This window comes from Leptospira paudalimensis (assembly GCF_026151345.1).
GTDB lineage: Bacteria > Spirochaetota > Leptospiria > Leptospirales > Leptospiraceae > Leptospira_A > Leptospira_A paudalimensis.
This window is the reverse complement of record NZ_JAMQPR010000001.1, coordinates 1,368,461-1,426,131: the sequence shown is the minus strand read 5'-3', so window position 1 is coordinate 1,426,131 and position 57,671 is coordinate 1,368,461. Positions and strand designations below refer to the sequence as shown.

53 protein-coding genes (1 of these 53 cut by a window edge) are annotated in these 57,671 nt (G+C 33.1%); 5 read left to right on the top strand and 48 right to left on the bottom strand.

Going from position 1 to position 57,671, the window contains the following annotated elements; genetic code table 11:
• Positions 1-91: 91 nt before the first annotated feature.
• Complete coding sequence (locus tag ND855_RS06565) at positions 92-1,864, bottom strand: UbiD family decarboxylase (protein ID WP_265357706.1); 1,773 nt, start codon at positions 1,862-1,864, stop codon at positions 92-94.
• A 53-nt stretch (positions 1,865-1,917) separates the two neighbouring features.
• Here ND855_RS06565 and ND855_RS06560 point away from each other — a divergent pair, with 53 nt between their 5' ends.
• A complete protein-coding gene (locus ND855_RS06560; protein WP_265357705.1) occupies positions 1,918-3,459 on the top strand; it encodes a phosphatase domain-containing protein in 1,542 nt (513 codons plus the stop codon).
• A gap of 29 nt (positions 3,460-3,488) precedes the next feature.
• Here the strand turns inward: ND855_RS06560 and ND855_RS06555 are convergent, their stop codons facing one another.
• Positions 3,489-4,961 (bottom strand): acyltransferase family protein, encoded by a 1,473-nt coding sequence (locus tag ND855_RS06555; RefSeq protein WP_265357704.1) that lies wholly within the window; start codon positions 4,959-4,961, stop codon positions 3,489-3,491.
• Between the two features lie 104 nt (positions 4,962-5,065).
• Between ND855_RS06555 and ND855_RS06550 the strand changes: the two genes are divergently transcribed.
• Positions 5,066-6,652: an LA_3751/LA_3752 family putative glycosyltransferase gene (locus ND855_RS06550; protein ID WP_135663119.1), complete on the top strand. Its 1,587-nt coding sequence runs from the start codon at positions 5,066-5,068 to the stop codon at positions 6,650-6,652.
• Positions 6,653-8,173, top strand: a complete 1,521-nt coding sequence (locus ND855_RS06545; RefSeq protein ID WP_135663121.1) for an LA_3751/LA_3752 family putative glycosyltransferase — start codon at positions 6,653-6,655, stop codon at positions 8,171-8,173.
• 6 nt (positions 8,174-8,179) lie between these two features.
• On the opposite strand, the gene ND855_RS06540 is transcribed toward ND855_RS06545, so the two are convergent.
• The 13 genes from ND855_RS06540 to rfbC all read right to left on the bottom strand — a co-directional run bounded on the left by ND855_RS06540 (position 8,180) and on the right by rfbC (position 23,060).
• Positions 8,180-9,178, bottom strand: a complete 999-nt coding sequence (locus ND855_RS06540; RefSeq protein ID WP_265357703.1) for a glycosyltransferase family 2 protein — start codon at positions 9,176-9,178, stop codon at positions 8,180-8,182.
• Positions 9,179-9,202: 24 nt separating this feature from the next.
• Entirely contained in the window at positions 9,203-10,402 is a 1,200-nt protein-coding gene (locus ND855_RS06535) for an acyltransferase family protein (RefSeq protein WP_265357702.1), read from the bottom strand.
• Complete coding sequence (locus ND855_RS06530; protein WP_265357701.1) at positions 10,395-11,801, bottom strand: dolichyl-phosphate-mannose--protein mannosyltransferase; 1,407 nt, start codon at positions 11,799-11,801, stop codon at positions 10,395-10,397. Before ND855_RS06530 ends, ND855_RS06535 begins: the two co-directional genes overlap by 8 nt.
• Positions 11,798-13,366 carry an LA_3751/LA_3752 family putative glycosyltransferase gene (locus ND855_RS18830; protein WP_407658739.1) on the bottom strand — a complete coding sequence of 523 codons (1,569 nt, stop codon included), beginning with the start codon at positions 13,364-13,366 and terminating at the stop codon, positions 11,798-11,800. The genes ND855_RS06530 and ND855_RS18830 overlap by 4 nt, the downstream gene beginning before the upstream one ends.
• A gap of 41 nt (positions 13,367-13,407) precedes the next feature.
• The gene (locus tag ND855_RS06520) at positions 13,408-14,940 is read right to left on the bottom strand and encodes an LA_3751/LA_3752 family putative glycosyltransferase (RefSeq protein ID WP_265357699.1); all 1,533 of its coding nucleotides are present in this window, start codon (positions 14,938-14,940) and stop codon (positions 13,408-13,410) included.
• A 2-nt stretch (positions 14,941-14,942) separates the two neighbouring features.
• Positions 14,943-16,082, bottom strand: coding sequence for a glycosyltransferase family 2 protein (locus ND855_RS06515; RefSeq protein ID WP_265357698.1), 1,140 nt, complete (start codon positions 16,080-16,082; stop codon positions 14,943-14,945).
• The gene (locus ND855_RS06510) at positions 16,079-18,022 is read right to left on the bottom strand and encodes an O-antigen ligase family protein (RefSeq protein ID WP_265357697.1); all 1,944 of its coding nucleotides are present in this window, start codon (positions 18,020-18,022) and stop codon (positions 16,079-16,081) included. The genes ND855_RS06515 and ND855_RS06510 overlap by 4 nt, the downstream gene beginning before the upstream one ends.
• A 4-nt stretch (positions 18,023-18,026) precedes the next feature.
• Entirely contained in the window at positions 18,027-18,821 is a 795-nt protein-coding gene (locus ND855_RS06505) for a glycosyltransferase family 2 protein (protein WP_265357696.1), read from the bottom strand.
• A gap of 70 nt (positions 18,822-18,891) precedes the next feature.
• Complete coding sequence (locus tag ND855_RS06500; protein ID WP_265357695.1) at positions 18,892-19,656, bottom strand: glycosyltransferase family 2 protein; 765 nt, start codon at positions 19,654-19,656, stop codon at positions 18,892-18,894.
• Positions 19,657-19,669: 13 nt separating this feature from the next.
• Positions 19,670-20,527 (bottom strand): dTDP-4-dehydrorhamnose reductase, encoded by an 858-nt coding sequence (rfbD, locus tag ND855_RS06495; RefSeq protein ID WP_265357694.1) that lies wholly within the window; start codon positions 20,525-20,527, stop codon positions 19,670-19,672.
• Positions 20,528-20,534: 7 nt separating this feature from the next.
• Positions 20,535-21,413, bottom strand: coding sequence for a glucose-1-phosphate thymidylyltransferase RfbA (gene rfbA, locus ND855_RS06490; RefSeq protein WP_265357693.1), 879 nt, complete (start codon positions 21,411-21,413; stop codon positions 20,535-20,537).
• Positions 21,414-21,415: 2 nt separating this feature from the next.
• Entirely contained in the window at positions 21,416-22,474 is a 1,059-nt protein-coding gene (gene rfbB, locus ND855_RS06485; protein WP_265357692.1) for a dTDP-glucose 4,6-dehydratase, read from the bottom strand.
• Positions 22,475-22,511: 37 nt separating this feature from the next.
• Complete coding sequence (rfbC, locus tag ND855_RS06480; RefSeq protein WP_265357691.1) at positions 22,512-23,060, bottom strand: dTDP-4-dehydrorhamnose 3,5-epimerase; 549 nt, start codon at positions 23,058-23,060, stop codon at positions 22,512-22,514.
• Between the two features lie 176 nt (positions 23,061-23,236).
• On the opposite strand from rfbC, the gene ND855_RS06475 reads away from it, so the two are divergent.
• A complete protein-coding gene (locus ND855_RS06475; RefSeq protein ID WP_265357690.1) occupies positions 23,237-23,992 on the top strand; it encodes a glycosyltransferase family 2 protein in 756 nt (251 codons plus the stop codon).
• A gap of 12 nt (positions 23,993-24,004) precedes the next feature.
• Here the strand turns inward: ND855_RS06475 and glf are convergent, their stop codons facing one another.
• On the bottom strand, positions 24,005-25,150 hold the full coding sequence (glf, locus tag ND855_RS06470) for a UDP-galactopyranose mutase (protein ID WP_265357689.1): 1,146 nt from the start codon (positions 25,148-25,150) through the stop codon (positions 24,005-24,007).
• A 332-nt stretch (positions 25,151-25,482) separates the two neighbouring features.
• On the opposite strand from glf, the gene ND855_RS06465 reads away from it, so the two are divergent.
• Entirely contained in the window at positions 25,483-26,217 is a 735-nt protein-coding gene (locus ND855_RS06465) for a rhamnan synthesis F family protein (protein WP_265357688.1), read from the top strand.
• Here ND855_RS06465 and ND855_RS06460 read toward each other — a convergent pair.
• From ND855_RS06460 to ND855_RS06305, 32 genes are all read right to left on the bottom strand, one after another.
• Positions 26,210-26,965: a glycosyltransferase family 2 protein gene (locus ND855_RS06460; protein ID WP_265357687.1), complete on the bottom strand. Its 756-nt coding sequence runs from the start codon at positions 26,963-26,965 to the stop codon at positions 26,210-26,212. The two genes, ND855_RS06465 and ND855_RS06460, sit on opposite strands and share 8 nt — an antisense overlap.
• A gap of 63 nt (positions 26,966-27,028) precedes the next feature.
• Complete coding sequence (locus ND855_RS06455; protein ID WP_265357686.1) at positions 27,029-27,889, bottom strand: hypothetical protein; 861 nt, start codon at positions 27,887-27,889, stop codon at positions 27,029-27,031.
• Positions 27,890-28,019: 130 nt separating this feature from the next.
• Entirely contained in the window at positions 28,020-28,934 is a 915-nt protein-coding gene (locus ND855_RS06450) for a hypothetical protein (RefSeq protein WP_265357685.1), read from the bottom strand.
• Between the two features lie 32 nt (positions 28,935-28,966).
• Complete coding sequence (locus tag ND855_RS06445; protein WP_265357684.1) at positions 28,967-29,875, bottom strand: hypothetical protein; 909 nt, start codon at positions 29,873-29,875, stop codon at positions 28,967-28,969.
• Positions 29,872-30,981, bottom strand: coding sequence for a glycosyltransferase family 9 protein (locus ND855_RS06440; RefSeq protein WP_265357683.1), 1,110 nt, complete (start codon positions 30,979-30,981; stop codon positions 29,872-29,874). Before ND855_RS06440 ends, ND855_RS06445 begins: the two co-directional genes overlap by 4 nt.
• Positions 30,974-32,290 (bottom strand): flippase, encoded by a 1,317-nt coding sequence (locus ND855_RS06435; RefSeq protein ID WP_265357682.1) that lies wholly within the window; start codon positions 32,288-32,290, stop codon positions 30,974-30,976. Before ND855_RS06435 ends, ND855_RS06440 begins: the two co-directional genes overlap by 8 nt.
• Positions 32,287-33,576, bottom strand: a complete 1,290-nt coding sequence (locus tag ND855_RS06430; protein ID WP_265357681.1) for an O-antigen polymerase — start codon at positions 33,574-33,576, stop codon at positions 32,287-32,289. The genes ND855_RS06435 and ND855_RS06430 overlap by 4 nt, the downstream gene beginning before the upstream one ends.
• 13 nt (positions 33,577-33,589) lie before the next feature.
• Positions 33,590-34,930 carry a hypothetical protein gene (locus tag ND855_RS06425; protein ID WP_265357680.1) on the bottom strand — a complete coding sequence of 447 codons (1,341 nt, stop codon included), beginning with the start codon at positions 34,928-34,930 and terminating at the stop codon, positions 33,590-33,592.
• Positions 34,931-36,211, bottom strand: coding sequence for a sugar transferase (locus ND855_RS06420; protein ID WP_265357679.1), 1,281 nt, complete (start codon positions 36,209-36,211; stop codon positions 34,931-34,933).
• Between the two features lie 8 nt (positions 36,212-36,219).
• Positions 36,220-37,455: a glycosyltransferase family 4 protein gene (locus tag ND855_RS06415; RefSeq protein ID WP_265357678.1), complete on the bottom strand. Its 1,236-nt coding sequence runs from the start codon at positions 37,453-37,455 to the stop codon at positions 36,220-36,222.
• Complete coding sequence (gene wecB, locus ND855_RS06410) at positions 37,456-38,583, bottom strand: non-hydrolyzing UDP-N-acetylglucosamine 2-epimerase (RefSeq protein WP_265357677.1); 1,128 nt, start codon at positions 38,581-38,583, stop codon at positions 37,456-37,458. It lies immediately after the preceding gene.
• Positions 38,576-39,586 (bottom strand): polysaccharide biosynthesis protein, encoded by a 1,011-nt coding sequence (locus tag ND855_RS06405; RefSeq protein WP_265357676.1) that lies wholly within the window; start codon positions 39,584-39,586, stop codon positions 38,576-38,578. Before ND855_RS06405 ends, wecB begins: the two co-directional genes overlap by 8 nt.
• Positions 39,587-39,589: 3 nt before the next feature.
• Entirely contained in the window at positions 39,590-40,483 is an 894-nt protein-coding gene (locus ND855_RS06400; protein WP_265357675.1) for a dTDP-4-dehydrorhamnose reductase family protein, read from the bottom strand.
• Positions 40,484-40,489: 6 nt separating this feature from the next.
• Complete coding sequence (locus tag ND855_RS06395; protein ID WP_265357674.1) at positions 40,490-41,347, bottom strand: NAD-dependent epimerase/dehydratase family protein; 858 nt, start codon at positions 41,345-41,347, stop codon at positions 40,490-40,492.
• Positions 41,340-42,053 (bottom strand): sugar phosphate nucleotidyltransferase, encoded by a 714-nt coding sequence (locus ND855_RS06390; RefSeq protein WP_265357673.1) that lies wholly within the window; start codon positions 42,051-42,053, stop codon positions 41,340-41,342. Before ND855_RS06390 ends, ND855_RS06395 begins: the two co-directional genes overlap by 8 nt.
• Positions 42,046-43,044 (bottom strand): NAD-dependent 4,6-dehydratase LegB, encoded by a 999-nt coding sequence (locus ND855_RS06385; protein ID WP_265357672.1) that lies wholly within the window; start codon positions 43,042-43,044, stop codon positions 42,046-42,048. The genes ND855_RS06390 and ND855_RS06385 overlap by 8 nt, the downstream gene beginning before the upstream one ends.
• Before the next feature lie 21 nt (positions 43,045-43,065).
• Positions 43,066-44,160, bottom strand: a complete 1,095-nt coding sequence (locus tag ND855_RS06380; protein ID WP_265357671.1) for a glycosyltransferase family 4 protein — start codon at positions 44,158-44,160, stop codon at positions 43,066-43,068.
• A 7-nt stretch (positions 44,161-44,167) separates the two neighbouring features.
• On the bottom strand, positions 44,168-44,995 hold the full coding sequence (locus tag ND855_RS06375; RefSeq protein WP_265357670.1) for a 2OG-Fe(II) oxygenase: 828 nt from the start codon (positions 44,993-44,995) through the stop codon (positions 44,168-44,170).
• A 7-nt stretch (positions 44,996-45,002) separates the two neighbouring features.
• Positions 45,003-45,782: an AglZ/HisF2 family acetamidino modification protein gene (locus ND855_RS06370; protein ID WP_265357669.1), complete on the bottom strand. Its 780-nt coding sequence runs from the start codon at positions 45,780-45,782 to the stop codon at positions 45,003-45,005.
• Positions 45,783-45,785: 3 nt separating this feature from the next.
• Complete coding sequence (hisH, locus tag ND855_RS06365) at positions 45,786-46,403, bottom strand: imidazole glycerol phosphate synthase subunit HisH (protein ID WP_265357668.1); 618 nt, start codon at positions 46,401-46,403, stop codon at positions 45,786-45,788.
• Positions 46,404-47,504 (bottom strand): N-acetyl sugar amidotransferase, encoded by a 1,101-nt coding sequence (locus ND855_RS06360; RefSeq protein WP_265357667.1) that lies wholly within the window; start codon positions 47,502-47,504, stop codon positions 46,404-46,406.
• Positions 47,505-47,567: 63 nt separating this feature from the next.
• Complete coding sequence (locus ND855_RS06355) at positions 47,568-48,458, bottom strand: glycosyltransferase family 2 protein (protein WP_265357666.1); 891 nt, start codon at positions 48,456-48,458, stop codon at positions 47,568-47,570.
• The gene (locus ND855_RS06350; RefSeq protein WP_265357665.1) at positions 48,459-49,412 is read right to left on the bottom strand and encodes an SDR family oxidoreductase; all 954 of its coding nucleotides are present in this window, start codon (positions 49,410-49,412) and stop codon (positions 48,459-48,461) included.
• A gap of 1 nt (position 49,413) precedes the next feature.
• Positions 49,414-50,175 carry a glucose-1-phosphate cytidylyltransferase gene (gene rfbF, locus ND855_RS06345; protein ID WP_265357664.1) on the bottom strand — a complete coding sequence of 254 codons (762 nt, stop codon included), beginning with the start codon at positions 50,173-50,175 and terminating at the stop codon, positions 49,414-49,416.
• Positions 50,172-50,606, bottom strand: a complete 435-nt coding sequence (locus tag ND855_RS06340; RefSeq protein WP_265357663.1) for a dTDP-4-dehydrorhamnose 3,5-epimerase — start codon at positions 50,604-50,606, stop codon at positions 50,172-50,174. Before ND855_RS06340 ends, rfbF begins: the two co-directional genes overlap by 4 nt.
• Positions 50,594-51,691, bottom strand: a complete 1,098-nt coding sequence (gene rfbG, locus ND855_RS06335) for a CDP-glucose 4,6-dehydratase (RefSeq protein WP_265357662.1) — start codon at positions 51,689-51,691, stop codon at positions 50,594-50,596. Before rfbG ends, ND855_RS06340 begins: the two co-directional genes overlap by 13 nt.
• Positions 51,692-51,731: 40 nt before the next feature.
• On the bottom strand, positions 51,732-53,588 hold the full coding sequence (locus tag ND855_RS06330; RefSeq protein ID WP_265357661.1) for a TIGR04326 family surface carbohydrate biosynthesis protein: 1,857 nt from the start codon (positions 53,586-53,588) through the stop codon (positions 51,732-51,734).
• A complete protein-coding gene (locus tag ND855_RS06325; protein ID WP_265357660.1) occupies positions 53,566-54,561 on the bottom strand; it encodes a phosphoglycerate dehydrogenase in 996 nt (331 codons plus the stop codon). Before ND855_RS06325 ends, ND855_RS06330 begins: the two co-directional genes overlap by 23 nt.
• Positions 54,562-54,564: 3 nt before the next feature.
• The gene (locus ND855_RS06320; protein ID WP_265357659.1) at positions 54,565-55,527 is read right to left on the bottom strand and encodes a methyltransferase domain-containing protein; all 963 of its coding nucleotides are present in this window, start codon (positions 55,525-55,527) and stop codon (positions 54,565-54,567) included.
• Complete coding sequence (locus ND855_RS06315) at positions 55,524-56,207, bottom strand: acyltransferase (protein WP_265357658.1); 684 nt, start codon at positions 56,205-56,207, stop codon at positions 55,524-55,526. Before ND855_RS06315 ends, ND855_RS06320 begins: the two co-directional genes overlap by 4 nt.
• Position 56,208: 1 nt before the next feature.
• Complete coding sequence (locus ND855_RS06310; protein WP_265357657.1) at positions 56,209-57,288, bottom strand: putative sugar O-methyltransferase; 1,080 nt, start codon at positions 57,286-57,288, stop codon at positions 56,209-56,211.
• Between the two features lie 16 nt (positions 57,289-57,304).
• On the bottom strand, positions 57,305-57,671 hold the end of the coding sequence (locus ND855_RS06305) for an inositol monophosphatase family protein (protein WP_265357656.1). The gene runs 386 nt beyond the window's last position; the window shows 367 of its 753 coding nt (coding positions 387-753); the start codon falls outside the window, past its right edge; its stop codon occupies positions 57,305-57,307.

Here is a 57,671-nt window from a genome sequence, read left to right as displayed (position 1 = left end):
ATTCTTTTTTCCTAAGAGATTCCATCTATCAACTTTTCTCCCTGATTTAGGAAAAGAGTTTTTGAAAGTTTCCGAATTCGCCTTACCCCAATCACAAGGAATCGATCCATTTGCCAAATCGTTCTTCCACTTGTTTGACTGTTTCTGGTAAGGGAGTGAGAACTTCTGGGATCCAAGGTTTCATTCGGCAATCAAATACGATGGGAACTTGGTAGGATATATGGTTACGAATGGTTTCTGTCCTCGCATAGACATCTGAGGCAGGTTCCATCCTTGTAAACATAGTCCAAATAAAATCAGAATCTGATTTCACAGCATCTTCCGAGTCGTCCACAAGAAATACATACGAAAACTTTCCTAAATCTTCAGAGAGTAGTGTTTCCGCCAAACGATCATTTGGTTTAAATTCCGAACCTTTGACAACAAGAACACCTGGTAAAAACACTTTTGGATTTTGGAAACGTTTGTCTTTAAAATTTCCATTAAATTCTTTAGGAAGATTTGTATTGATGATGGGTTTGTTTGGATCGGTAATTCCCATCCAAAGAAGTTTACTCCCTTTGTTCACTGTTCCACTCGTATAATCCAGTGTGTCTTGGCTGATATTACTAAAGATAAAAAAATCGGTCCTTGGATCACTTCGTTCTGTGATGACTCGGAATGTTTCTGAAAAGTTTTTAAGATTCACCTTCTCGTTTGTTACAAGTAAACATTTTGTGAGTGACAATTGCCCTTCTCCCAAAATACGAAGAGCTCCCATAAAGGCTTCTCGGAAATAACGTTCTTTGACAATGGCCGCAGCAAGAGAATGAACACCTGATTCCTCATAGGCCCAAACACCGAGAACTTGGGGCATCACAAGGGGAAACATTGGTGATAATAGGTCTTGTAAGAATTCAGCAATGTAATGGTCTTCCTGCGGAGGTCTTCCAACAACCGTTGCTGCCCAAATGGCATCTTTTCTATGCAGGATATGAGAGAGGTCTAAGTAAGGATAATCGTGTAACAACGAGTAGTATCCATAATGGTCTCCAAACGGACCTTCGGGTCTTCGTAGTTTCGGTGGGATGGATCCAATCAGCGCAAAATCGGCATCTGCCACTATGGGATAAGGTGAAACGGATTTATCTTTTTTCATGCGGAGTTTTTCTCCCATGAGAAAGGAAGCAAATACAAGTTCTGGAATTTCTTCTGGTAGTGGTGCGACTGCAGCAATGGTGAGCGCAGGAGGCCCACCGATGTACACATGTGCAGGAAGGGATTTGTTTTCCTTCTCAGCCTCGTAATAATGAAACCCACCTCCTCTGTGGATTTGGATGTGCATCCCAACCGTCTTTTCACCAAACAGTTGCACACGATACATCCCCAAATTACCATTCCCAGAACTGGGATGTTGGGTATAAACGAGTGGTAAGGTGACAAAGGGACCACCATCTTTTGGCCATGACACAAGTCCTGGAAGATCTTCCACGCTTGTGACACTGCCATCAAAAATGGGTGCTCGCCTGACTTGTTTTAAGCCCACCTGAAACGGCAAAAGGCCGAGGGAACGTTCCTTCCAAAGTTTGGAAAACCGCGGTGGAAAAATTTCTTTCGCAAGTTTGGCAAGTCTTGCGATCGTTTGTACGGGTTTTTCACCAAAGGCCAAATGGATTCGTTTTTCAGAACCATACAGATTGGTAGCCACAGGAAACTTGGTTCCCTTTACATTCGTAAAGAGCAAAGCAGGTCCCTTTTTCGCGACCACTCGCCTTTGGATTTCAGCCAATTCTAAATTAGGGTCAACCAACTCGGAAATGACCCGGAGCTCTCCCTCTTTTTGTAAAAGTTTTACAAAATCATTCGTAGATCGTAGTGATGCCATAAAAAGGAATAGACGGCTCCTTGTTTTCTTAGACGCTTAAGGGCATAAATTCTATGTCCCAAGAACCAAATACTTCACAACCTATCATTACCGATATCAAAAGAATCGCAGTTTGCGGTGGATCGCTAGGAAGAGAACGACGCTCCTATGTGCGTGGTCAGGTAGTCGACGTAGGGATTACCGATTTAATGAAGGCAGATGGCCTTTGGGACCTTGTGACAGGGTTATTTAAGGGGGATGAAACGAAAATCACTCCCTTTCTCGATTTTTCCCTCGCCCCAGTTCGCAAACCAGTTTTAAAATTAGAAGTCCATGATGCGACAGGCAAACTCATTTACACTTCTGGTAAAATCAAAGCAGATGAAGATGGTTTTTTTTCCTGTGAGATCCGAGACAAACTGCCTGTAGGATTCCATGATTTCCAAGTGATTTTAGAAGGTTTGGATAGCTTTCGACAGTATTCCAAGGACCTTGCCCATTTAAATGCTACCGAAAATTCCATTTTGGGAAGAACAACTATCGTTGGAAAAGGGAAACTGCGAATCATCGCAGAAGATTACCAAGGCATTGTTGTCACATCAGACATTGACCAAACATATCTTGCGACGGACATTCACTCTGGAAAAGGAAAATTCTCGGCATTATTCGAGACACCTAACCAAAAACAGGCGCTTCCTGGAATGCCCGAATTGTACAGAGAACTTAGAATGAACTTAGAGAATGCTCCTCTTGCCTTTATTTCCGCAAGCCCCCATTTTTTTCGAAGGACCATGCTTGCCACAATTGCAAAAGACAACATTCACATTGAATCTTTGCATTTAAAATATCTGGAAGGAACAATCAAAGGTGTATTTGATAAAGTCATTGATACAATCTTCAATCCCCTTGAATTTTTCCAAAATGGATTCAAACCAGCTTGGTCACGAACGAAAAAATTCCTGGGTGCTTCTTACCAAAGCCTATTCGACCAAATGTCCTATAAACTATCCATTCTTCTGTATGATCGAATTTATTTACCTACAAATTCTAAGGAGATCCTTCTCGGAGATAATACAGAATCTGATTATATGATCTTCACACTCTACCAATTGATTTGTATGGGAAAATTAAGTGGAGACGAATTAGAAGAATATTTATACCAATTGAATTTTTTAGGAAGAGATGCCATCACGAGAGACGCATCAAAAAAAATCAGATTGTATGCAGAAGAAATCCTTCGTATCCACGGCCCAAAAAACCCAGTAACTCTTACTCTCATCAATCGCACAAGTCATGGTCCAAGTGAGTTGGATATGATCCAAAAAGTGAAAGATGCCCTACCAAAAGGTATTTTCGAAACAGAATTTTCGAAGAGACCTCCCTTTTACGGAACAGAAGGTGCAATGGGAATGGCCATCCTTTTAGAAAATCATGGTTATTTAGATCCCAACCAAATTTTAACCATCATCGCTGGAATGATTGGAAAAGTTTTGGAAGGAAAACTTGTAGATGAAACCTTTATTCTAAAACAACTCGATGAATTAACACTTCCCAAAGAAGCCGAAGGAACAAGAGCCAAAATCAAAGAGAATTTAAAATCTGCGTTTTTAAACTAGTTCAAAAACGCAAAAAAAAAAGAACAAACTCATTGGTTCTGAAACCGACTGATGTAGTGATAAAAGAAAATTTGTCTATACTTTAGAAGCGAGTATCCATTGAGTAAGATCGGAATGATGAGTAATACCCAAAGGCTAATCTCTGCATAATTTGTAAAGGGAATGAAAGAAACGACTATCATCTGCTTTACAATCAAATAAGGCAAAAACGATAAAATCGAAAGTAAAATAGAAACTAATCTTTTTTCTTTATCATTCCCTATAATGTAGTAAAAACTATTTTTAGAAATGTCAAATCTAGGTTGGGTCCACTCGCGTATTTTTAAAAACGGTTTTTCGATCAATAGATAACTGAGAAGTGCAATCACAGCTGAAAGAACCAAACTAATGAATGATGCTTTCAATAAATGGTTCAATCCATTATAATCCCTACCCTTAGGATTTAAGATGGCCAACATAACAGCAGTATTGACCAACATGTGAACTAAATAAATTCCATAACTTAACTTGCCAATAAATACTAAAATTGGATTTGCCAAAAACCAAGCGATACCTGAAAAAAATCCACCCACTGCTCCGTATACAATGACAAACGCAAAAAAAGAATAAAAACTTATCCGAAAGACCGTGAAATATAACTTTGCATCTTCATAATGTAGGGTACAAACATAGCAAAAGATAAAAAAGAGAATCGAAAATACCAAATAAAAACTCAATTTAGAATTTGGTAATTGTTTTGATATTTTACCAGACCTCCAAAGCTCCATTAGTAAAATTCCATATACGAATGGCTCAAAATGAGTATGAATCGGATGGAAAAGAGTTTTGACATATCCATCAAATTCTAACATGGGAACATTTAGGTGATAATAATAACGAATGAGAATGGGAACATTCAGTAATACGATTAAAAAGACGAGCTTTTGAACTGTGTTTGATAAGATTTTAGTATAGAACAAAAATACAAATGGCATAGCCAAATAGAATTGTTCCTCCATTGATAACGACCATCCATGAACCATGATCCGCTTTGGAAAATAATTGGAGATGTATGCAAAATCAGTCCACCAATACGAAAGTTTTAATTTTAAATCGATTAAACTGTCTGAGATTCCATCAGAACCTGGCATCATTTGGCTTTTTTTCAATACTCCAGCCATGATTAAAATGGTAATTGAAAGAATCACATAAAATGCGGGGAAGATACGAAGAGATCGTTTCAAAACAAAGTTCTTCCAACTAACCCCAAAACTAGATCTTTCCAATTCACGAGAAAAGGATGTGGAAACCAAAAAGGCACTGATCACAAAAAACAAACTCATTAAAAATTCAACATTTTGCGCATTTGGTAGATACTGAGCAAACTGTATTGGAAAAAAATCGATAGAAAAAGCAAAACAATGGAATAAGATAACTAAGTAACAACTTAACGCACGGATTCCGTACAGTTCGTTAATTTCCTTGTTATTTTTCCTAAAAATTTCAATAAAATATTCTTTCATATTGTTAGTATCTGGGGAAACTTTGCCTTGGATTCAATAGAAATCAATCGATAAATACAATATTGATTCAACTTATAAATCGTATAAAAAGGCAAATAACACAAATGGTGATTCTCCCAAAAGCGAAACAATTACAATTAGGATTAAAATGGTTTTTGCTTTTCATTGTAGTTGTTGTGTCCATACAGTACACTTCTCCCCAAAACTCTTACTTCCAAGATAGCCATGATAAATTGATCCAAACATATTCTTTATATTTCAATCACTTTCAATCGGACCAATTGTATTACCCAGGTTACGAGTTTGATCCTAACTTAAACTATTTTCATTTAGTAGATAACTTATATATCAAATGCAAAGATAGAATTGTCAGTGCATTTCCGATACAATTTGCAGCAATGATGGCGCCAGTTTTGTACATTCTACCCTTATCGTATCTTGTATATAGTTCTCTATTTTTTCTTTTTTTAGGTTTTTGGATTCTCAGACGGTATTATAAATTTTCATTTCCCTTACTTTGGGTTGGTTACTTTGGAACATATTTGTGGCCATTGAGTTGGGAATATTCAGAGATGCCGGCAGTTTTTGCCTTCTCTTTACTTGGTCTCTTACCAATTCTTCGTAATCAAAAATCGATTTTCATACAAACTGTTGCAGGTTTGTCGCTCTCTTGGGTGATTATGGTTCGCCTAGATACCCTTCCATTTTTTTCCCTTTTATTCTTCTTTACTTTCCTCTTTTTATGGAAAGATCATTCCTTCCTATCGATTCTTTCAAAAATTGTTTCGCTTAAGGTATATTTGCTTGTTTGTTTATTAGGAATCATCCTACAATTTATATTGAATGAAATTTTATACGATCACTTCTTTGGGACTCGATTTTTAGCAAATTTATCTGGATTCCAAGTAAGTTTTACACAAAGACTCGAATGGTTTCAAAGTTTGAATTTTTATGCAGATAAAAAAGTTGGTTTTTTTGCTTACCTTCCATTGACTTTTCCATTGATTGTTTATTACGGAAAACAATTTAAGACAGTATCAAATTTAAAAAAATCACTCTTACTCTCTCTAACATTTACATTACTTGTAATACCTTTTATAGCACCTAACGATGGATTCAATAATTGGGGACCGAGATTTTATACCGTTTTAATTTTACCTTATTTATTATTACTAAAACCAATCTATATTAAAATTTTAAAATCCAAAAATTGGATACTTCGAATCACTCTCCTTCTACTCATCACCTATTCTGTTTTCTTAGGAATTCTTGGTGCAAAAATTCAAAAATCAAAAACAAGTTTAGTTAAAAATTTCCGTGTTATCACCAAGGAATTAAACCCTGATATCATCGTGTTTACTGATTATCTAAATTTATATTCCATCGGAAGTGACTATACAAAACATATTAGCTTAGTGTCTTATTCTACTGAAAAAAATGAGCAGTTGATCAAAATTTTATCTGAGAAAATGAGGGGTAAAAAAATTATTTTTGTGGATTGGCACCCACTCATTCTAACACAAGAAACAAGAAATGTAATGAATGCTGAAAAAGCAAAAGGAGGATATCCAATTTCTCACTGGGATTTGAATCGACTAGAGTCGAGTTTGAAAAAAAATACTTCAAATTTTCAAATCATTGATAAACAAGTGTACCGAATTTGGTCAGGAACTATCAAAGGAGCAAATTAAATGAATTTTCATTTGTCAAAAAAAGATAAAATCATCTTAGCTATTTTTTTTGTTTTTTTCCTTGGATTACAATCTTACCTTTCTGCAACGAATAGTTTTATTTCGGATTCCTTAGCAAAAGCATTCCAAATCAATAGCATCCAAAATGGAAACGAATCCACTACATACCCCGCAAGCTCCCTAGACCCAGATCAAAAATTACATCCAGTTACTTTTATCATCCAAAACCAACATAATCTGAAGTCAGTCTTTTCAGCGTCATTTGCATTTTTATATGCAAAACTTTTCTTCTTTCTAACTGTCAAGCAGATGATTTATATGAATGTACTATTTCTCCTGTTAAGTGTTCTTTGCTTAAAAGGATTCGGGAAAGTTGATATCAATATTTCAATTTTGGTTATTACAACTTCAGTAGTACTCTGCCAAGTCATTGATTTATCGGAAGTTCCATTCACCCTTTTCCTTGTCTGTTTTGTATATTCACTCTGGACAATGGCAATCGAAAATCAAAACACAAATTTACTGATAGTAAGTGTATGTTTTTCTGTTTTATTCAGTTTATTCCGATTGGAACTCTTAATTTTTTCCGGATTACTCTTTGTACTTTCTTCACTTCGATTAATTACACTTAAAAAAAGAAAAGAAATTGTATTCTTAACAATCGCCTTTCTCATCCCAGTATCATTTTTTTTTCTATGGAATGATACTGAATACGGTCATCCATTGGGAATTCGATACCTATTCAATTATACAGAAGAACATTACTTTGCAAAAAACAATCGACTATTAAATTTACAGAAGATTTTACTAACTGGTTTTTCCGACCAAGGATTCAAATTCGGTTTTTTTCTCATTTCTCCTTATTTTCTTTATCCGTTCTATCGTTTCAGAGATTCTTTGTATTCCATTAGAAATCAAAATCCTATCCATTACCACTTAACTCTATTTATACTGTATCCGATTCTTGTAGGATTAAGCGCACCAAATGATGGTATCACGATTTCAGCTAGATATGTATTATTTGCAGTTGTTCCGATGATTTTTATCATCTCTCATTTTTGGACCGAACTACAAAACGATAAAGTATTTAAAATACTCATCATCATTTCCATTTTAGTCAATTTGATCATACTCCGAATTTTGAAAGAAAGTTTCAAAATGATCAAAAAAACAAATCAAATCTATGAAAGTTTGAATGCAGATTTATGGATTTTTTATGATACGAATATTTCAAGTACAGCAGGCATCCATCTATTAAAACAACCAGCAATTTCTTTCAGAAATTTTACGAACGAAACAAAATTTAATTCGTTAGTTAGTTTAATACAATCTCAAAAATTGAAAAAAATATATGTATTTGATTTTTCAAAAAATGTTCCCAATGCATATATGAATGTCAAAAGGAAAATGGAGCTGAGTAGTGATGAATTTCAAAAACTACTTCAAACCAAAAAATATTCCTGCAAACAATATGCAGAATTAAAATTCATTGGTTATCGAGAATGCAATTATTCTCCATAATTTTTTTTACTTTTGAAAACGTTTGGAGTCTGGTATACCTTTTACAAATTCGACAACATAAAGAGGTCTGTTTTTAGATTCCTCAAAAATTCTAGCAATGTATTCTCCAAGGATTCCTATGGAAATTAAAATTGAACCACCGATTAAACATATCAAAGTGACGATTGTAGCCCAACCTGGGTTGTATACAATCGGCATCTCCAAAATGAAATGTTGGAATGCGCGAAAAAGTGCATAAGCGCCTACAAAAAATCCCACAAATGCAACGATGATTCCTAAAGCCAAACTAAATCGTAAAGGTAGAGGTGAAAATGAAACTGCTGCATTCATTGCTAACTTTAACATTTTTTGCAAAGGGTATTTTGTTTCCCCTGCAACTCTTGCATCACGTTTATAAAATACCGGAATTTGCGGAAATCCTATCCATGCATTCATACCACGCAAAAAACGATGGTTTTCTCTTAGTCCATTTAAAGCATCCAAACATCGGCGTGAAATCAATCTAAAATCACCTGAATCCAATGGTAAATCCTTGTGAACTAAAACTTTCATTAAACGATAAAATGCCCATGCAGTTATCTTTTTAAACCATGACTCACCCGTACGGGCAATTCGTTGTCCATAAACAACATCATATCCTTCTCGATACCGCTCCAACATTTCAAAAATTACTTCAGGAGGATCTTGCAAATCAGCATCCATGATGACAACTGCTTCCCCACTCGCATAATCCATGCCCGCTGTAACAGCAATTTGATGACCAAAATTTCTAGATAAACTTATGATTTTAACTCGTTTGTCTTCTTTTGACCAATTTACTAATTCAAAAATAGTGTTATCGATGCTTCCATCATTCACAAGTATCAACTCGATTTTTGTCGGCAACTTCACTAAAAAATTAGTTAATCTTTCTTTTAAATGCGGAAGCACTGATTCCTCGTTATAACATGGAATCACAATGGACAAAACTTTTGGGTTACTTCGTTTTTCTAAAAAATATTTCATAATTAATTATAGAGACTCTTCTTCTTACTGAATTTTAATCGGATGCACTAATTTTTCTTTTAATCTTAAAAACGGTAACTCAATGATTAAGTAAACGATCCATGAAGTCAAAAATGTAAAAAATATTACATAAATAAAAGCATATACAGCAGATAACATATTTTGATTCTTCAATAAAATTGGAGTCACTTTTGTAGCAACAATTGGAATCACTATAATATGCCATAGGTACGCAGTGTAACCCAATCGAGCAAAAGGCCTAAAAAAACTCCAACTAAAGAAACTGGTAATTGGCTTGATAAAGAAAGAAAAATACATAAGAATCCCAAATCCTATAGAAACAAGTGTTGGACGAAACACAATGGCAAATGCACTCGATGAATCAACTTGATGCATCCAAATCATTAGAAAAAAACTGAATCCTAATAGTAAGCCAGACCAAAATTGTTTATAACTTACACGCAATGTATTCCAAGGGAATAAGTGGTACATCTCATATACTAACATTCCAAATAAAATGGAATCAAATCTACAATAGAGCTGATAAACAGCATCTAAATTGGCGATGGGATAGGAGATGGAATATCGATTGAACAAAGCAATGGAAAAACCTAGAATATAAATTGAAAGACGAGAAATCAAATTGATTCGAAAGAAGAATAATACACAGAAAAAGGGTAATACCAAATAAAAATGTTCTTCGATAGATAACGACCATCCACCATCATAAACTACAGGAACTCTCAATATGTCTGTTAAATACAATGCATCAACCCAAACATTGGACAAACCAACTCGGATACTCTCAAACATTGCGATTGCTGCTGGGTCCTTGATCGAGTGAATATCAAACTTTGATAACTGAAATCTCTTGAAGGAATATAATACAAATAAAGCAAAGTAATACGCAGGAAATATCCGCAAACTCCTTTTTACAAAAAAGTCTTTTATATTAATTTTGCCATTCTTATCAAATTCCCTTCGTAACCCCCCATAGATCAAAAAACCGCTTAACAGAAAAAAGAAATCAACTCCAGAAGAGAGAGCACCTAAAAATAAATTAACAAATTCATACTCACTGTGAACAATCTGCTTCACTGTAACCCAAACATGATAAATTACGACAGAAAGAATTGAAATAGCTCTGATTCCATTTAAATTTTCATGTTCAAAAGACTTTTTTTCGAATACTGAAGTAATGTATCGAAATTTCTGTTTATTCACTTCTCAGATACTCCTTAACTACCATTCCATAAAAAGTATTTTCTTTTACAAACTTCCAGCCATTCTCTTCTTGAAAACTTTTCCCATTTCCGTCTAAAAAACGATACACAACACAAAGTTTTTTTTGTTCTATCGTTGTCTCCTCTCCCAATAACTTAGGTTCAAATTTTTGGTCAGAATTCCAATTTAGATAGAGTTTGATGTATTCAGGCGTTGCGTTTGAAAATACATACTTACCCTCACATTGTCTTGAAATGAATTGAGTTGTTGAACGCCAATCTTCTTTAAACACAATATAAAAATTCTTCTTAAAATCAATAAAAGAGAAAATTGTTAATAGAATCAAAGAAACAATAAGAATATTACTTCTTTTATTTTCAGAAAGTTTTTCGGAAACAAACATATACACAAGCGGTAAAGTTACGATCCAATTTCGATTCGTGACTATCGGTTTATAAAATGAAAAGAAACTTGTAACAATAATTATGAAAAATGATACCAACAAGTATAACTCTGATAAACGAAGCGAGTAAAAGCCACCCTTCCCCAATATTTTTTTTGCCAATCGATATATGAGAATTAAAAATAGGAGAACAGGGACAATAACAGTTAAAAATAGAAACTTTTTCGAAGTATAAAAAAATAAAGAATAGTAACTCAAATATAAAACCAAATTAGGCGGGTCTATCCAACCTGCAGTTGCGATTTTATCCCCACTAAGTAATTGGAAAATAAACGGCAAATACGCTACAAAAGTCACAAGTCCTAATAAAAAAATCCAATAACTTCGATTATCTTTTAGAATATAAAAATAAATCCAAAATAGAAAGTAAAGTGAACCTACAAAAATAAATCCAAATAAATGAACATAGGAAATACAAATCGATAAAATTGCTAATAAAACATAGCGTTTCTTATTTTGAAGGTTAGATAAAAATGAATCAAAAAGAACAATAATGGAAGAAGATAAACACAAAAGGAGTGAATAAGATCGTACTTCCTGCGCATAGTATATGGCACCTGGAGAAAATGAGAATAAAAATAGAAAGAGAAATCTTCTTTTTTTCTCCCAACCCCTTGTTAAAAATAATAACAATAATAAGTTTAGTATAGAAATGATGACAGGGAAAAATTTGATATAAATCTCATTCCCAGTTGGATTGATGTGAATCCAAATGGATAATAAAATTTGAAACAATGGAGGATGAGGGTCACTAGCTAAGTAATCCCAGAATAGATGCCAATTTTCAAGAGAGGAAGCGTAGACAGAATAAAGTTCGTCAGTCCATAAACTCTGTCTATCCAACTTATAGAATCTAAAAAAAATTCCGATTGCCAGAGAAATAAAAATACCAATCTCAAATTTGAATTTTTTGATTCCTTCCCTATTGATCTTCATTTCATTTTCCATAACATCAATCTAAAACCCGCAATCTTTTCATCTCTTTGTTTTTCATAATACTTGGATTTGATTTCAAACTTAGTATTAATCCATTCTTTATAAAAATCCTCAGTTACATTATCATCTTTAGGAGGTACAAAATCATAAACAAAAACTTGGAATTGGGAAACTTTTTGTTCTTTCAGTTTCTCTTCCATCATCTCAAATTTCATTTGATGATTCACAATCCAATGCGGTTTTTTCAAAAAGGAATCAGAAATTAAAAGTAGATCAAATGTACTCAAATGTAAAACGGGTGCTTCTGGAAATTCTTCTAGTTTTGATTGGTAAATATCATGGTATTTTTTTATATAATCCAAATTCCTGATATTTTTCCTTACATGGTAAATACCTAGAAAAATCTGAAGTAATACTAAAAAAACTAAAATTCGTCTCTTTGATACTTCCTTTTCTGATTCGATCGTTATACAAACGAATATCGTGATTAAAAGATAGGTAAATTCAGTAAAACGCATTCCTGCATAAAGCCCTCCAGAAGAGTAAGGACTCAGTAATACTATACAAACGAAGGATAAAACAGTTATGGTATAAACTTTCTTTTGAATCATCGATAAATTTATTTTGAAAGCCGAATAGAGGAAAAAAAGAATACTAGGAAAACAATAAAATAGAAATCCAACCCGGTTTTCATTTCCTACAAAAAATTCTTTTACTAAATGGAATCGTTCCGTAAAATTTAGTCTTGTAAAATCAATTAAACTAACTTTACTTCTGACTCCAAATATCTCACCAAACTGTGTTTCATTATAATATGCAAGAAGGCAAATTGAAGAAAACAACCCGAGAAATAAAAAGAAATATTTCCTAACAAAAACTAAAAAATTAGTTCTATTAAAATAAAGAAAAACGAGTCCTGTTATCCCAATATAGATGATCGATTCCGACCTCAAAAATATTGAAATACCACCGATAAAACCGAATATAACCATTAGGTAATTCGGTAGGCTTTTATTGAAATCAATGGCAAGTATTGTAAAAAACCAAATACTTAAAAAAAGGTGAGCAGGAACACTTTCAGAAAATTCGAATGCACTTGTGATTCCATAACCTACTAGAAAAAAAACGCCACAGAATAGAGCGTATTCTAATGTTTTTAAATTAAGAATAAATCTTAATGAAAAAATTAAAATAAAACAAACTACCAAATACAATAAGAGTATTAGCAAATTGAAAAATTGATATTTGATAGGGAGAAGCGAAAAAAATTGAGAGAAAAAACTTGGATATTGAAATACACAAGTTCTATTCCCTGCTTCGTTTGTTGAATAAAATGCCCAAGGATACCTAAAAGGATAAAATTCAAATTGTGTATCAAAAGAATTATCCAATACAAAACAGGAGTGCGAATTTATACCATGATTTTTATATTCAATTGTTTGATAAAGTTTGATTTGAGAATCTGATTGAATGAGAGGACTTACACCCTTATCCCAACTAATTCTTTTATAAATCAATATTCCGGAAAAACAAATTAATAAGAATACAAGAACTTCCTTCCTCAAAAAGAAATTCTCAATTGTATCGATGAATGTGTAAAAAACTTTCAATGTTTTTTCTCCAATAGAAATCCTTGGAAATGGGCAATCTTGTATTCAGATTGAATCGAATATTCTTTTGGTTTTAATTGAAAGTTAATATCGAACTTTTCCTGCCATATATTCTTTGGAAATTCATCTTTCACCAATCGATTACCTTCCCACTGTAAATACAAAATCTTCAAAGGTCTATTTTTTAAAGTTTCTTCTACTCTCAACCAATCTTCATTTGAGAAAATGGCTATTTGAGGATATGTAACGTAACTTTCACCCATGAGATAAGATAATGATAATCCTCGATGTACAATCAAATCAGGATGTATATTTTGGATTTCGGACATTATTTCCTTGTATACTTTGGATGATGATGTCCATTGTTTGATCGCTCTCGTATCCGATTTATAGGAAAAATACAAACAAGGAAGAAGGATTAAAATTAGTAGAAATTTTGGTTTTAATTTCCAGATAAAAGGGAAAGTAGCAATAAGTAACAAATAGATTCCACTTTCATAATACCTCATTCCAAATATATCAACTCCTGCCCGATATGGCGAAAGAATTGGTAAAATCAAAATAAAAACTAAACCTGATATTAGAAAAGGACTCAGTTCGTTTCGTTTCCTTTGCCAAATGAGAATAGATGAAAGAAAAAGAATTGGATAACCTTTGAAAATTCCAATTTTAAAATCATTCCCCCAAAGATCTGCAATCCATTCACCTAAATAATTACGTTGTAATTCATTTGAACCCAAATCATTTACCGTGTTTAACCCTCTCATCCCAAGAATATGTCCATATACATGATTGTTATATGTAAAATAGAATGATTGAAGAAGAAATGCTAACAGGATGTAAGGAATTAATCGTTTTAATAATAGAATCTTTGATTCAGAAAGTAAAAATGCCGTAGCTAAAAATAAAACCAATGCTATGGAAGATTCAGGTCTTAATTGAAAATTTAATACAATGCTTAATGATAATAATAATCCCAAATAATACTTAGGTGTACGTGCAAAACTTACATATGAATAGATCGCTAATAATAAGAAAAAATTTGTTAGTGTTAATTCAGAATAGTCCAACGAAGATAAAAAAACAGGAGAAAAAACCTGAATGAATATTGTTGTGATTAAAATATAAGTTGGCCTATTTTCAAATAATTGTAATATTCTATCCAAGATTAAAAAATTTAACAAAAATATTAAAATCGGAAAATAAGTAATAAATTTTTGATCAAATACAATTAGGAAAATTTTTTGAACCCAAACAAATAAGGATGGATATTGGAAGACACAATCACCGTTTTTTAGGAAAAAAGCCCAAGGATACCCAATCGGTATCTGCTCTTTCTTAAAACCGATTTCGCTGGCTGGGAAAAAACATGCTTCTACAGAACCACCTTGAATGGCATGAACCACTTGGTAATATTTTATCTGTGGATCACTCGAAATAAAAATATGACCTTCATTCCACTTCCAACGATAAAAAATTGGAACTAGAAGAATGAGAAAGTATATGAATCCACGGTAATAAAAATTCACTGTTACTCTCTCTTTATGATATGAGCTGTGACAGCTTGTAATCCGAAAATTAAGAGTGTAAGACTTAAGTTTGTTGTAACGATAAATTCGCGTTCAAAATGGATAAATGCGTAATCAGATTTCTGCCATTGCAAAAAAAGCCAAACAAGTGTAATACTGATTACACCCAAACCTGAGATCAGAACAAAAAACAATCTATCTTCTTCTAAGTTTAAAATTAATTGGTATATCTTGCTGATTCTTGGTTGTTTCGTAGCAATGAGAAGACCTGTCCCCCATAAACTCAATCCTAAAATTGTTAAAAACGAAAAGAAAACCATTGAATGTATTCCGTACAAATTCATTCCAACAATTCTCACAACTTTCCCAACAAAAAAGCCAATCAGAAGTTGGATCCAAAAAAATAGGAAAAAGGTAAGACCTATTCTTTCAAATAGATGAGGCCCATAAAACAATATTCTAAGCAAATGACGCATTCCATCTCGCCAAGTTTTCAAATGAGGAATGCGACCTTCCTTATCGGGATAAAGAGAAACTGGAACATGTTCCATCTTTGCATCATGAATTAATGCTTTTATCAATAATTCGGAAGCAAATTCCATACCTTTACTTTTTATGTCCCAAGTTAAATATTTATCTTTTTTAAAACATCGAAATCCCGAATTACTATCTCGGATTTTATTCTTCTTAGCGTATAGAAGATTGATAATCCAATTAATGACAGGTGTACCTAAATAACGATGCAAAAATGGCATTGCTCCCTTATGGATGGTACCATCCAATCTAGAACCAATCACCATGTCAAAATCACCACTCACTAATTTCGATACGAGTTTCGGCGCTTCTAAAAAATCATATGTGTCATCTGCGTCTGCAAAAACAATAATGTCACCTTTTGCATTTCTAATGCCTGAATCCAAAGCAGATCCATAACCTCTGTCCTTTGCAGGTGCCACTCGAGCACCAAAATCTTTAGCAATTTTAATTGAACGATCAGTACTCCCATTATCAGAAACTAAAATTTCAATTTCATATAGTTTCGAATAATCTTTCTTAACTCTGATTAGTTTTTCTAATACATAAGGTAGAGTTTTTTCTTCATTTAGACATGGGATGACAAAACTTACTTTTGGCTTATTCATAATTGCTCTCGTTGGTAAATCCCAAAAGGATCATAAAGATTTAAAAAATACTGGAATAATGGATTGAGTTCCGGAAAATATTTTTGCCTAGACTGAAACTGAATTAACTTAGAGTAACAAATTGCAGGATAATTGTGTAACTCAAAACAGTAATTTAGGTGTTTTAAATTTGATTCTAAATCATCCTTGGCAGCCAAATTGTAAAAGAAGAATTTGTTACCCAAGAAAAAATAATCAGAAAGGGAAAATTCTGGCATAGACTGATTGAATTTTGAAACACTATCTTTTCTTGTTAAATAAAATTCAAAATTATGCGGAATCACTTTTCTTGCAAATTTTAAAGTAAAATGATCTACATATGAAAACCGGAAGGAAACAATCATCAAAAAAATCGCTATAATAATATATGAAAATTGTTTTGCTGATATATCACTCTGTTTTTCAATCAAACCTTCTTGATTTTTCAGAACTAATATTGCTGAAATTCCAACTAACACAAATAAATTGGAAATTTCCAAACTATTAAAATCATACAATTCGTGAAGCATCCAAACAAATAACACCAGTGAAACCAATTGATTTTTCTTAACTACACTGGCCAAATTGATTCGCTTTTGGTTTAAACAGTAAGACAAAATACTAAACAAAAAAACCAAACCTAGAATTCCGAAGGAACCAAAAAATTGAACATATAAATTGTGAGCAAGAGGGAAACTATCAAAATTAACAATATAATCTTTGATATAGTGTAATGACTCATTTTTTATATTAAAAGCAGAATCAAATGGAATTTTATTCTCTGGGTATAATCCAAATCCGAAAATCGGATTTTCTTGCAATGTATTAATGATGTAAAAACCCCAAATTGATAACCTAACTGCAGTTGATCCTAAATTAAAAATTGACTTTTCAGTAAAAAACAAAAAGGCAAAACCAACTGCTGCAATTAATGTAATAAATCCATAAAGAAGGTTTTTCTTCTTTGTTTGATCTTGTCGTATATATAAAACAAAAAACAAAAAAATCAAAAGTGAACCAATGGAATTCCTTGAAACAGTAATTCCAAACCAGATAACAGAAACCAAAAATGCTATGATCAGAAATATTTTCTCAAATTTATCTTTGGTTGGCTCAAACCAAAATAAAACTGACATCATAATCATCAGAAGTGAATTCGACGCAAGTAAGCTAACTGGAATTAAGTAAACATTCTCGCGATAGGAAGTAATCTGAAACTTTGGATCCAGATAAAGAGCAAAATAAATAAAGATAGAATTAATAATATAAAAGAAAATGCAAGATTTCAAAAATAAAATCAAATCATTCTTTTCCCAATTTTGGATGATCTGAAAGAACAAAAATGCTTCTAAAATTAACACTCCGCGTTGCAAAGCAAAATCATCCCACCAATCTCTACCAATGATAAGAAATAAAATGATTAACGATAATAAATAAAAGGGTTTAATTTTCTTTGCAGGTAAGTTAGAATTTCTTAAAGTTAAAATGAGAGCAATGGCAATCGGAACAGAAGGATATGCCATAAAATCAATGAAAGACAATACGGGAACCATTGCAAGGAATGGACCTAAATTTTGAAATTGTTTCACTGACAATTTGTGAAATGAGATCAGTATAAAAAGTAACCAAATTAAAGTTACTAATTTAATTCCTAGTTTTTGAGGGAAAATTTGAATTGGATCGTATTCTGCGATTTTCAGAAAAACAAAACAAGTAAGCAAAATCACATGAAGGAGATTCCAAAAATGTAACGGATCCTTAATGAAAACACGCCAACGGTAAATAGAATAAGCAAGAAAAGAAAAGATACCAAGTCCAATGATATCTAATTTAAAGTTCTTTTGATTTGTATATGTTTGAAATAAAAGCGAAATTCCAATCAATATTACAAAATCAATTACAAAAGGATAAAACCTTTTCATTGGTTTATAACCAGTTGGCTGTTTTCGGAATGTACTTTTCAGGGAGAGTTTTTTTGAAAAAATCTCTTTTGTTTTTAATCAGATTGAAATAAACAATGTGACGTATCGCAGCAATTCCATCCTTCCAAGTAATTTTTTTACCTTCTAAATAGTTTCTAGGATAGTAAGATATTGGGAATTCTTGCACTCGGATTTTTAATCTTGCTACTTTGGCAGTGACTTCTGGCTCAAATCCAAATCGTTGAGATTCAAGATAAATATTCTTGATGATATCCGAACGAAATACTTTATAACAAGTTTCCATATCGGTAAGATAGAGTCCACTCAGGAAATTTGAAAGGATCGTCAGGATTCGATTGATCAAATAATGGAAAGTTCGATGTACTTGCCTGCCATCTTTCTTAAAACGAGATCCAAAAACTACATCCGCTTTTCCATTGATGATTGGTTGGATTAACATTTGAATTTCATCCATGTCATATTCAAAGTCTGCATCCTGGATGATGATTATATTCCCAGTTGCTTCATCAATCCCTCTGTGAAGAGCAGCACCTTTCCCCTGGTTTTTTTCCTGGGCCAATATCTTATGCTCAGAACGAAATTTAAAGTTTTGTAAGATGGATAACGAATTGTCCCGAGATGCATCGTCTATGAAAACTAATTCTTTATTTGTGTTTAAAGGCAAAGCATCAATCTTCTGTAAGAACTCTTCCAAATGGGAAGATTCATTGTAAATTGGGATGATAAGTGATGTTTTGAACGTATTTTCAGAACGTCCGAGGTTACGTCTAGCGACCATAGTTTATATCTAAAAATACCAAGTATTTGAGAAAGTCAAGCGTCAAATCCCTCAATGAAAAGGTCCAAATCTAAGATTTGATTCTATATTTTCGAATTCCCATAAATCCATGTATTATGGTCAAAAGGAAAGCGAATAAAGGGTTAAGTTTTTCCCGATTTTTTAACATTCGGAAATGCGCTAACATCACTTTTTTCTTGTTAGATGTTGCAGCCCCCCTCCTGACTCGATACCGAGCCAATATCGCTGAATTTGCATAGGCAACATTACCGTCACGTAGAATATCCAACCAAAGAGCATAGTCATCCCGAAGGCTTTTTAAAGATGGGTCAAAGTATTTTTTTCCAACACTGGGAATATGGAAAATTGCAGTGAGTAATCCAACACGGTTATAAAATAATAAATTTTTGTAAGAATATGTTTTTGATTCTACAATAAACGGCTCACAAAATTCGAATCCATTTTCATCGATGATTCGATAAGAGGAAAACGAAAATGGTGAATTATTTTTTTCCATAAATGGAATCATTTTCTCTAGAAAATCAGACTCCCAAAGATCATCTGCATCCAAAAATGCAATGTATTCACCCTGTGCTAGTTTGATACCTTGGTTCCGAGTATCAGCAGAACCTGAGTTTTTTTCTTTTTGAATAAACTGGATTCGTTTATCTTTAGAAGATAATTCTTTTGCAATCGTTGCTGTTTCATCTTTCGAACAATCATCAACTAACAAGAGTTCCCAATCTTGGAATGATTGTTTAAGTAGTGTATTCACAGATTCTTCTAAATATAACGCAGCATTATAAGCTGGCATGATCACTGAAACTTTAGGCATATATCTTTTCCTATCAAATTAATTCACTTAGCACAAGTGGAATCCTATCTTTCCAATGGTAATTTTGGAATTGGAATGAATTTCGAATTTTGGTTTTGTTTAATACGCTAAAAGAAGGTCTCTTCGCAGGCGTTGGATAGGAGATGGAAGGAATTGGTTTTACTTTGCAATTTTTGTTTACTTGAGAGACAATTTCGAATGCAAAATCATACCAACTTGCAACACCTTCGTTTGAAAAATGAAATATCCCCGAATGGTTCGAAGTTATTGCTTCTAAACTAACCTGTGCTAAATCTCTTGCCCAAGTAGGTGTTCCAATCTGGTCTTCAACAACAGATATTTCGAGCTTTTCACTCGCAAGTCGAAGGATTGTTTTTAAAAAATTTTTCCCATATTTTGAGTAAACCCAGGATGTCCGAAGGATAATTGCACTTTTATCATTTTGCAAAATTAAATCTTCTCCATTCGACTTTGTTTTTCCATATACAGAGAGTGGGTTTTTGGAATCTGTTTCTAGATAGGATGTACATTTTTGTCCATCAAATACAAAATCTGTCGAGATGTGTACGAACTTAATTCCATGTTGATTGCATTTTTCAGAAATAATTCCAGGAGCAAATGTGTTAATGGACCTTGCTGTGGCTATTTCTGATTCCGCTAAATCAACTGCAGTATATGCTACTGCATTGATAATTCCAACAGTTTCTTTTGGTAATAAATTTTCGAAGTATTTTTTGATTTCAATTTCCGATTCAAAATTAACTTCATTTCTACTTATAAAATGAAATTGATATCCCTTTTCCAAATTAGAAATATCTCTCAATTCACTTGCTAACTGACCAGTGGATCCAAATACAACAATTGATTTCATTTAATATTTAATAGATCGTTTCGTTTAGAATTCGAAACAAGTATTGTCCATAACCATTCTTTTTTAAAGGAATTGCTAGTTCTTCCAATTCTTTCCTTGAAATATAGCCCTTTCTAAAAGCAATTTCTTCAGGACAAGCAATCTTTAGTCCCTGCCTACGTTCAACGGTTTCTACGAAAGTTGAGGCTTCCAACAAAGATTCATGAGTGCCTGTATCTAACCAAGCAAAACCTCTTCCCATGAGTTGTACGTCTAACTTCCCTTTTTCGAGGTAAATTTTATTCAAATCAGTGATTTCTAATTCACCACGATTGGATGGCTTAACTGACTTGGCATATTCCACTACATTTTCATCATAGAAATAAAGACCTGTGACGGCGTAATTACTTTTGGGAACTTTGGGTTTCTCTTCTATAGATACTGCTTTTCTATGTTCATCAAATTCCACTACTCCATACCTTTCTGGATCATTTACATGGTAAGCAAAAACAGTAGCACCGCTTCCCTTTTTGACAGCAGCAGACAAATTCTCTTCCATTCCATGCCCAAAAAAAATATTATCTCCCAATATCAATGAACATGCTTCTCCCCCATTTAAAAAACGTTCACCTATTAAAAATGCTTGTGCTAGTCCATCAGGCGATGGTTGCACTTCGTAATAAAGGTTAATTCCCCATTGTTTGCCATCACCTAACATTTCCTTAAATAGTGGAGTAGACTCAGGTGTCGAGATGATTAAAATATCACGAATTCCAGCTAGCAACAAAGTACTAAGTGGATAATAGATCATTGGCTTATCATAAATAGGGAGTAATTGTTTACAGACAACTTTTGTAACAGGATAAAGGCGTGTACCAGATCCGCCTGCTAAAATAATTCCTTTCATATTCAATTTGATTCCTTATACTGCAACTCATAATATTGATTATATTGACCTGAAATAATTTCTTCCCACCAAACTTTATTGTTTAGATACCAATCTATGGTTTCTTCGATTGCAACTTCGAATTTATAAATAGGTTTCCAACCTATTTCAGTCTCAATCTTTTTCGGATCAATCGCATAACGAAAGTCATGCCCAGGACGGTCCTTCACAAACTTGATCAAATTTCTATGGGGTTTACCTTCAGGATGTTTTTTATCCATTATTTCGCAAATAAAATTAACAATTTCTAAGTTTGTTTTTTCATTGCGTGTTCCTATATTATAAGTTTCTCCAAACTTACCTTTTTTCATCACCATATTAATAGCCAAACAATGGTCTTTGACATATAACCAATCGCGAATATTCTCACCAGTACCGTACACTGGCAGTGATTTTCCTCTTAGGCAATTCAGAATCATGAGTGGAATTAATTTTTCAGGAAAATGAAATGGTCCGTAATTATTGGAACAATTCGTTGTAATGACAGGCATATGGTAAGTATGGAAATAAGACCTTACCAAATGATCAGAACCTGCTTTTGATGCTGAATATGGCGAATTAGGAGCATATGGCGTTAATTCAGTAAATGCTCCATCTTTCCCTAATGTTCCAAATACTTCATCTGTTGAGACATGTAAAAAAACTTTTAATGAATTCTTTTCATAAAGTTTTTTTCCTAACTCCAACATATAAAATGTCCCAAGAACATTTGTTTTCACAAATTCTTCTGGTCCTAAGATGGACCTGTCAACATGTGACTCGGCAGCGAAGTGGGCAATTTCATTGATTTCGATTTGGTTTGCGAGATTTAAAACTTTTTCTTTATCAGTGATATCTAATTTAATGAATTGGAATCTAGTATCATTTAACCATCGTTCAAGATTTTTTAGATTACCGGCGTATGTAAGTTTGTCTACAACGGTAACTTTTACATCCTCACCTGATTCCAGTAAAGTATGAACAAAATTTGAACCTATAAATCCGGCTCCGCCAGTAACTAAAATGTTTCTTTGTTTTGACATATAAGTGAAAATTCTTCCTTATCTAAATCAATCTTGCTTAAAAAGGACTTTTGAAATCTTTAAAGAAAGGTAACACTTTATCTTTCTCAGATAAAATACATTCATGATACGGAATACCCCAATTTATGTTTAAAGTTGGGTCATTAAAAATGACTCCACCTTCACTTTCCTTCGAGTATTCATTTGTAACTTTGTATAAAAATTCGGTGTTGTCTTCTAGGGTAATAAATCCGTGTAAAAAACCAGAAGGAACCCAAAAAATTTCGTGGTTTTTCTCTGTTAGTTTTACCGAGACATGGTCACCATAAGTGGGTGAATCCTTTCTAATATCAACAATGACATCCAAAACTGAACCTCTAACTACTCTTACCAATTTACCTTGGTCGTGGGGAGGAGATTGGAAGTGTAAACCTCTCAAAACATTTTTACCTGACTTAGAATGGTTGTCTTGTGAAAAGATTTTAGGAATTCCCAATTTTTCATAGTCAGATGACTTAAAAGATTCGAAAAAAAATCCTCTATCATCACCATGTACCTTGGGAAATATTAAGACAGGTCCTTTGATCGGGAAAACTTCTGTTTGCATTCTTTAATTTGCCACCAACTTCTTGTAATCATTTTAAAAATGAGTCCTACGCATAGAAAAAATCGATCCAATGAAACGAATCACGAAAACGTTTTTATGAAAACCTGTTCTAGAATGTAATTGACGAAAGTTATATTTGCATTTTCCTTAAATTGACTAACAAAGTCACAATCAAAATGCCAAATAAACCGAAAGTCAGCGTTTGTATTGCAACCTATAACGGTGAAAAGTATATCTCCGAACAACTAAATTCAATTTTAAATCAACTCTCCGCAGAGGATGAAATCATTATTTCTGATGATTCCTCTACAGACGGTACATGTGAGATTCTAAAAAAATACGCAAGTAGCGACAAACGCATACAACTTTTTCTAAACCAGAAATTCAAAGATCCAATTCAAAATTTTCAAAATGCATTGTACAAAGTTTCAGGTGAATTCATTTTTTTATCTGACCAAGATGATGTTTGGATGGAAAACAAAGTCACTTCCGTCATGAAAAAACTAGAAAGTTTTGATTTGGTCATCCATGACTCAATTGTAACGGATGAAAAACTGATCCAAATGTATCCTTCTTTTTTTCAATACTTTGGATCCAAACAAGGAATATTCAAAAACGTTTTGAGAAGCTCTTATTATGGATCTTGTATGGCATTCCGAAAATCTTTATTGGACCAAGCTTTACCCTTTCCTAAAACAAAGGAAATTGGACATGACCTTTGGATTGGATTAGTGGCGGAGTTAACTGGTAAAGTTTTATTCCTAAAAGAACCTTACTTACTTTATAGAAGGCATGCAGAAACATTTACCATGCGCGGAATAGGTGGAAAAAAAAGACCAATTTATAAAATGGCTCTTGGACGTTTCATTATGTTCGTTGAAATATTAAAGTTTTTAGCTAAGTACAAATTTAATAGTTCAAAAAATAAATAAGAACTTTACTTTTTATTCACCAAGCGAAGGTTTAATTTTATCCTCAAATAACCCTAAGGCAGATGCAATCGTTTCATGCATGTCAAAGTATTTATAATCACCTAACCTACCACTAATGTAGACATTTTTCAAACTTTGTGCTTCTTCGCGGTATTTTTTTACTAAGTTTGAATTTTTTTCATCATTGATTGGATAATAAGGATTGGTTCCATCATCTAAAGATGAGAATTCCTTTATAGTCAAAGTTTTTTGTCCGTATGTCCTTTCTGGATGTAAGTGCCTAGGTTCATGAATCCTTGTGTACGGAACCGATTCTTCAGCAAAATTCATAACGGAAGTACCTAAATAATCTTCATATGGATGCACTTCCGATTCAAATCGAAGTGTTCTATATTCAAGTTTACCAAATTTATAATCAAAAAATTGATCCAATGGTCCGCTATAAACTAGGATGGCATCCTTTGAAATTTTGTCTTTGATATCAAAATAATTTGTATTCAATTGAGTCGTGATGAGTGGATTAGATAACATACGTTCAAATATCTTTCCATATCCATCCTTTGGGATTCCTTGCCAACGACTGTAATAATAACTTTCATTATAATTTTTTCGAATTGGTAGACGATTTAGTATAAATTCAGGTAAATCCTTTGGATCTTTATTCCATTGTTTCTTTGTATAACCACGAATAAAAGCTTCATATAGTGGTCTACCGATCAAAGAGATTGCCTTCTCTTCAAAATTCTTTGGAGGTGAATCTATTTTATCTTTTGCCTTTTCTTTTGCTAAAAAATCATCTACTTCAAATGGCTTTAAGTTTACATTATAAAACTGGTTAATTGTCTCCAAATTAATAGGCATTTGGTAAACTTTATTTTTATAAGTAGTTAAGACTTGGTGAAAGTAATTATTGAATTCTGTAAATTTATGAATGTAGCTCCATACTTTTTCATTTGAAGTATGGAATATATGAGTTCCATACGTATGAAATTCAATCCCTGTTACGGGATCAATCTCGGAAAAACAATTTCCACCGATATGGTTTCTCTTTTCAATGACTAGGACTTTCCTCTTTAGCTCAGAAGCTACTCGTTCTGCGATCACAGAACCAAAAAAACCTGAGCCAACTACAACTACCGAATACTGAGAATAATCCATAGAATTAATAAATTTAGCTTTAAGGATACATCAAGAGATTTTTATTCTGAAGAAGAGAAAAATGAACACTTCAAAAATTATATTGATCAAAAATGACTTTTCTTAAGACAATGAAAAGGTAAGTTATTTAACCAATGTTGAGTTATACTAAAAAAAGTAATTTGATCATTTGCAAAGAACATCTGTTAAAGTTATTATTTTTCTTTGTAAATACGAGAGTATTTAAAAAAATATTTTTAAACAAAATACCAAAGATTTATAATTCAATATCGTTCACAAACAAATCAACAAATCGCTTGGTTTTGTTTTCCACTTATAACACCGATGGGAAAATGAAAGAGAGCTTACTCTTTTATCTATCAAATTTAAAAGAGTTAAAAACAGATATCGTTCTTATTGACACATCTCCCTACAGCCTACCAGAGGAAATAGAAAAAATTAAACCTTTCTTGAGGAAATATATCTGGAGAGAAAATTTAGGTTATGATTTTGGATCTTGGAAAGTTGGTTTATCAGAAATACATGACTGGAAAGAATATAACCAAATCATCATCACAAATGATAGTATTTTTGGTCCCATTCATCCACTCCTTCCTATTTTCGAAACATTCAATTCACAAGACATCGATATTTGGGGTTTAACTGATTCTTACGAACTATCGTATCATTTAATGAGTTATTTTTTAGTATTTCAAAACAAAATCATTCAATCCAAGGAATTTGAAAACTTCTGGAATTCAATGGTGTATTTTCCAACAACTTGGAAAAAATTTTTAATTTTGTCTTATGAAGTGGGCGGCACGGAATATTGGAAAAAATATAATTTTAAGACCAGTACGTACATCAAATTTGAAAACCTGACACAGCCGATTTTTAAAAATTATTATAACAACCCTACCCACGTATTTTGGGAAAAAATCATCTCTGAAAATTCATTCCCTTTCATTAAAAAGGATCTAATCAGAACTTTAATTTCTGCCAATGAGTTTGAAACAGTCCAAAATGTTTTAGGAAAATACAATCCTACAATTCTTAAATTTATCGAAAAAGAAAATTCAATTAGTTAGAACGAAATCTTAATAACAGCTGTATTATATTTTTAATCAATCCAGGCATTCTCTCAAATAATATCCTTTTTACCATATATTGAAACGTTACTTTCCCAAGTATAAAATCAAATGCTACTTTTTGCTCCAATGACCAGGATTGACTTGAAACTCCAGAATTATCGTTAATCGAAATTGGCAAATCTACATATTGATAATATTTTTCATCAATCGACCTTAGAAAAATATAATCAGAAATAATTAGTTTTTTTGTCTCAAGATATGGTCCACGTTTTTTATGTAAGGATGATCGATAGACCAAAGACTGGTGTAAAATATAACCCTTTGTTAAATTTGCATGACCTTTTATAAGAATGTCTGGATTTTCTTTTAAATTGCAAAGAAACCAATTTCCATAAACTACCTGAATTTCTTCCGAAATAGGTATTTTAAATAATTGACTGATTGTATCTTTATCTGCCAATCGATCTCCAGCATTCAATATACAAATCCACTCACCAGTAGCAAGGGACACACCTTTGTTAATTGCATTATAAATACCGGAATCCTTTTCGCTGATCCAAGTGTTAATTTTTGCTCCATACGATTGAATGAGCTCAACGCTACCATCTGTCGATCCACCATCAATCACTATATATTCTATGTTAGAATAGGTTTGTTTGATCACACTTTCTATTGTATGTTTCAAAAATGAATGATTGTTTAAAACAATCGTAATGATGGATAATTTTGGATTTAATTCAGCCATAGAAGTTAATTTAATGATTCTTAATTATAAGTTTCAAAATGAAAAAGCGCAAGGTCAGCAAACTTATGTCGATTCCAGACTCTCTCCATATTGTATGAATTGCACTATAATCATTGTTATCGGTAAAATAAAAATGGGTAAAAATTCAGTAAATATCCTATATTCATATATATTCGCTGTATATAGGAAAATCAAAAGAATCACTAAACCGATTGGTAATGTTTTACGAATTCTTAATGGTAATATTGATACATTCTGTTTCCTAAACAGTGGAAACATTAATAGGATAGGAAAAATTAAAAAAGAAAAACGATAATATGGTTCAAAGAAAATTGGATTCTTTATTTCATAAGGAATGGAAAGAAAAAATTCTATATTTGACCAATACTGATCCTGATAAACTTCTCCCCCTTTCATCGAAAACAAATACTTTAAAAGTAACTTAATTGATACCCAAATTATTAATAATAAACCAATTCTTCTTAATAATTTATAAATCCCCAATGACTGGAAGTTTACCAAAAAATAAATGAATGCAAATATAAGTGATGTCTCTCTATTGAAGGTTGCAAAAGAAAAAAAGAGAACAAAAGGTGTAAACTTTCCTTTTTGCAAAAAATACAAAAAAATCACATTAGCAAGGAGTGCATATGTATCATATAAAAAATATAATGGCATATACCTTGGTAAAAATGCAAACCAAGGAATTGTCAACATCAGTAGTCCAGAAGCTATTATTCCAAACTGTTTTCCTCTTATACAAACCCCAAGCTTATAAAAAATCTCAAAGACTAAAAAAAAGGCAACCAATTCCAATAGGTATACTGCTTCCTCTGGAGTGATATGGAATAACAAAGTGAGTGATTTAGAAATCCAACTCGTGAGTGCCCTTGAAACAAATGGTTGAGAGAAATTTTGATTCACAAAATTCTCATGACCTATGAAATTAAAATTAAGCTGATGATGGTATCCTGTAAATAAAATGGAAATCATCAAAAAGAAAAACAATCTTATTACATTAAATCGATTTAACAAAGGCATTGTGGGTTAAATTTTAAGACAAATATAAGTCTTTGATTCTCTCTTCTTTTCCAGTTTCCAAATTCAGCAAACTAAGTTCTGATATCAATCGAAGTTGTTCTTCTCTAACAGACAAATAAGTTAAATTTCCATTTTTATCCCTCGATTCACGTGAAGGATTATCCATAAAAACCTCACTTACTGATCTCAATTGGAAGCGACTTGAAAAGTCCTTTCTAACAAAAAAAGCATTGTTACAGATATTATTTGTCCCGACAAATTCATACCCTTTTTTGGCGCATAAATCTGTTAATGCGGGAAGTGAGGCTCCATAATACAAACCGGAAAAATGAGAATTGAATCGATAGAATTTTTCCTCATATGGAATTGTCACTTTCTTTTCTTTTCCAAATAAATTATTAAATTCCAAAATGATTATAATTGGAGAAATTGAGTGAATCGAATCCAAAATCCAATAATCATTGCCATCAATATCAATACTTAATATTCCAATTTGACCAGTAAAACCATTAGATTCAAAAATTTGATTTATATTATCTTTATTAATAAATTGATTAACAGCAGTTAATGAATTTTGCCAGAAATAATTCTGCCTTTTAACATATTCAATATTTTGTTTTGAACCATCAATGATCAAACCTTTCCAATGTTGGTTCATCATTAAAAATCGTGTATTGGATTCGGAATAATTTTCTACACCAAATTCTATATAGGACTTCGGAATTTCAGGGATTTTATTGATAAGGTACTGAATCAGTCCATCCTCATTCCATTGCGAAAACACTTTATAACCGTTCTCCGCAAATGTTCCATTTGGAAATCTTTGATTCAATTTTTGGTGTAATTCCCCGATAGAAATTTGCAAATTTTCAATTTTTTCATTTAGAGCATATTGATGATCTAAAACTTCACCCAGGAAAATTCTCATAATCTTCTTTATTGCGGCTTTAAAAATTTTTTTCATTTTTTTATAAGATTGTATATTGCTATTTTAACTTTCAGTGATAAGTGGTTTAAGAATGCGGGATAAAAGAAAACTTCTACGAATTTTTGATAAAACCTAATAATATCCTTCTTCTTTGGATGAACAAGTGGAAATTTTATTGGTTCAGATTGTAAATTTGCAAATTGTGAGTCTTCATCCAGGGTGTGAGTACCATCACTACGAAATCCTAAGTTTGCAATTAAATTAACACTTGGCATTATGGAGATTCGATTATGTTTCCAATTGTGGAACGTCCATTGGTGATCCCATGTATCAACATGTCCGTTTGCAGATTCCGTTATCCATTGAATCCAAAATTTCCTAGCTCTTCTGTTTTTTAAGTTTTGATTCACAACGGTTTTGACAACTTCCGAGTCTATGCCCGATGATTGGTAACCTGACCAAGACCTTCTCCATGTTGCCCAACCCCAAATATGAAAATAAGATGAGTAAAAATAAGAGTCTTTCAAATGTATTTTATTTCGAAAAAAATTATCACCAGAAATCATTCCGATCTGATGATCATCTTTATACTTTATCAGTAATTCCTCACAAAATGGGAAAAAACTTAGATCAGGATAACAATCATCTTCCAAAATGATACCCATTTCTTCCTTGGAAAAAAACCAAGTAATTGCCGAGCTAACCCCTTCTCGGCATCCATGATTTAAATCAGAAAATTTTACTTCATAAGGAATCGATGTTGGTATCAGTGAAACTAGATTTCTAACTCGTTCTACCTTCTCGTGTTCTCCCAGTTTATTATTTCTCGCACCATCTACTGCGAAATAAATTTTCGAAGGTTTTGCTTCTATCATCCTCCTTAATGTCAATTCTGCTAAATCAGGACGATTAAACGCTATCAAGAGAACAGGAACACTCATTTGGAACGTAATCCTTTGACGATACTTTTTATTGCTAAATCAATACGGATGGAATCGATAGGAATAAGAGAACCATTTTTAAAAGAATCATACACTATCTTCTGATGTTTAACAATGGTCATATCAATGATAGGAGGAAAAAAAACAGTTAGATTTTTATATTGTTTTGGATATGGTACAAATCGAAAAGCATGATTGCCATTAGAAAAACAATATACTTTTGAAACTCCAGTGCCCATTGCCATATGTAAACCACTTGAATCCATCGTTAAAACAATTTTTGAATTCCCAATGGTATTAATTGTTTCGGAGAGTGTGAGCTTGCCGCATAAATTTACGACTCTTTCTGAAATTTGACTCAATTCTTCACCTAATTTGAATTCTGAATGTCCCCCAATTAGATTTATTCGATCTATACCTCGACTCTCAATTGATTTCACTATATAACTTAAATTTTCCTTTGAAAATTGACGAGTTTTAGAGCTGGAACCAATAAAAAATGAAATTACATTCTCTGAATGTAATTTACGTTCAAACGGCAATGAAAATTTCACTTTAGAAAATACTGGGTCTAAATTTTTGAAAAAAAACAAGTTTCTATCAAATTCAAAATCTATATCCCTGTCCGATTTGATAATATGTGAATATGATAAATCATTCTTTATTTTAAGTTCCGTTATATGGTTTAAATCATCGCCAAACGGGGTGTATTTGAATTTTGCCCTAAGTGGTAAAAGCAAAAAATCAATCAATAAATTTCGAGAATATGTCGGTTGCACAATCGAATGAATGCGAAAGCTATTCAGTAAAGAAAGAATTCCGTATCGATAGAATATATTATTCTGCAAGGAATTTATATTTACCCAAATTACCTTATCTATTGTAGAATGATCATAACTTTCAAAAATATTTTTCCAAGCAATATTTCCAACCAATACAATCCTTCGTTTTTGGTTGAATGCAGAATCCTTAAAATCTTTTAAAAAATTTCTAAAAAGTATGTAATCTCCAATATTATCAATTTTACATATTAAAGTTACTTCCTCCCTAAAAATAGAAAAAATTCTGAACAAACTCGCTAAAAAAATGAAAATACTTCTAATCATTTGCCTGATAAACACTTACTTGTTTTTTGAAAATACTTTTTATATTTAAAAATCTTATCTCAAGTAAACTTCCAAATTGAAGGAATAAAAGAGGATGCAAACTTCTAAACAAAACCAAAAACAATGTATTAGCACAAAATTGTGAAATGAGAGTAGCAAATGCTGCACCAACAATTCCAAATTCAGGAATCCAGAAAAAATTTAAAATAATATTGACCAATAGTCCAAAAAAGCTTTTGAATATCGTCAGCTTTTGCAAATTCTCTAAAATATAATAATTACTTCCAGCTACACCCAAAAATACAAACAAAGATGCCCATATATGAATTTTTAAAACCGAGGATGAATTAAAATATTCATACCCATAAATATTAACGATTACATAGTCTGCGGCAAATTGAGTGATACATGCTCCTAACAGTGCCATCCAAAATACAATACTATGCAAAATTGCAAATCGTCTCTTATAGTGAATTGACAAGTCCTTCTTCAATGCTATCAAATGGGGAAAAAATGAAGAAGAAATTCCGATAGGAATAAAATACCAAAACTCACTTAGCCGTACACCGACACTATAAATACCCAATTGCTCATCACCTAACATAGACCCAATCATTATTTGATCTACTTTCATATAAACAATGATCGCAAACCCAGACACCAAAATTGGAAATGATTCTTTAAGTATCGATTTAATTGTTTCTAATTTGGGACGGAAATTCAAAAATGCAGGATGATGTAAACGATAGTAAAAAAACAAAGAAAGATTGGCAATAATACCTTCTGCAGCAAAGGAGACAAAAATCCAATTAAAACTTAAATTTAAATAAACCAACAAAACTCGAATGAATGAAAAGGAAAAAAAAATAAGATTATCAATTATAACTACTTTTTTAATTTCTAAATTGGATTCATAAACATACTTTACGACCGAAAATGAACGAAACAATAATGGGATCCCCAAAATCATTAATAATTGAAATAAATCTGCTTCATTTCGAAGAATTTGAAGGAATAAAAAGGATAATAGAAACGATAATAAACCAAATACAGAATGAAACCAAAAGGAAGCAGATAGAATTTCATTTTTCTGCTCTGGTTCAGAAACTAAAAATTTTACCAATATTCCTTCAGATCCAAAGGAAACAAAAATTCCAAATAAAACAATGATCGAATTAACATAATTATATTTACCAAACCATTCCGGACCAAGGTATCTTACAATCATTACACTGATTGTAAAGCCAACAATGAGCTTAAAAACTTTGTCGAAAAAAAACCAGATTGAATTAAAAAAAATAGCTTTCAATGAACTAACTTTGCATAAGCATTAAAAATGACTTTTGACAGATATAAAATAAATAAAGCGGGTAACATCGGTCCCAATACTGTCGGCTGAAAGACACCATATATTAAAATAAATAATAATCCATAAAATATGGCAAAATCAATTGGATCTTTACTTTTCAATGATACGGAATAGAATGAAAAGAATAATCCAAATAAGATTCCAAATATAGAAACTGCAATCAATCCACCATCACGGTACATTGTGAAAAAAATAGATCCATATGCATTAAATAATAGAGGTTTTAAATATTCATCATACCCTACCAGGAAATTTTGGTGTAAATATCCGCCGACTATATCAGTTTGCGACAACCATTTGAATCCAAATTGATTGATTATTGGAATAAAATATCGTTCCACTCCTCCAAAGGTTGATAAACCATAAGTGTATTCATGAAGAATCGAGTTTGGATTTTTTAGTTCCGTATCAAATATGATAAAAGATTCTGTATGGTAAGTGATAACATAAGTTTCAAAGATCTTTGTAAAATTTGAATCACCTCTATTATTTGTAACCTTCACCACTGTAAAAAGTAAAATTGTAATGAATGCTAAAGTTGAAAGAATGACTCTCCTTTTTTCATGAAGATTCCGAATTTTACCAGATAAGAAAAAATAAAATACCAAAGATAGAATCAAATAGTGATAACCAAATCTTCCAAACATCATTAGTGCATCCAAAACAATCAAGATGGTTCCAAGAGCCAATAATCCTTTCTTCTTACGATTTATGAAATAAGAAAAACCTGCAAAAAAAATCACAAACTGTAATGGCCCCATTATAAAAGCGTGTGCCTTTGCAAAAAGGATTGAATTGAAAAATAATGAAGATGTTCCCGTCATTAGCCCAAAAACATCACTTCTGTAGTAAGAAGGTGTCATTACAAAACTAATTAAATAAATTGCCCGAAGAGTAAAAATCAGTTGTATCGGCAATAAAACGAATAAAGTCAAATTAGATAAAAAACGATATAAATAAGCACTAACATTAAGATTGGATTTCTTCAATTGTATGAATTGTAACAACTTTTCAGTTAAAAGAAAACTGATCACAAAAAAAGCAAAAAACAAAAAGTATACTAATTGAGTTTCACTAGATAGCAAAAACAAACCAGATAACGAAAAATAAGTGATTACGTTTAGAATCCCCCACCAGGTTAATGTAATAAGTAAACCCATCCCTTGTTTACTAAAATACGAAACCAGTAGAATCAAAAAAATATAAAAGGAAAGAGTAACTAACATCTATTTTTGATCCTTATTTTTTAGGAAGGAAATTCCCTATAATCAGGAAAGGTATCGCTGGTAAAAAAAATCTAAAATCTCCAAAGAAAAAACAATAGAAAACTAAAAAGTATATTGGAACAAAAAATAAGGGAATCCTTCTGATTCCAAAATATACTACTTTCATCAAAAAGACTAAAATCAAAAGTACATTCAAAAAGAATGCAACTTCTGAAAGTAACAGTAGTTGATTCTCTCTCTTATAGGTTACAACACCTGTAAAGATCAAGTTATTCGCCATTGTTGCCTTCGTATAATCGTCAGCACTCGCATTCAGTGAATAAAGATTTATTTTTTCATTCAGTTGATAACAACTCTCCAAAATATTATTATTTTTAATCTTTGTTTTTATTGCTTGAAACTCGTCAATGGTGAGATAACGAGGAAGTTGGCTATAAACATTCGTCCCAATCCCAACTGACCAAATCCATGGTGATGGCATACCAAATAATAAGTATGATATCTTTTTAGATACAAGTAAAGGAATGTCCTGGTAATATGTGGTCCAAAATTGAAAAACATTCTTTTTTAAATCATCTGTAGGAAACTTCGATATATTTCTTAATCCTTCTTCATCATAATGACCAGTTGCATACTGATTATTTCCGATAAATAAATTAGTTGGTCCGTTATTGGAAACAAGTCCTAATTTTCCAGTTTGTTGGTAATTAAATCCCATCCAAGGCAAATGAAATATCAAAATAATCGTGTAAGAAATAACTAAAAAATACCTACGTTGGTTCGAAGGAAAATGGATGAAACAAAAGACAACTGGAATTAATATTGCAATTGGTTTTACAAAAATGGATATCGCCAGACCAATAGCGGAGAGTTTAATCTTATTTAATATGAGTAAATAAAAACTGAGTAACAATAAAAAAATAAATACAGTTTCACTCCAAAAGAGGGAATTAAAGAATATAAATTCAGGATAAAAAACAAGGAGAAATACCGCCAATATTCTTTTAACACTATTTTGAATGTAGTGATTAACAATTTTATATCCAATTACAACTGACAAAGAAGAAAATATAACATTCAATAGTTTGAAATAGAATAATTTCGAAATTCCCAATTTCATGAAAAGCGCTAGAATTGCGGAATACCCAACTGGCCAATAAAAATCCACTTTCCCGTCATTAGCTAATGAATATGCATTCGAATAATATGCGTAACCATCCAAAGTAGGATATGAATCAATATTTAATACCCAAATCAATCGAACCAGAAAAGAGATGAAAAAAATGAATAACTCAATCCGGATTTGAATTAGATAACTGGGTAATAACTTAAACTTATCGAAAATAAAATTCAATTATCTTGCACCAAATCCTGTTAATATCGTTTTGATTGTTTTGAAAGTAATCAATAGATCTAACCAAAATGAAAAGTTTTTAATGTAATAAAAATCGTATTCAAGTTTTACATTCATACCATCAACTTCAGCAGCATAACCTTGTTCTACTTGTGCCCAACCACTAATCCCAGGTCTAACAACATGGCGATATGCAAAAAAAGGAACATCCTTCTCATACCACTGGGATAATTCAAAAGATTCAGGTCTTGGACCAATGAACGACATTTGACCAATCAAAATATTAAACAATTGAGGCAGTTCATCAATGCGAAACTTACGGATAATTTTTCCAATGCGTGTAATTCTTGGATCATCACTTGGATTTGTAAATCGACCACCTTCCTTATTTGTATACATACTTCTAAATTTTAACATGGGAAATACTTTTCCACGAAAACCCATTCTCGGTTGTATAAATAAGGCAGGACCTTTTGATTCTAATTTAATTAGGATTGCGATGATGATAAAGAACGGTAAAAAAATTGGAATGAGGAATAAAGCGGAAAGGAAATCAATCCAACGTTTAATTGATTCATAAATTTCTGATGGTAAAAGTGAGCCAAAAACATTTTCAGAAAGGTGTTTGATCTTTACTCTTCCCGTAACAAACTCTCTAATTTTTTTCTCTGAATAAACTGGAATTCTGGCCAGTGTACACTCAGCTAAAAACTTTTCCCATTCAGGCGTTAACATAGGACTATCAAAATCGGCAACGATTGCATTGTATCGTTGTCCTTCTAAATCAGGAGACTTCAATATTGAAAATAGTGCACCATGTGATTTTACTAAATCATTACTAGATGACGATGGCAAAATTGCGTACCGTATTAATCGATACCGTCTCCCTAGAAAAAATCCTGCAAAACACCAAAGTAAAGTCACTATAAAACTAATTACAAATATCTGTAAGGAATAAGAAGCACGGAAAAACAATATGAATAAAATGGGAATCGCAAAACAGATAATGGTGACTGGAAATATAAACGATACTGATTCTGATGCTGGTAAACGGAACAGTTTCCTTAAACTAAAAGTTGCGATTAGAAATGAAATGATACTTGCTGATAATGATGTGATTAAATTGGGATCGTTAGCTTTCCAAAATTGAATACCCCAAATAGGAATGGCGGAAGAAATGATGAGGACAATTCCACCAGATATAAACTGAAATAGATAACTAAGGAGAATTCGCTCAAACCATCTTGAATGTCTTCGTGTTAAAGGAGTGTTTTGCGCCATATTGGTAGTTAATTCAATGCTTTGATTATTGATTCCGCAGATTTTGAAGTGGAAAAGTATTCTTCCATTAACCTCAATGAATTCTTCGACATTTGTTCTCGGATTTTAGCATCCAAAAATAATTTCGCGTTTTGGATTAATGCATCCGAATTACCTGCAATTGAAATTTTTCCAGAACCACTTCCTTCGATCACTTCTATGATATCATTTCCAGAATTAACTGCACCTAAAATTGGTAAAGCCAATTGGCAATAGGATAAAATTTTACCTGGGAAATTGTGAGTTGAGTGGTGTGGACTTAGCGAAAATAATCCAACATCAACTTCAGAGAGAATACTCATATATTCATCTTGAGAGACACTCTCTAAATATAGTGTATTTTTTAAATTGCGATTTTGGATTGTTTCTTTTACAAGATTTACCTCATCCCCACTCCCTATAAAAATAAAAAAAACATCTTTCTCAGCTAACATTTGTTCCGCTAATGTAAGCAAATTTTTCATATCCTGGGCATGACCAATATTCCCCCCATAAAAGAATAAAAGTTTAGACTGAAGATTGTATTTAGTTCTAAACTTCTTTACCGTATTCTTTTTTGAATCTACATACATAATGGAAGGTGTAACCCAATTGTATAATAGTTCGGATTTTAAATTAAGCTTTTGGTATTTTTCCTGGAACCAAGCTAAATTTTTAGGAGATTGAATTCCAATTGTATCGAAGGCAAGATAATTCATTTTTTCATGCCATCGTAAAAATTTTGTCACGAGTGAATTTTCTTTAATGATACCACTATCGATCACCCATTGTGGAAAAAAATCCCTCAAAACTAAATAGGATTTTGTTTTAAATTGAAAGCGAAAGAAATATACAAGTGGATACCAGAAAATCGAAGGTGAATAGGTGATCACATACTTATACTTTCGGGAATAAAAATGCCTGAAAAAAGCATACAATGCTCGGTATGGCATTAACAATTCATTCACCAACCTGACAACTTTTGAAGCTTCTTTGATTTCTCCTGAATCGAATGTGAATACATTAATTTGATCGATTACTAGTTTTTCCTTTTTAAGGATGGATTTTTTACCTTTTCGAATGATTGGTGTAATGACATCGATGGTAAAGCCGCGAGCATGTAACTCAATTGCTAATTCATGCATCATTTTAGATGCAACCTTTGTACTATTAGGCAAATAATCATCGATCAAAATTGCTAAATTCTGATTTGCCTGATTTTCCATTTAGGTATTTTTTTTCCAAACCACTCGATTTACATATCCAGTATAACTCTGTACCAATTGCACAATTTTCATCGATACATTATCTACTAAATAATCATCCACTGTCCCTTTGTCTGTTGTAATAGATGTATTTGCCATGATAGAAATTTTTATAGAATCAAGTACATCAGAAGATTTTAGTCCAGACAGAATCAAAACACCTGCATCCATACCTTCCGGCCGTTCATGCGTATTCCTGATTGTAATGGCAGGAAATTTTAGAATTGCAGATTCCTCGGTGATGGTACCAGAATCAGAAATAACACATTTTGAGTTTTGTTGTAGGTAAATATAATCTAGGAATCCAAAGGGTTTTAGAAATTTAATTTTCTGATTCGATTCAATTCCCAATGTTTCCAAACGTTTTTTTGTTCTAGGATGGGTTGATACGATAACAGGAAGGTCATAATGATTTGCAATCCCTTCCAAAGACTTTAACATCTCTTTTAAGTTTTGCTCACTGTCTACATTTTCTTCACGATGGATACTGACTAAAAAATAATTTTGAGGTTTGAGATTCAATTCATTCAAAATATTAGATTTTTGAATTTTGTGATGATAATAATCTAAAACCTCCTTCATATGGGAACCAGATTTGAAAATCGTCTCGGGTTTAATCCCTTCACTGATGAGATACCTTCTTGCATGTTCGGTTAAAACAATATTGATATCACTTAAGTGGTCGACGACCTTACGATTTAGTTCCTCCGGAACTCTCTCATCAAAACATCGATTTCCAGCTTCCATATGGAAAACAGGTATTTTTCTTCTTTTTGCAGAAATGACCGCCAAACAAGTGTTTGTGTCTCCGTAGATAAGTAATGCATCAGGTTTTTCTTTCTCAAATACTTCATCAATTTTGACTAAGATTGATGCGATTGTTTTTGCAACTGTATCCTCTGCTACGTTCAGAAAATAATCTGGTTTCCTAATTTCAAGATCATCAAAAAACACTTGGTTTAATTCATAATCATAATTTTGACCAGAGTGAACAAGAATATGTTCAAAGCACTTATCCATTGCCGAGATCACCCGAGACATTTTAATTAACTCAGGGCGTGTACCGATTAAAGTTAAAACTTTAAGCATTCAACTCATCCTGGATATAATCCAATTTTAATAAAAGTTCTTTGATCTCTTTAATTTCCAATCGGTTGGTATTATGAGAAGTATAATCATCTAGTTCTGAAACTTTCTCTTCTCCTTCCACAAAATATTTCTTATAATTTAGATCTCGATTATCAGCAGGGATACGGTAATAACGTCCCATATCAATTGCCTTCGCCATTTCTTCCCTGGAAACCAAAGACTCATAAAGTTTTTCACCATGACGAGTTCCAATCACTCTTATCGTATTTTGTTTTTTGAAGAGTTCTTTTAATGCCTCTGCTAAATCCCCGACAGTTGATGCCGGAGCTTTTTGTATGAATATATCACCTTGGTTTGCATGTTCAAAAGCATGTAAAACCAAATCAACAGAATCCTCTAAGGACATTAAAAATCGAGTCATATTCGGATCCGTAATTGTTAATGACTCACCCTTCTTTAATTGTTCAACAAAGAGTGGAATGACAGATCCTCTAGATGCCATTACGTTCCCATAACGTGTAGCACAAAAAACTGTTCCACCGTCTGGTACTTGTCTTGATTTTGCTACCATCACTTTTTCAGCCATGGCTTTTGAAATTCCCATCGCATTGATCGGATATACTGCCTTATCTGTACTTAAAACAACAACACGTTTTACATTACGAGCAATAGCAGCATTTAAAACATTTTCCGTCCCAATGACATTTGTTTTTAATGCCTCCATTGGATAAAATTCGCATGATGGTACTTGTTTTAAAGCAGCAGCATGGAATACATAATCCACTCCTACTAAAGCGGAAGATATACTTTCATAATCCCTTACATCACCAATGTAAAATTTCAACTTATCGTTATTGAGAGAAATTCGCATATCCTCTTGTTTTTTTTCGTCTCGGCTAAAAACTCGAATTTCCTTTACTGATGTATTCAAAAAACGTTTTAAAACTGTGTTACCAAATGAGCCAGTTCCGCCCGTGATGAGTAAAATTTTATCTTTAAACATTGATTAATTCCTTAAATAACGGTTCTTATATTCATATAAACTTTTTATTAACTCTTTCCAATTTGGTGGAATGTATCCTGTTTCACTCTTAAACTTATCTGAGTTGAGTGAACGATTTATTTTCACATCATCTGATGGAGTGATCTCGATATCCTTGGAGTAAATTTCCTTCACTAGTGAAAGTAAATTGTATTTTGCGATTGGATCAACTGATACATGATACAATCCTTTTAACTTAAGGTTGGGAATCACATATTCCCCAATCACTTTTGCTAATTCATTCGTTGGCAAACCAGAAAAAATCGCGTGTTGGTATCCTTTAACAGATGTATTTGAATTCAAAAACCAATCAAGCAAAGACCGATTGGAATTGATTTCATGTCCAATGATGGATGTACGAATTGTCACTACATGTCCTTGGTCCCTAATTTCACCAAGTGCTTTTGAAACTCCGTATAAATCGACTGCGTTTGTTACATCTGATTCTAAATAATTTCCATCCTCACCATTAAATACACAATCTGTGCTAATTAGTATCAGCCGAGCTCCAACCAAAAAACATAAATTCGAAAGTTTATGAGGTAATAAGGAATTAATCGGAATCACCACTAACGGCTCTTTTGCGGATGATTTTTGTTTGATGACTCCTACACAATTGATGACAACTGTTGGCTTTATTTCTCCAAACAAAGAAACCAAGTCGTCATGATTTTGAACGTCAATATTCGTTATAATCTTCTCTAATTCGGAATCATTGAAAAAATTTTTATAATTTGTCGATCTGACAGTGCCAAAAACTTCGTAATCTAATTCTTTTAGAATCTTAAACAAGGCACTTCCCAACATACCGGATACACCAAGTATCAAAATCCTTTCTTTTTCCCTTACTTGTAACATATATTCCTAATCAAACTTCCGAAGTGTAGAAATTGTTTTTTCCAGTCCTTTAGCTAAATCAAATTGAGGAACCCAATCTAATTCCTTCTTAGCCAAACTGATGTCAGCGATAACATCCATAATTTCATTTTTACGTACAACCTGTGACGAAATCACAGGTAAACTAGTATTACAAATGTTTTGAATTTGGTCTATGATCTCGGAAACAGAAAATGAAGTTCCAGATCCTATATTGTACAATTGAAACTGATTCACTTTCTTGATACTCAATAAAATTGCATTCAATACATCTTCAATATAAACATAATCACGTTTTGGCTCCAAATCCAAAACTTCAATTTTGTCATTTTTCAAACATTGATTCACTATAGTAGGTATTAAAAAACTAGATCTTTGGCCTGGTCCATAAACATTGAATAACCTTAAAATAGTGATATCCTGATCATAATACTGTGAGTGAAATCGACAGACTTCCTCGGATAAAACTTTTGACAACGCATAGGGATTATTGGGAACAAGGGGATGGGATTCACTTATTGGTAGAATTTCAGGTTTTCCATAAAGGTATGCGCTCACAAATATGACTTTCGAATCGTGTTCTTTTGCATACTCGAGCATTCTACTTGTGCCAATTACATTGGATTCTAAAAATTCAGAACTCTCTTTCCAACTATCGGGAACAAAATTTCTGGCAGCTAGATGGACAATATAATTAGCTTTTTCTAACGATTTCCAAATCTCTTTTTGGGTGATATCTCCTTTTTCCCTTGGAAATTCTAAAATCTCATATCCATTTGATTTTAAAAAATCGACAAGTGCTTTTCCAATAAAACCAGTCGATCCCGTAATCAGAATTTTATTCATGTAAAAAATTCTGTTTTAAAACTTCAAATTCATCAATTGCCCTTTCGTAATCATCTGGTCTTCCAATATCTAACCAATACCCTTTATGAGGAATAACAGATACATTCTCTTTTACTTCCAATAGTTTTAACATCAAATTATCAAAACCAAACACAGTTTGATCTGGCACATAAGACAATGCTTTTCGGCTCAATAAATAAACACCCATGCTTACTTGGAAAACTTGTCGTGGTTTTTCGCGAAAACCAATTAATAGATTTTTCTCATTGGTATCCAAAACACCAAAGTCAATGAGTTGTTCTCGATGCATCGAAGAAATAGTAAAGATGGAACCTGAAGAAATATGGCTTTCGAAAAAATTTGAGTAATTGATATCTGTAAGAACATCTCCATTCATAACTAAAAAATTTTCGGGAAGATCATGAATCAATTTCAAAGGACCCATCGTACCGAGAGGTTGATCTTCTAATGAATAATCAATTTTCACATTCCACTTTTTCCCATCTTGGAAAAAAGCTTCTATCAAATGAGCTTGGTGATTTACTGCAATCGTAATGTGGTTAAATCCAAAATACGCCAGTTGTCGCACAATGACTTCCAAAATGGGATATTCTCCAATTGGCATCAACGGCTTTGGTAAGACTGTTGTATAAGGACGGAGTCTAGTACCTTTTCCACCCGCTAAAATCACTGCGCGTTTAGACATTGTAAATGTCCGCCTTATAACTTTTTAAGTTGTTTTCATCTTTAAACCAATTGATTGTTTTTTCCAATCCTGATTTAAATCCTTGTAGTCCTTTATATTCTGGTTCCCAATTTAAAATCTCTTTTGCTTTTTGATTGGATGCCCACAATCGTTCTACTTCACTCTTTTCTGGCCTAAATCTGGCTTCATCACCTTCGATTTCCACTTCGACACCGATTATATCTGCAATTGATTTTGCTGTATCACCCATAGAAATTTCAAAACCATTCCCAATATTAAATACTTCACCAAAACCCACTTTGGATTCCAGTGCTTTTATAAATCCTCTTACTGTATCACCGACATAATTAAAATCACGAGTTGGATGCAAAGAACCTAACTTAATCTTTTTTTTGCCTGCAAGTAGTTGAGTGATGATCGTTGGAATGATGGCACGAGCAGATTGTCTAGGACCATATGTATTAAATGGCCTTACGACAATCACTGGTTGTTTGAAGGATGCAAAAAATGAATACGCTAATTGATCAGCACCAATTTTCGAAGCGGAGTAAGGCGATTGGCCTTTCACGGGATGTTCCTCTGTTATGGGAACAAATTGTGCCGTGCCATATACTTCACTTGTGGAAGTATGGATGATTTTTTGAATCTCTAAATCGCGGGCTGCTTGTAATACATTCAAGGTACCTTTTATATTCGTATCAATGTAGGTATCTGGGGAATGATAAGAGAAAGGAATTCCGATGAGTGCTGCTAAATGCAAAACTCCATCCATACCTTTCATTGCCGTACGAACTCCGTTAGGATCACGTACATCACCAGCAAAAACTTCAAATTTTCCCGCAACTTCCTTATCACAGTGGTCCAACCAACCCCATGAATTAAATGAATTATAATACACAAACGCTTTTACTTCATAACCATTTCTCACCAAAGTTTCTGTTAAATGAGAACCGATAAAACCATCTGCACCAGTAACTAATATCTTTTTCATTTTAATACCATATTAAAAATTCTAATCTACACCCAAAACGTTCTTTATTTTTTTTATGTATATTTCTTCTTTATATACATTTTTAGCATTTGTTAAATTATACTTCGCGATCTGTTTCAGTTTTTCAAAATTCTGAGTTTCTTGAATAAAAAGTAAATTTTCTACAATTGAATCAATGGACCCAGGTATCATCTCAAAACCATTCATATTATTTTCAAAAACATCCAATATACCACTTTGACCAGTTGTTAATACAACACATCCAGCTGCATAACCTTCCAAAATAGAAACAGGTTGGCCTTCAAAAAACATAGTTGGCAATATAAAGACATGAGCTGATTGAAATAATTCTCTTTTTTGGTCATCACTCACAACACCATGGTATTCAATTTCTTTTGCGCCTTTTATGGATTGATGAAAAGAATCAGCCTCTTCTTTAGAATCAAATCTACCTGCAAAATTGAGCTTGAACTTAAGTTTTTTCTCTTTCTTTAATTTTTGAAATGCTTCCAACAGTAATAGATAACCTTTTTGTGGAATCATATTGCTTAGGAAAAGAATGTTTATTTTTTCAGGTAAATTCTTAAATTTTCGCTCAAAATCTGAATCAGAAATAAACATATAACTAGGAGCAAAATTAGGGATTATATGAATTTTTTCAGACTGTACATACCCCTCAAAAATCTCTAAATGTGATTTTCCTGAAATGATCACTCCCCCCATTTTTTTGATAAAAAATCGGTTGATAGCAAATAACAAAGAAAAACGATCAAATAATAATTTTTTAATACTTCCGCCATGTAAATGGATGTAAAACTTGGGTAACAAAGAATAACAAATTAAATAGAGTAACAAATCCTTCAAATTTCCGGCTAAAGATTCCGAAATTGTTAGATACACCACTCTTGAGTTATTTTTCTTTTTCCAAGTTTCTACAAAAACGCGAAAAATTTCACTTAAACGATTCCACGAAATCTTTCCATCCTTTAGCCCTTGTTTTTTCAAATCAACAATTGCCATTGAATTTTGAGATTTTAACCCATCGTATAACACCTGGCATACTAACGAATGACCGTTTATTGGTGGTGGTAATGGGGCTATAAAAAGAATTTTCATTTAGGTTCTATTGTTTTTTACCTTGATACACATCAACTTTTCCGATTCCCTTCGGAAAAAGAAAACGTATAAAATTTCTTAACTTACTATCAAAATAAGAATACATTCTCCTTATCTTCTGATTCGGCCGTCCATTAAAACTCGTAACATTAAAATAAGGATCCCCTATTGGCGAATCCGCAGAGAAATAATAGTTCGATACACAAACCCTTTGTTTTTCGACGACGACTGGACTTACGGAATGCCAGGACCAAGGATTTGTTTCCATAATCACCAAACGATTAAACTTACTAACGATGGTTACATTTTTTTTAACTTTTTTATCCCAGAGTTCAAGGTTTCCACCATATTCTAATTTCCAATCTGGAGTAACATAGTATAACAAATTGAGTGTTCGATAATACATTCTTGTCTGTTCGTGGGAATTATCGATATGTGGATTTAAAAAATTATCTTTTTCCATCAAACTCAATCCACCCGCATATAAAGTAGAATCGGGAATCTGATTTTTAATTCCTGTGATTTCTTCTACTATCGAAATCACTTTTGGATCTTGGATCGCAAATGTAATATCTGCTAATATTGGATTAAATTGATCAAAGTTTTTTGAAGTATATTTTTCTTCCCTAAAACTAGACATCTTTCGCATCTCTTCTTTTTTAGGGAATGATTCGAATATTTCATAAGCAGATTTTTCTGGAAGGAGTTGGTCTAAATAACAATATCTAACTCCTACTTCTAAACTTGATTCCTTAAATTGTTTCTTAAGTGTTTCCTTGTTTTTCTCCAAGGAACTTACAATGGTCTTTGCTAAATCTTTTAAATTTTCATTCATATATAACCTATTGTTCGCTAAACTTTTGATAAAGGCTCGTTTTCAATTCTCGATTCGGATAGTTGATTAGAACAGCTTTTAGTTTCCCTTTGTAGATAAATAAACTTCCTGCAGCTACCCCAATAACACCAAACTTTGATATGACTGCTTTAATATCATCTAAACTCCCTGCACCTCCGAGAGCCGTAATTGGAACCGATAACTTCTTTTTAACATTATCAATCAAATCCAAATCGTAACCTGTCATCATGCCATCTAAATCAATGGAGTTTATCAGAATTTCACCTGCTCCCAGGGACGTTGCCATTTCAATCACTTCATCTAAATATTTTCCAGTTTTGGTTCGACCATTATGAATACAGAACTCATACTTTTTGGTAAATGTAGTTTTTTTTACATCTAAACATACTACTACACTTTGGCTTCCCAAGTAATTGACCATCTCGGTAATTTTTTTTGGGTTTTCAATTAAGAGAGAACTCACAATTACCTTTTCAACACCGAATCCTAAAATCTTATTTGCTTGTTCTAATGATTTAATACCACCGCCGACACTCAGAGGCATTCGACATTCATTTGCAATTCTTTCAATCAAACGATAATCTGGATCTTTTCCAAGTCGACTCGCATCAATATCAATTAATACCAATTCGTCTGCTTCTTTTTCGTTAAAAATTTTAACCGCATTAATAGGATCACCTATATAACGAGGTAGATCAAATTTAGTTGTTTTAACTAAACCACCATCTTGTAAGAGTAATGTAGGTATGATTCTTGGTTTTAACATAGATTATAAAGTAGCAAAGTTTTTAAGTAGCTGAATGCCATTATGATGGCTTTTTTCAGGATGGAATTGGGTCCCGTAGATATTCTCATGATTTACTGCACTACAAAATTCAAATCCATAATCAGTTGCCGCAATGACATTCGTTTGGTTTTCACATTCAAAATAATAAGAGTGTAAAAAATAAAAATGTGGATTGGTATCGAGATTCTTTAGTAAATTACAGTCCTGTTTTCTGATCAATACTTCATTCCAGCCAATCTGAGGAATCATTGGTTTTGTCTCTAGACTTGAGAAATTAAACTTTTTAACTTTTCCCTTGATCCAACCTAGTCCTTTTTTTTGACCTTCCTCACTTGAATCGGCCAATATTTGCATACCGACACAAACACCTAATATCGGGCGTTTTTCAATTAATGCAAAACTAGAGAGCTCTTCCATTACCTTTGCATGTTCCAATTTTTCCATTACACTATCAAAGGAACCAACACCAGGTAAAATCAGCTTATCTACATTTAATATTTCTTCTCCACTTTCAATCACCTTAAAATCAAATCCCAGACTTTTTAATATATTTGAAAAAGCTTTTATATTACCAACTCCGTAATTTAAAATGCCTATCATTTATTGAATCACCCTCTTTTCGATTCCTAATTTTTGAAGTATCTTTGTTGCAAAAGCGATAATGTCACTTGCTGATTTATAATCACGGTAGGATTTATTTTCTGAAGATTCGTAACCTCTTAACTCCTCTACCGAAATATCTAGTTTGGATGCTATGTATTCAAAATCTTTTTTTGCCGTTTCATCATCAAATGGAGGTTTTGCAATTTCTTTTAAAGCATCTTCTCTGCTTTTTTGACCTGTTAAAATCAAACTGGAATAATGTGCCTTACGTTTATCATAACCAAACTTCTTAGGCAACCAATACCCTTCATAAAACTTTGTGAATCTGGATTCATAATGTTTGTGACTATACCTTTGCCATTTAAATTTTGTTTCTAATTCTTGGATTGCACCTTCTTTGGTATAAGGAATATAGTTCAATGGTTGGACAACTTTAAGTCCTTTAAAAAATCGATAATATAGTTTGTATTTAAAAATTCCTGCCAATGGGAATGTTTTTAACTTCCTAGTTCCAAACTTTTTATGGATATCTTTTAACTGTCTTAGGTCCGATGCATGGTAATGCCAATCCAAGGGCTCACGTATACACTCTGTCGAATAATTTCCACCGTTTAGAATGTACTGAAAACCATGTTTTGCGCAGTAGTTATACAGTGAGGCAAAAAATACATGGTCTTGCGGAGTATCCAAATGAGGAACACCTGCTTTAAAAAATGAAAGTTGTAAATCCTTCATTTCTTCCCAATTGACAACTTCAGTAATTAAGTCTAACTTTAGACCATCCACAATTCTCTCGATATTATTGACTGCTTCTTGTGAATTCCAACCGGCATCAACATGAAACAAAAGTGGTCTTAATCCAAATTTTTCTTTAGCAAGGTATGCTAAATAAGAACTATCAACTCCTCCGCTGATACCGAGGATACAATCGTAATCCTTTCCTTTACCAGCTTTTTTAATATCCTCAATCATCTTGTTTAATAATTGAGAATTGTTTAATTTTTTATCCCATTCTGGTTTGATATTCTTATAAAAATTCAAACAATGATTACAAACTCCGTTCGAATCAAACGTGATATTAGGATCAGTTGTATCCATTGCACAATTCGTGCATACTTGATAGTTTTGTTGTGTTTTCAAACGCAACTCCTTACATTAGAATCAATTACTTTTAAGTGCATTAAATAGTATCTTTATCAGAATCAATAGTTTATGTTTCAAGTTTAGCTTAGCCCACATAACTTGAATGTCTCCAAACCGAATCTGCTTTGTCTCAATTTGAGAGGTTAAAATTCCATAGTAGATCCAACTTGGATACAAATTACGTTTACCAAAATCCCTATATTGAGATTGAAAACGCAATAGAATCTCTTTTAAAATTGTAAGGGTTTTGTTTGGATTGCTGACATTTCCACCACCTACCCAATAGTTACCTAAACAATCTTTGATCCTGCTAAATTTTTCAGTGACAGTGGAAATCCGTAACCAATATTCAAAATCTTCCCAAGCAACATCTGATTTATTTTCTGAGATTAATCCAGTTTTTTCAACAATCGCTTTTCTTACAACTACGCTCGAATTGATGATCCCATTTCCGTTTAGTAGTAAATCCACGAAAATAGGAGATTTTAATTCCCTCGTTTTGACTTTCCTCTTGAACTTTCCCATCGTATGAGTTTTTGCTTCCCATAAATCGTGGTAAACAAGATCATTTCCACTCTTCAAAACGGAAATGGATTCCTTCAGTTTTTGAGGTTCCCACCAATCATCTGAATCTAAAAATGCAATGAACTCACCACTAGCCTGTTTGATCCCATGATTCCTTGATTTAGCAATGACACCTTCATTTTGGATTGTGAAATACCGTAAGTTGACCTTCTTTGTATACTCTGCTAATAATTCTAAAGTTTGATCAGTGGAAGTATTATCAACTACAATGATCTCCCAATTTTGATAGGTTTGGCGGATGATGGAATCAATTGCATAACTGATTAAATGGCCATTATTATAGGTGGGTATGATGACAGAAACGAGTGGATCTTTTGATTCCATTTAGTTCGTAAATTTTCCAAAATGATTTTGGCAATATAGTAATAGGGAATCTAATTCGCCTTCTAAATTTAGATCATCTGAGAGGTGGAAGGATTTAAGCCGATCAACATTGTACTCTAAAAAATGATCATTAGAGTTTTTTACGTTCGGATTGGTTTTGATTTCAGGACTATAACCAAATAAGTGATTGGTTCTCGATTGGATTTTTTGGGCCATTTCCAATAAAGTGAAACTAATCCCTGAACCTAGATTGAATGTATTTTGACTCATCGGATTTTCCTGATTGATGATCATTTCAATTGTTTTCGTTATATTAGAGATTGGAATAAAATCTCTTTGTTGTTCTTCATTCGAATGGATTGTTAGTTCCCTTTTCGAAATGGCTTGTTTACAAAGATCATTAACAAATAACTTCCAACAGTTCACATCTTCCGAGATGGGAGCCCCAAAACCATTTGACAATCTCAGGTTATACCCTTCTGTATCACCTTTTGCATTCGAATAGTTGACACCAAATTCCCCGGCCAAATGAGAAGTTGCATAAGGATGATTGTTTTTAGGAATTGAATCTTCAGTGAGTTTACCAACTAATGGACTTCCATAAACATGTGCAGTTGATAAATAAATAAACTTTTTTCGCTCATTTGATTTACAAGCTTCTAGTAATTTCATAGTACCAATACAATTAAACTCAAAAGATGCGATAGGATCCTTTGCACAATCTTCTGCACTCATCCCTGCTGTATGGATGATCACATCCTGATCAGAACAAACATCTCTTAGTTGATTGGTATCATCCCAATTTGTGATAACAGATTTACAATTGTTGAAACCACTGCGAACTAACCTACTTGTCCTTGAACCCAAAAAAACCTCAAATCCTTGATTGGATAGATGTTTTGCAATTCTACCACCTAAGAACCCAAAACCTCCTGTGATCAAAACTTTTCTCAATCTATAGTACCCAAGGGGCTCCTTTTTTCCAAAGAGATTCTAATAATTCATGATCTCTTTTTGTATCCATACAATGCCAAAAACCTTCATGATGGTATGCCATTAGTTGTCCCGCCTTTGTAGCTCTTTCCAATGGTTCTCGTTCTAACAAAGTGGTATCACCTTCGATCAAATCAAAAAATGAAGGTTCAAATATAAAAAACCCTCCATTGATCCATCCTTGGTGTAACTGTGGTTTCTCTTGGAAACTTTTCACAAGAGAACCTTCCATTTCTAATTCACCAAAACGTGCAGAAGGCCGTACTGCAGACACAGTGATCATTTTACCATGACTTCTGTGGAAACTTAATAGTTTGTCTAAATCAATATTGGAAACTCCGTCTCCGTATGTTAACATACAAGTTTCATTCCCAATAAATTTTTGCATTCGTTTAACACGCCCTCCAGTCATTGACAGGTCTCCAGTATTTACCAAAGTGACCTTCCAATCGACAGTATCATGTTGATGGGGATTAATATTGCCAGACGATAAATCGATCGTAAAATCAGAGTTTAAGGATCTATAGTTTAAAAAATAATCTTTTACAACTTCCGCTTTGTATCCAAGCGCTAGAAAAAAATCTTTATGATTAAATTTTGCATAATGATTCATAATGTGCCAAAGAATTGGTTTTCCACCAATTGGAACCATTGGTTTTGGAATTACATCGGTATATTCGGATAATCTGGTTCCAAATCCACCTGCTAAAATGATTACTTTCATACCACTCCCCAATCATATTGTATCATTGATAGTTCTAATCTGTCGGCTTCATTAGGATCATGCAGAATACTGGAAATATTCAGAATTAAGTTTTTGGGTGCATTCATTCCTTGAAATCCAAACCATAATCCACTTGGCACTGTGATCCTAGAATAATTGGATTCTCCAATGACGTATTCAGAAAATAAATTTTGTACGGAATCATAGAATACGAATTTAACATTCCCAACTGGAACTATTAAATTCATCACCATTTTGTTATGTTTTTTCCAAGCCTTGATATATCCAGATTCAATCCATGAAAAATAAGCTTCGCCAAAACCATTATAAGAACCTTCGCTCCCTTTTAAAGCATGAAGTACATTCCCACCTGGAGTTGGGATCTCTCGTATTTGTGTGACTTGAATCGCAGAAAGACTCACGTTGCCCATTCCAATCCTTTATTCTTTGCAAATGATTGGTACTGTTTGATTTGATCCAAAGTTGTCTGTAAAATATCATTTGGGTGACGATAATACGATTTGTACCATTCTGCAGTCAGTTTCACTGTTTCTTCAAATCCCAAAACTGCAGTCCACTTTAATAGAGCTAAAGCTTTGTCACAGTTTAGTTTGAGTAATCCTGATTCATAAGGACCAGTTTTTTCTTTAGAGAGATCTCGCCACTTCACCATATCCCAATATTCAGACATTTTCTCCACAAGTTCCAAAACACTATGATTTTGATTAGCAAGAGGACCAAAATTAAATGGCTCGCCATGTAAATCTGGATTCTCTAGTAACTTAACTGCTAATGTTAGATACCCACTTAATGGTTCGAGTACATGTTGCCAAGGCCGAGTTGCATTTGGATTTCTTAAATCTACGGATTGGTTACTCGACCATGCTTTTACGCAGTCTGGTATAATTCTATCTTCTGACCAATCCCCTCCACCGATTACATTCCCTGCTCTTGCAGAGACAATGCGCACCTGACTTGACTGTTTCGGAAAATAAGATTTTATATGTGATTTGATTGCAAGTTCTGCTGCACCTTTCGAAGCACTATAAGGATCTGGTCCACCAAGTACATCATTTTCTCTATATCCCCAGATCCATTCCACATTGTCATAACACTTATCACTGGTAATGATCACACACGAACAAGGTGAATCGTATTTCCTCAATGCTTCTAATACATTCAAGGTGCCCATTACATTTGTTTCCCAAGTCTCCAATGGATTGAGATATGATTTTCGAACGAGCGCCTGTGCTGCTAAGTGAAATACAAAATCAGGTTTGATCTCGAGTACTGCCTTTTCAATGGAAACACTATCGCGGATATCGATTCGTAAATCCCGTATCGACTTTTTCATATTCCCTACTTCAAAATGCGATGGAGACGATAAAGGATCTAAACTAATCCCAGAAACTTCGGCTCCCATTAACTGCAACCAAGTGATTAACCAAGAACCCTTAAATCCAGTATGCCCAGTCACCAAAACTTTTTTATTTTTAAAGTAAGAATCTAAACTCATTTCTTAAAACTATTTCCTAAATCATATTTCCAAAATAAAATCATATACGTGAACTACTTAAGATTTTTTTCCAATTTTCCAAATTTGAATTCGTAAAAAAAACTAGATTTCGTTTGGTTCGAATCCCTACTTTTTCAATCGATTGGATTGATTTTTTGAGTTCCTCTTTTGAGGAAACAAAATGTACATCCTTTACACCAAACAAAGGACTCAAATTGACTTCTTTTGGATCTCGTGCTGAAATCACTGGAAGTCCGAGGTAATATGCCTCAAGAGCTGCTGAAGTAACATTGCTAGTAAACACAATGGATGCAATTTTTAATAAAGTCTCCGAAGGTTCCATTGAGATTTCAAAATTTAAATTTGGAAAATCGGATTTATCTATGGGACAAGCAGGATGAGGTTTTACAATGATTCTGTAAGGCAAATGTAAAGATTCCAAAAGTTCTAATTGGAACTTGCTCACTGCAAATAAATAATCAGTAAACACCAAAAAGATTCTATTTTGTTTGGATTGATTCCTTTTAGTTTGGAGAGTTTCTAATCCCAAAAATCGTAGCGCTTCACCAGGAACTAAATCTTCTTCCTTGTAACCAAATTCCAAAAGTCCTTTTTTGGAAAGGGGACCATTATAAACAATCTTCTCTGGTTTACACTCTTTCGTTCTGTATCCAGATAAATTCATTCGAAAGGAATAACGAAGGTCCCAAAATCGAACAGTGGCATGTGTCACTGCATATATCTTTTTGCTGATAATTTTTTTCCAATGGTAAACCAATACCTTTTCCCAATTTTGGTTTTCCATTAGGTATACTAAACTTGCGCCCTTTGAGGCAGTTTCTACTTGGTTTTTAATTGTAAAATAGGTAAATAAATTCTGTACTGCGATCGAACCAATCAAAGAATCTTTTAGTTCATTCCATAGATACAAACTAGGTCGCAATTCCTGATTCAGTAGTAATGATTTGAATCGGAAGGAAACAGAGACAAGATAAATAAAACTAAATTTGAAATAATGGTATATTACTTGCCATAAGACAGAGATCGTTATCTGCTCCACTAGCCTATGTTTAATTTTAGAGTCGCTGGTTTGATTGAACTCATCTATCTTCCTCTTTGCATTTTGGATTGTTGGATAAGCTTTACTTGGAACATAGATATGTGAGTAAGTTACTTCTAATTGATTTTCTTTGATCAAATTGGGAAGTGTGCCCCAATAGGCTGATCTAAACTCTTTCTCATTTTCTTTAGTCAGTAGATGGAAAAAATAATCATAGATATACAGTTTTTCTGCGAGATCTTGCCTACGATGGGAACGGAACTGGATTCCTCCACAAAATTTAACATAACGGAAAATAGAGATAAGTCCCAATACAAAATGCGGTAGAATCGATTTGATTGGTCTTGGAGTTAGAAACCTTTTGAAGATATCGATGTAAGTTTGTTTCAAAGAGGAAACTTTTTTAGAACAAAAAGTTAGATACTCAACCAAATCGATTGGAGTGGATTCGGAAACTTGTATTAAGGAACACGCAATTCCCTCAAGGTAATATCCAAGCACACTAAGTTTAATCGAGTTGCTAAATGAATCCGATTTCCCGTAATTTTTTTCGAAACTTAAATTCATCCACCATAAACTAAATGTACCATCAATGCGAAAGTAGGACTCCATATCTTTCTTGTGGATCTGAATGTTACTGACTTTATCGATGAAATCTAAATACCTCTCTCTAAAAAAAGTTGCATTTACTTCTAACTCATAGGGAACGGAGATAATTTCTTTTGTACTCTTTTGGTATAGGTTCCATAAAAACACAAGTCCTTCAAATCTCGGAGGATTTGATGGCTCAGTCCAAATCAGAATTTGATTTGTTTTAGATTTTTCTTTGGTTTTCAAGTTCTTCGTCTGGAACAGGATTTAAAAGAGGTTCTCCTTTAAAGAATCGAACCACTTCAGAAGCAGCACCAAATTCCATTAAATAACGACAATCAAAAGAACAAGAACCCATATGTTCCGTTAAGATAATGTTCTCCAATTCAATTAAATTCCCTTTGTATGGTTCTTTTTCAAATACATCGATGGCAGCACCTGCGATTTGTTCCGCTTTCACTGCATGATACAAATCAGACTCATTAACGATTCCACCTCTCGCCGTATTGATGACAAATGTAGATTCATTCATAAATCCAAGTTCTGTTTTCCCAATCATATTTCGTGTAAGATTGGTTAGAGGAACATGGAGAGAAATGATATCAGCATGTTTATAGATTTCTTCTTTGCCTACTTGTCTAACTTTTAAACCCGTATTTTGTATGATTTCTTGGATTTCTTTTGTTTTATCTTTTAGATCATTTACCAAAATTTCCTTTGGCCTAAATTCCTTCAGAATCCGTAGGACATTACTCCCAACCCTTCCTAAACCAATGAGTCCAATGACAGATTCACCAAGACGTTTTCCAGTAAACCTAGACCAACCACCTTTTCTTAATTCAAAGTTAGCCAAATGGACCTTCCTTGTAAGACTCACCATCAATCCAATGGTTAGCTCCACAACAGCCATGGTCACGGCATCTGGAGTGTATGCCACTGTTATGTTTTTATCTCTACATAATTGTAAAGGCACGGAATCCAATCCAATTCCAACTCTAGAAATGATTTTTAGACCTGGATTTTTTTGAATCAAGGGAGTTAGATCTTCTGTGCCTGCAATGATAGCATCTACATCTTTTGCATATTCTGCTACTTCTTCGGAAGTTAACTTTCGTTTTGTTGGATTCAAAACAACATCCCAACCTTCTTTCTTTAGGATTGAGATTGGCTCTTCATTGTATTGGCCAAATGGATATGTAGAAACAAAAATTCTTTTCATTCATTATACTCTTGCAAATACCCAAACATGGGAACTTAATTTATACTTTTTCAAAAATTCCTGGAATTCCTTAATTGCAAATTCCCCTCTCATTTTCAAAACGTTGGTAAACTCTAAATTCGGTGCGTTTGAGATGACAATATCAACATCTAACTCACCGGGAGTGATAACTTCGATATCCGAAAAACCAAGTCTCCCAAACAACTCTTCAAATCCTTTGACACTCATAAAATTGATATGGTGAGGTGGGAATATACTATTTGATTTCTCTTGGAGAGTAAGAATATCAAACCCTTCATACCCAAGTCCTGTTAACAGAACATAACCACCGGGTTTTGCTAAATTACGAACCGAGCTTAAAAAATCCATAGGAGAGTGAACGTGTTCAATCACTTCAGAAGAAATCACTAAATCAAATTTCCCCGACCACTCATTCGAATGTTCTGCCATCGCGACAAGAGTTTTGATTCCCTTCTCCTCTGAAATACGAGCCATACTCTCTGAAGGTTCAATTCCGAACAAACTTGCATTTGGATAAAACTGTTTTAACTCTTCTAAAAAGATTCCATAACCTGAACCTACATCACAAATTAAGTTAGGTGAAAAACCTTTGTTCGATAGAAAATCTGAGATTTTTTTTGCTTTTGGTCTGAATAAAACTTCTCTCCGTTTTTCTGCAACTGCAGGAAAAAAAGATTCGGACCAATATTTGGAAGATTCACCTATGCTGTAAAATTCATCTAACATTACATTGGTGGGCCTTGGATTACAGAATACAGTCCCGCAAGTTTCACATTTTTCGTACTGGTAATCTGCTTTAGTTAGATGCAATTTTGTTTTGTCACTACCGCAACCAGGACAAAGTATCCTTTCAAATTTATTTTTATCTAACTTTTTTGCATCTTTTGCAACTAAATCAAGATAGGTTTTTAATAATTCTTTCGGTCGAATTTCGCTTTCTTTCATTTCTGTTTCGTACCTTTTTTTGTTGTTTCGAGATTACGAATTACCTTTGCAGGAATTCCACCAGCCACAACATTTGCTGGAATCGATTTTGATACAATACTCCCAGCTGCGATCACAGAGTTTTTACCAATGCTGACACCTTTCAAAATGGTGCAGCGAGTTCCTATCCATACATTATCCCCAATATCAATGCCAGCATCAAATTCGTATCCAGGATTTGTTAATCGTCCTTCTGGAGGAAATACAACATGGAAATCAGAATCCATGATTGTCACATTGGCAGCTATCATGACATGATTACCGATTTTGATGGATTTGGACCTTGCAGTAATGGAGGTTCCATTCAATCCAACTCCATTCCCAATCAAAATCTCTGAAGAATCAGATAATGTTTTGATACAAGTAGGTGAAAAGATGGAAGTAGCCATGGCTCTAGAAGAATGGGAAATGGATGTAAAGTTGTTACCGATGTTAATTTTACTACCAGGGAATTTAAAAAAGAGGAAGTTACCTGTTACCTTACTATTTGTTCCAATTTGGATGTTCCAAAAAACCACTTTCAATCGAAAGAAAAAAGTACCAATCCATTGCAAACAAATCAAATATCCGCTATAAAGCGCATATGCTATCAGTTCTATAAGTGAATACTTATTTAAGATTTTAAATATTTTTCCAATCATCTTAAGGTTTGGTGATTTCCAATCGAATTCCAATTCCATCTAATTGCACAAGTCGGGAAAACCTCGAAACCTCATTGACTAGTACTTTTGCTTTTTTGTTCCAAGGGTAAAGATGGAATCGATTGGGTAGATCATTTTGTTCTGTTGTAAAAGCGATGTCACTGACTGGAATTTTTTCAATACGATTTGCAGTGAAAAAATGTCCCCCTTTTTTAATCACTCGTTCAATCAATTTGAAATAATTCGTTATTTGTGCATTTGGCATTTCTTGGAAAGAATGACAATTGATCACCAAATCAATTGAACTATCTTGGATCAATTTGATTTGATCTGTTGTTAACAATAGAATGTCATAATCTTTCGGACCAGTTTTAGATATTTCATTTGGAAGAACGATTTTCGAATCGGGAAAAACAGAAGATAAATAACTAAAGGAAACTGGAATCATTTCCGGTAAATCAACCAGGATTAAGGAAATGCCAGGAAAGTTTTTAAATAGAATCGATGTTAGATTCCCATTCCCCGCTCCAATCTCCAAAACCGTTTTTACTTTTTTACCTTTTAAATACGACTTAAGGATATTAAAATAATAATAATGTAAATAGATGTGTTCTGAAATTTTACGTTTTGACCAATTTTCAAAATCAGATTTGACAGCATCCGAACTTAAAAATAGATCTTTGTCCTTTTTCCATAATAAATGATTAATTCGGTATGGTGAGAGATCAGGATCAGTGACCACAGCATGGTTTAAAACCAAATCAAATGCAGTTTTGTACTGAAATAATTTAGGTAATGTAAAATAACGATTCTTCACTCTTTGTAACAATTTTGTTGGAGACTTTAGAATCTTTGTGATTTTAGAAAAAATTCCTAGGATCGGTTGTTTTTCAGGAGGAATGTAAAAACCAGAATCACCCGAAACTACCATTTTGTCTTTTGTTACTTCTGACTTCAGTAATTTGGAATGTTCCTTCCAATATGAACTTTTGGACTTAGAATTCGTTGATAAAAAGAAATCACTGTTTTTAAAATGATTTAACCTTTCGATATTTTCTGAATTTAAATTTAGCTTATACATTCCGAGGATACCTAGTTTAGAATTGAATTTGTCCGTTTGTGGCTTTTACAATGTATGAAAATTTGTTTTTGTTCGATTTTTCAAATGTAATCGCACCACCTGCCGCTTGGACGAGAGTAATACCCGCAGCAAAATCCCAAAGTTGAATATGGTCTTCTGCATACACGTCCCCGTTTCCAGAAGCAACAAAACACAAGGAAAGTGAAGCAGAACCAATCATTCTTACTTTACGAAATTCTTCAAAATAACCAAACCATTGTTTGATAACCGAATCATCCAATTGAGACAAAATGGGTTTACCAGTGAATAAAATAGAATCTGATTTTTTTTGATTCTGACTCACCATCATTTTTTTTCCATTCCGGAAAGCACCAACACCGATG

What these genes read in the sequence shown, in the direction of transcription:
- ND855_RS06565 (WP_265357706.1), bottom strand. Translation starts at nt 1,864, where the DNA reads ATGGCATCACTACGATCTACGAATGATTTTGTAAAACTTTTACAAAAA.
- ND855_RS06560 (WP_265357705.1), top strand. Translation starts at nt 1,918, where the DNA reads ATGTCCCAAGAACCAAATACTTCACAACCTATCATTACCGATATCAAA.
- ND855_RS06555 (WP_265357704.1), bottom strand. Translation starts at nt 4,961, where the DNA reads ATGAAAGAATATTTTATTGAAATTTTTAGGAAAAATAACAAGGAAATT.
- ND855_RS06550 (WP_135663119.1), top strand. Translation starts at nt 5,066, where the DNA reads ATGGTGATTCTCCCAAAAGCGAAACAATTACAATTAGGATTAAAATGG.
- ND855_RS06545 (WP_135663121.1), top strand. Translation starts at nt 6,653, where the DNA reads ATGAATTTTCATTTGTCAAAAAAAGATAAAATCATCTTAGCTATTTTT.
- ND855_RS06540 (WP_265357703.1), bottom strand. Translation starts at nt 9,178, where the DNA reads ATGAAATATTTTTTAGAAAAACGAAGTAACCCAAAAGTTTTGTCCATT.
- ND855_RS06530 (WP_265357701.1), bottom strand. Translation starts at nt 11,801, where the DNA reads ATGAAGATCAATAGGGAAGGAATCAAAAAATTCAAATTTGAGATTGGT.
- ND855_RS06515 (WP_265357698.1), bottom strand. Translation starts at nt 16,082, where the DNA reads ATGAATAAGCCAAAAGTAAGTTTTGTCATCCCATGTCTAAATGAAGAA.
- ND855_RS06510 (WP_265357697.1), bottom strand. Translation starts at nt 18,022, where the DNA reads ATGAAAAGGTTTTATCCTTTTGTAATTGATTTTGTAATATTGATTGGA.
- ND855_RS06505 (WP_265357696.1), bottom strand. Translation starts at nt 18,821, where the DNA reads ATGGTCGCTAGACGTAACCTCGGACGTTCTGAAAATACGTTCAAAACA.
- ND855_RS06500 (WP_265357695.1), bottom strand. Translation starts at nt 19,656, where the DNA reads ATGCCTAAAGTTTCAGTGATCATGCCAGCTTATAATGCTGCGTTATAT.
- rfbD (WP_265357694.1), bottom strand. Translation starts at nt 20,527, where the DNA reads ATGAAATCAATTGTTGTATTTGGATCCACTGGTCAGTTAGCAAGTGAA.
- rfbA (WP_265357693.1), bottom strand. Translation starts at nt 21,413, where the DNA reads ATGAAAGGAATTATTTTAGCAGGCGGATCTGGTACACGCCTTTATCCT.
- rfbB (WP_265357692.1), bottom strand. Translation starts at nt 22,474, where the DNA reads ATGTCAAAACAAAGAAACATTTTAGTTACTGGCGGAGCCGGATTTATA.
- rfbC (WP_265357691.1), bottom strand. Translation starts at nt 23,060, where the DNA reads ATGCAAACAGAAGTTTTCCCGATCAAAGGACCTGTCTTAATATTTCCC.
- ND855_RS06475 (WP_265357690.1), top strand. Translation starts at nt 23,237, where the DNA reads ATGCCAAATAAACCGAAAGTCAGCGTTTGTATTGCAACCTATAACGGT.
- glf (WP_265357689.1), bottom strand. Translation starts at nt 25,150, where the DNA reads ATGGATTATTCTCAGTATTCGGTAGTTGTAGTTGGCTCAGGTTTTTTT.
- ND855_RS06465 (WP_265357688.1), top strand. Translation starts at nt 25,483, where the DNA reads ATGAAAGAGAGCTTACTCTTTTATCTATCAAATTTAAAAGAGTTAAAA.
- ND855_RS06460 (WP_265357687.1), bottom strand. Translation starts at nt 26,965, where the DNA reads ATGGCTGAATTAAATCCAAAATTATCCATCATTACGATTGTTTTAAAC.
- ND855_RS06450 (WP_265357685.1), bottom strand. Translation starts at nt 28,934, where the DNA reads ATGAGAATTTTCCTGGGTGAAGTTTTAGATCATCAATATGCTCTAAAT.
- ND855_RS06445 (WP_265357684.1), bottom strand. Translation starts at nt 29,875, where the DNA reads ATGAGTGTTCCTGTTCTCTTGATAGCGTTTAATCGTCCTGATTTAGCA.
- ND855_RS06440 (WP_265357683.1), bottom strand. Translation starts at nt 30,981, where the DNA reads ATGATTAGAAGTATTTTCATTTTTTTAGCGAGTTTGTTCAGAATTTTT.
- ND855_RS06430 (WP_265357681.1), bottom strand. Translation starts at nt 33,576, where the DNA reads ATGTTAGTTACTCTTTCCTTTTATATTTTTTTGATTCTACTGGTTTCG.
- ND855_RS06420 (WP_265357679.1), bottom strand. Translation starts at nt 36,211, where the DNA reads ATGGCGCAAAACACTCCTTTAACACGAAGACATTCAAGATGGTTTGAG.
- ND855_RS06415 (WP_265357678.1), bottom strand. Translation starts at nt 37,455, where the DNA reads ATGGAAAATCAGGCAAATCAGAATTTAGCAATTTTGATCGATGATTAT.
- wecB (WP_265357677.1), bottom strand. Translation starts at nt 38,583, where the DNA reads ATGCTTAAAGTTTTAACTTTAATCGGTACACGCCCTGAGTTAATTAAA.
- ND855_RS06405 (WP_265357676.1), bottom strand. Translation starts at nt 39,586, where the DNA reads ATGTTTAAAGATAAAATTTTACTCATCACGGGCGGAACTGGCTCATTT.
- ND855_RS06400 (WP_265357675.1), bottom strand. Translation starts at nt 40,483, where the DNA reads ATGTTACAAGTAAGGGAAAAAGAAAGGATTTTGATACTTGGTGTATCC.
- ND855_RS06395 (WP_265357674.1), bottom strand. Translation starts at nt 41,347, where the DNA reads ATGAATAAAATTCTGATTACGGGATCGACTGGTTTTATTGGAAAAGCA.
- ND855_RS06390 (WP_265357673.1), bottom strand. Translation starts at nt 42,053, where the DNA reads ATGTCTAAACGCGCAGTGATTTTAGCGGGTGGAAAAGGTACTAGACTC.
- ND855_RS06385 (WP_265357672.1), bottom strand. Translation starts at nt 43,044, where the DNA reads ATGAAAAAGATATTAGTTACTGGTGCAGATGGTTTTATCGGTTCTCAT.
- ND855_RS06380 (WP_265357671.1), bottom strand. Translation starts at nt 44,160, where the DNA reads ATGAAAATTCTTTTTATAGCCCCATTACCACCACCAATAAACGGTCAT.
- ND855_RS06375 (WP_265357670.1), bottom strand. Translation starts at nt 44,995, where the DNA reads ATGAATGAAAATTTAAAAGATTTAGCAAAGACCATTGTAAGTTCCTTG.
- ND855_RS06370 (WP_265357669.1), bottom strand. Translation starts at nt 45,782, where the DNA reads ATGTTAAAACCAAGAATCATACCTACATTACTCTTACAAGATGGTGGT.
- hisH (WP_265357668.1), bottom strand. Translation starts at nt 46,403, where the DNA reads ATGATAGGCATTTTAAATTACGGAGTTGGTAATATAAAAGCTTTTTCA.
- ND855_RS06360 (WP_265357667.1), bottom strand. Translation starts at nt 47,504, where the DNA reads ATGGATACAACTGATCCTAATATCACGTTTGATTCGAACGGAGTTTGT.
- ND855_RS06355 (WP_265357666.1), bottom strand. Translation starts at nt 48,458, where the DNA reads ATGGAATCAAAAGATCCACTCGTTTCTGTCATCATACCCACCTATAAT.
- rfbF (WP_265357664.1), bottom strand. Translation starts at nt 50,175, where the DNA reads ATGAAAGTAATCATTTTAGCAGGTGGATTTGGAACCAGATTATCCGAA.
- ND855_RS06340 (WP_265357663.1), bottom strand. Translation starts at nt 50,606, where the DNA reads ATGGGCAACGTGAGTCTTTCTGCGATTCAAGTCACACAAATACGAGAG.
- rfbG (WP_265357662.1), bottom strand. Translation starts at nt 51,691, where the DNA reads ATGAGTTTAGATTCTTACTTTAAAAATAAAAAAGTTTTGGTGACTGGG.
- ND855_RS06325 (WP_265357660.1), bottom strand. Translation starts at nt 54,561, where the DNA reads ATGAAAAGAATTTTTGTTTCTACATATCCATTTGGCCAATACAATGAA.
- ND855_RS06320 (WP_265357659.1), bottom strand. Translation starts at nt 55,527, where the DNA reads ATGAAAGAAAGCGAAATTCGACCGAAAGAATTATTAAAAACCTATCTT.
- ND855_RS06315 (WP_265357658.1), bottom strand. Translation starts at nt 56,207, where the DNA reads ATGATTGGAAAAATATTTAAAATCTTAAATAAGTATTCACTTATAGAA.
- ND855_RS06310 (WP_265357657.1), bottom strand. Translation starts at nt 57,288, where the DNA reads ATGTATAAGCTAAATTTAAATTCAGAAAATATCGAAAGGTTAAATCAT.